We start from the raw sequence: 57,671 nt of genomic DNA, 5'->3' as shown, positions 1-57,671 counted from the left end.
ACCTGGTGCTGGCCGGGCACTACAACGGCGGCCAAGCGCGCCTGCCCTTCCTGGGGCCGATCTACGTCTCGGGCTACGGGCTCTTCCCCGGCGAGGGCGTGGTCGAGGGGCTGGTCACCTCCGGCACGCTGACGCAGCACATCAGCCCCGGCCTCGGGGTGCGCCCCGACACCGCGCCGCCCATGCGGCTCTTCAACCCGCCCACCGTGACGCTCGTGAAGCTGACCGCGGCGAGGTAACGGGCAAACACAGCAGGCTGCCGTGGACATTTCCCCTTTACGGCAGCCTGTTTTTTTCATGCACATTTTTCCGCTTTCACACCCAATCCGTCCGCAAGGGAGCTTTTCATATGCTATAATGATCGTAAAGCGCTGACAAAAAGCATACAATTTGAGCCTCTCGCTCCGTCGGAACCATTGGGCGTATCCACCGCGCCTATTGCTTCCGGCGGTGCTTTCTTTATATATGGCAAAAAACGTATCCTTTTTTCTTCCCCCGGACGATCGATTGTGACAAGGAGCCCTGACGATGAAGCATTTTTCCCTGCGCGCGCGCCTGACCGCAGCCTTCCTGCTGATCTATCTGGTTCCCGTGCTCGCGCTGGGCATTCCCGGCTCGCTGTGGATTGCGCACAGCGCGCGCGACGCCGCCAGCCGGCTGCTCGAGACGCGGCTGGAAAACGCGTCTGAACGCATGGAAGCGATGTTCTCCTCCATGGACAGCTACGCCAACCAGATGCAGGGCGACGCGCTCGTCAGGGGCCTCATGTACATGCAGGACAGGAGCCAACTCTTCACGCGCTACAGCGCCGCCGAATACGCCAACTTCGCCTATCAGCTCAAGCTCGCGCTCGTGACGACGGACATGTTCGACGACGTAGCCCTGTGCTTCCCGGGGAAGAACTTTTGCCTGACCCAGCGGGGCAGCTACGACCTGGACATGCTGATCGAAAACGAGTTCGCGGTCGCCGGCATGGACGAGGCCGGCTGGCAGGCGCTCTGGGGGCCGGACTACAGCCCCGCCAGCCTCCTGCCCGACATCACGATGGAGACGTTCGGCCAGCAGCGCGCCGGCATGCTCTACCTGCGCGTCGCCCCGCCGCCCTACGGCGAGACGCCGCTCTTCGCGATGATCTACTTCATCTCCGACGCGGGCGTCCGGCGCTGCCTGCAGCCGCTCGCCGATTACGGGACGCTCACGCTGACGCTCGCCCTCCCGCAGGGGGATACGCCGCTGGTGCAGGGGGCGGCCGCGGGCGGGGCGCGCGTCAGCCTCGCGGCTCCCGTCGGGGGGATCGGCGGATCGCTCGCCCTTAGCATCGACGCCCGCGAGCTTTACGCGTCGGCCGATTCGCTGCGCGGCATGCTCTTCGCCCTGCTCGCGCTCATGGCCTGCCTGGGCTCCGGCGTGGCGGTGCTGGTCGCGACCGTCAATTACCGCCCGCTCGCCGGCATCTTCTCCGCCCTCTTTCGCCAGGGCACGCTGGACGCGCCGCATCCCACCACCGGCGACCTGAAGAGCGTGGAGCAGTCCTTGCTGGAAATCATGGAAAAGGAGGACGAGCTGCGCCGCAGCGTCGAGGCGCAGCAGGACCTGCTGCGCTACGCGGCGCTCGCGCGCCTGCTGGACGGCACGCTCGACGGCAGCGCGCGCGAAAAGCTCTTCGCCACCCTCGCCATGCCGCTGCCGCACCCCTATTACAGCGTGGGCATCCTCTTTCCCCCCGACCCGCAGGCGCTCGCCTGTCTGATAGGCGCCTGCCATGACCTTCGCGTCACCGCTTACCCGATCGAGCACGAGGGCCGCAGCCTCCTGCTGCTCAACCACGACGCCCCGGCCGGCCTGCGCGCGCTCGCGGGCCCGCCCGGCTTTTGCCTGGCGCTGAGCGACGCCTGCGGCGCGCTGTCCGACGTCCCGAACGCCTACGCGCACGCGCTGCACGCCCTCAACTACCGTTCCATGCAGCCCCAGGAGGACGGCATCCTCTTCTACGCGGACGTCTCAAAGCGCGACGCCTCCTATTATTATCCGCTGGAAGCGGAGGTGAGGCTGGTCAACATGCTGCGCGCGGGCGACGCGGCCGCCGCCGAATCGGAGATGGACGCCCTGCTCGCGAGCAACCTGGAGCAGCACCCCTCCGCGATGGCGATGGAGCGCTTTTTAAGCAATCTGGAGATGACGCTCGCCCGCGAATGCCGGGAATCCGGCGTCGCCTTCGCGCCGCTTCCTCCCGATTCGCCGCTCGACGTCTGGAGCGGCCACCTGCGCCGCACGGCCCGCGCCTGCGCCGCGGCGCAGACCGCCCAGCGCGACGAGCAGGGCGAGGCCGTGCTGGCGGACATCCTATCCTACCTGGACGAGCACTTGAGCGATTCACAGCTCAGCCTCGGGGGCGTCGCCGCCCATTTCGGCATGAACGCCTCCTCGCTCAGCCGGTTCATCAAGAAGAAAACCGGCGTGGGCTATCTGGACATCATCAACCGCAGGCGCATCGAGCTGGCCAAGGAATACCTGCGCCAGGACACCCTTTCCATCCGCCAGCTCGCCGCCAGCGTGGGCTTCGACAGCGACGTGACGCTCCGGCGTCTCTTCAAAAAATATGAGGGCATCACGCCAACGCAATACAAGGGCTCGTGAATCCCAAGCGCGCAAATTTTTCGTTTGTGCATTTTGCACATAACATCTCCACATTTGTCAACAAATGAATGCAAATGCAAAAAATAGCGGCTTCCGTTTCTGGCGAGTTCGTCTTATGATGGGGACAACGAACCGGATGGGGGCCTGTTTTTCTGCCCTGGCGCAAAGCGCGCTTGCCCGGGGCGGATGCCGATCCGGCGCCCTCAAAACGACGCTCAACACGAGGAGGTACATCACGTGGCAAAAAAGTTTCTGAGTCTGCTTCTCACCCTGTGCATGCTGATCCCCTGCGCCGCGCTGGCGGCCGAGGACTACACGCTGCCCCTCGCCCCCGACGGGGCGCACCTGAGCTTTACGCTTCAAGAGAACTACTACGCGGGCTCCAGCTATGCGGACAACCTGCCCGTCTATCAGGAGCTGGAAAAGCTCACCGGCGTCTCGATCGACTGGGACGTCGTGGAACTCAATTCCTTTAATGAGACGATGGAAATCCGGCTCGCGTCCGGCTCAAAGCTGTCGGACATCATCCAGCTGCCCAATTACAACGGCGCGGACATCATGCGCTACGCCAAGGCCGGGCTGATTCAGCCGCTGGACGAGCTGATCGACCAGTACGCCCCCAACATCAAGAAGCTGTTCTTTGAGGACGTGCCGGAGCTCGGGCGCACCATGACCGGCTACGACGGGCACATTTACGCCATCCCGCAGAACTTTTACGGCATGAATTTCGTCGCGCCGTTCTGCCTGACGCTCCGCAAGGACTGGCTGGACAACCTGGGGCTCGACGTGCCTACCACCCTGGACGATTGGTACACCGTGCTCAAGGCCTTTAAGGAGCAGGACCCCAACGGCAACGGCCTCGCGGACGAGGTGCCGATGAGCACCCAGGGCAACGTATCCAGCGTCGAAAACGCCTATGCCTATCTCGCGACGGGCTTCGGGCTGACCGCGCCCGTCACCGTGCAGTACTACCCCGACGAAAACGGCAAGGTCGTGGACCAGTACCGCCTGCCGGAATTCAAGGAATACCTCACGTTCCTGAACAAGCTCTACGAGGAGGGCCTGATCGACACCGCCTTCTCCGTGGACGGCACCAAGCTGACGGCGATGGCCGCGCAGAACCTGCTGGGCTCCACGGGCTACTACGCCGACTCCAGCACTACGCTGCAAAAGTCCGCGCAGGCCTCCGGTGCAGAGGACGCGTACTACATGTGCATCCCCACGCCGCTCGACCAGGACGGCAACCCCGGTCGGCAGGTCGGCCGCACGCTCACGGGCTTCCGCTACGCGATCTCCAAGGACTGCCAGGACCCGGTGCTGGCCATCAAGTGGATCGACTACTGCTACGCGAACCCCGAAGGGCGCGACCTGATGCACTACGGCATCGAGGGTGTGCACTGGAACTGGAACGAGGACCACACCCAGCGCGTATGGACGGACCTCGTCGCCAACAACCCGGACGGCCTGGCGATCTACAACGCCCTGCGCAAGGACGGCGCCTACGCCACGCAGTTCACCAACCGCACGAAGGAATTCTTTGAGATGATGGTGGAGGACTACGTGCTCAGCGACGTGCAGGCCATCCTGCCGACCATCGTGGACGCCTACCCGGCCGTGATCGCCACGCCCGAGGAAAGCGAGAGGCTCACCTCGCTCACCGCCGACCTGAACACCTACCAAAACGAGATGATTCAGAAGTTCATCATGGGCCAGGCGCCGCTGGACAAGTTCGACGAATTTGTGGCCACGCTCGAAGCGATGGGCGCGGACGAGGTGCTCAGAATCAAGCAGGAGCAGTACGACCGCTACATGGGCAAGTAACCCGGCTGCGCGGAGGGGCGTACCGCTCCTCCGCACTGGCCATCGACCCAGTCGATGGCCTCGTGCAAAATGAATGCTCATTTTGCACGAAAGTTACGGGAGATGTTTTCTTCCGAAAAATCCTTCGGATTTTCCTACAGAAAACGCCCCGCCCGACCGGCAAAGCCGGTCGATACGATTCCACATGAAGGGGAAGCCTCCCCTTCATGCATCCCCTCTGGAAAGTCGTTACTTTATCGATCATTGCGCGGAGGGGCGTACCGCTCCTCCGCACTATTCTGATTCCTGGAGGGACGCCTGTGGCTCATCCGATCACCGTACGGCCCAAGCGGGCGGGCGCGGGCTTTTGGGCGAAGCTGCGCCGCGATTACGCGCTCGCGCTGCTGATGCTGCCCGGCCTCGTCTACTACATCGTGTTCCACTACGTTCCCATGTACGGCGTCTGGATGGCGTTCACGGACTTCAACCTGTCCAAGTCCATCCTCGGCAGCGACTTCGTGGGGCTCAAGTGGTTCAGCGAATTCTTCAATTCCTACTTCTTCTGGCGGCTGCTCGGCAACACGCTCGCCATCAGCGTGCTGAACCTGCTGTGGGGCTTTCCGATTCCCATCATCTTCGCGCTCTTCCTGCACGAGATGCGCAGACCCATGTTCAAGCGCGTCGTGCAGACCCTCTCCTACCTGCCTCACTTCATCTCCACGGTCGTCGTCGTCGGCATCCTGACGAGCGTGCTCTCCCCCAACGGCGGCGTCGTGAACACGCTCATCAAGGCATACGGGGGCAAGCCCATCGACTTCATGAGCAGCTCCGCCTGGTTCCGCCCGCTCTACATCGGCTCGGACGTATGGCAGAGCTTCGGCTGGAACTCCATCATCTATCTCGCCGCGCTCACGTCGGTCGATCCCGGCCTGTACGAGGCCGCCCGCATCGACGGCGCCAACCGCTTTCAGCAGGTGGTGCACGTGTCGCTGCCCTGCATCATGCCCACCATCGTCATCCTGCTCATCATGCAGCTCGGCCGCATGATGAACGTGGGCTACGAAAAGATCATCCTGATGTACAGCCCCGCCATCTACGACAAGGCGGACGTGATTTCCACCTACGTCTACCGGCGCGGCATTCAGGGCGGGCAGTACAGCTTCGGCGCGGCGGTCGGCCTGTTCAACAACGTCATCAACCTGATCCTGCTGCTCACGGTCAACGCGATCAGCCGCCGCCTGGGGGAGGTGAGCCTATGGTGAGGAAAAGGCCTGTACGCGGCGTTCCCAGGCGCCCGCTGGGCTCGCGGTTGGGCGACCTGCTCGTCTACGCGGTCGGCGTGGTGGTCGTCGCCATCACGCTGACGCCCTTTCTGCACGTGACGGCGATGTCCCTCGCGGACCCCATGAAGGCGCTGCGCGAGGAGATCTTCCTGATTCCCTGGGGGATCAACCTCGGCGCCTACAAGATGGTCTTTGAGAATTCCTCGTTTCTGACGGCCTACGGCAATACGTTCTGGTACACCGGGGTCGGCACGCTGCTCAACGTCGCGCTGACGCTGACGCTCGCCTACCCGCTGGCGCGGCGCGGCTTTTTCCTGCGCCGGCCTGTGATGCTGCTCATCACGTTCACCATGTTCTTCTCCGGCGGCATGATCCCCACGTTCATCGTCGTCAGCCGTCTCGGCCTCTACAACACGCGCTGGGCCATCGTCCTGCCCGCCGCGATCTCCACCTGGAACCTCATCGTCTGCCGAACGTTCTTCGAGGGCATTCCGGAGAGCCTTTTGGAGTCGGCCAAGCTGGACGGCGCGGGCGAGGCGCGCATCCTGCGCGACATCGTGCTTCCCCTTTCCATGCCCATCATCGCGGTGCTCATCCTCTTTTACGCGGTCGGCCACTGGAACAGCTATTTCAGCGCCGTGCTCTACCTGTCGGACACCAAGCTGCAGCCCCTGCAGATCTACCTGCGGCGCGTGCTGATTCAAGCGACCGACGAAATGGCGGGCGACATGAAGGAGGGGCTGGACCGCGACATGGCGGTGCACCAGCTCAAATACGCCGCGATCATCGTCTCCATCCTGCCCATCGTGGTGCTCTATCCGTTCCTGCAAAAGTACTTCGTTCAGGGCGTCATGATCGGCGCCGTCAAGGGCTAAGGGAGGGCTTATGTTTACAGGCAACGTCACATTTGCGGTATTTTCCGACCTGCACGTGGACATCATGCCGGACGCCGTGCCCCGCATGCAGGTGCTGCTGCGGCGGGCCAGGGAGGAAAAGGCGGACTTTCTGCTGCACCTGGGCGACATCATGTACCCGGAGGCGGACTTCCTCCGGTCGTTCGCACCCCAGAGCGCCGCGCGCCGCGCGGGCTGGTTCCAGTGCGAGCGGGACGACGAAAAGCGGGAGATCCGGCGCATGATCCAGGAAAGCGGGCTGCCGCTTTTCGGCGTGCTGGGCAATCACGACATGGACGCCTGCTCGAAGGAGACGGCCTGCCGCTACCTGGGCCTGCCCGCGCCCCACTATACGTTCGACGCGGGGGGCGTCCGCTTTATCGCGCTGGACACCAATTACATCCTGGAGGACGGCCGGTATGTGGACTTTGACCACTGCAACTACAGCCGCTTCAGAACGCGGGAGACCAGCTGGCTGGGGCCCGCGCAGCGCGCATGGCTGGAAGAGCAGCTGCTCTCCTCCCCCTATCCCTGCGTGCTGCTCTCGCACGCGCCGCTGGGCGACGAGCTGCTCAACGCGCACGACGGCCCCGCCGTATGGGAGATCGTGCGCAGGGCGAACCGCGGCCGCCGCCGCGTCATCCTCGCGCTGAACGGGCACAACCATGTGGACGGCGTCTGCGCGCGCGCGGGCGTCCCCTTCCTGAGCGTCAACAGCATCTCCAACATCTGGATCGGCCACGAATACGACTGCGTGCGCTACAGCGAGACGATCAGCCGCCTGTACCCGCACCTGAAGGGCTGCGCCCCCTATTGGGACGCGCTGTTCGCCATCGTGCGCATCGACGGGGAGGGCATCCACGTGCAGGGGCGGGAAAGCAGCTATGTCGGGCCCTCGCCCTACGAGCTGGGCTTTCCCCGCGCGGCCTCCTATCACGTCAGCACGCCCTGCATCCGCTCGCGCACGCTGCCGATCACGGAGATGCCGGACGAGGGCATTCTCCCCTGCTGAGCGATTCACGCCGCCCCCACCGACGAAAAAAGGACCGCCGCAATGTTCTGCGGCGGTCCCTTTTGTCGTATCGGGCCAGGCGCCCTGCTTACTCCGTCACGCCCAGGTAGCGCTGCCAGAGGATGCTTTCGACCGCGCCGTCCCGGATCGTGTAGGTGAGCTCCACGTACACGTTTTCGCCCGCGGGGTAGAAGTACTGCGCCCTGGCGCTGCCGTCGTCCTGCACGCGGTAGGTGCCGATCTCCTCGCCCTTGCTGTCGATGTTGTAGAGCAGCCGGTCGCCCCGGTCGTTCACCGGCATGCCGCCCTTGTCGCGGAAGGCGTTCAGCACGGTCATCTCCTCGCTGGAAACCTTCGTCTTGCGCGGGCCGGTCATGGAGCTGTCGCGCGTCTCCAGGTAGTAGAGCACCGGGTCCTTGCCCTCCTCCAGCGAGACGAAGCGGGCGGTCTTGTCCGCGTACGCGGCCTCGAAGCTCTGGCCCTGGCCGTAGGCGCCCTCGCCCGTGATCTCGCCGTAGCGCTCCGGCTCGCCGTAGGTCTTCTTGAACGCCGCGTACTTGGTCTTCATCAGCGTCAGGTTCTTGAAGGTGTCGTCCTTGTTGAACACGCGCTTTTGCGTGCCGGTGATCTCGTAGGTGGAGGTCATCTCGTAGCTCTGCTTGCCCGTTTCGGACAGCGCGATCGCCTTGAGCGTGGACTTGCCCACCGGCAGGGTGATGGGCCCGGTGTAGAGCAGCGAATCGGTCGTGGGCGACGTGCCGTCCAGCGTATAGTAGATCGCCACGATGTCCTCGCTCGCGCGCAGCGACACGCTGATGACGCGCTGATAGGGGCCCGGCGCGTAGTTGGCCTTGGGCGCGTCCGGCGTCTTGATGATGACCTGATACGTCTCGTCGAGCACGTCGCTGGGCACGCCCGTCTCCGAAATCGCCACGGCGCGCAGGTGCGTCGTCCCCTCCTCGCAGCGGATCTTCTCGCCCTCCTGATAGAGCGTCTTTTCCTCCGAGGGGTCCGAATCGTCCAGCGTGTAGTAGATCTTCGTGCCCTCGGCCGCGCTCAGGGTGATGTCGTAGGGCACGTTGGCCTTGTTGTTGATGAGCTCGAATTCCTTCGCGTTCTTCTTATCCGCCACGGCCGCCGTCGCCACGGGCGCGCTGGGCATGTACTCCTGGCGCATCGTCTCGAACGTGTCGCTGCCCGTCGCCTCGTAGGCGCGCTTCATCAGGTCCACCGCCTGCTGGGCCTCGCCCGCCTCGCGGAAGATGCGGATCATCCGCGTATAGGCCTCGACGTGCTGGGGGGCGAGGGTGTCCATCAGCTCGGTGTAGATGGCGACGGCGTCCTCCTGGCGCCCGTCGATCTCGTAGACGCTGGCCAGGTCCAGCGCCGCCTCGACGCTGTCCGGCTCGATTTCCCGCGCGCGCTCGTACGCCGCGATCGACCGCGCGATCTCGCCCGTGTCCAGATAGCTGCCGCCCAGGCTCATGTAGGCGCTGGCCGGCACGTCGTAGCCCCAGGCGGCGAGCTGGCGCTGGCCGGAGGCCGTCTGCGTCAAAAGCAGCGTAGTGCTCACGCCTACCGCCGCCGCGAACAGCAAAATGCCGCCCACCATGGGCCCCCACTTCACGCGCTTTTTGCGCACGGGCCCGCGCTTCACGATCTGCTCCAGCCGCTCGTGATCCATCTCGCGCGTCGCCTGCCGCCTCGGGGAGTGGCGCACGCGCACGGGCTGTCCGCCCTTGCCCGCGGCCTCGGTGCGCCCGCCCCCGCCGCGGCGCGGCGGCGCCCCCGGCGGCGTGCTGGCCCCCCGCGAGGCCCGTTGGGCGCGGCCCTGTCCGTCCGGCGCGGGCGGCGCGCTGGCCCCCCTGCGGCGCGGCGCGCTGGGCGAGCGCCCGGCCGGGCGTCCCTCCAGCGGCGGCTCTACCGCGTCGCCGTACACGCGCAGCGGCGCCTCCCGGACAGAGCCTGTCCCCCGAACAGCGCCTGTCCCCCGGGCAGGGTCTGCCTCACGGACGGCGTCCGTCCCACGGGCAGGGTCTGTCTCCCGGACAGGGTCTGCTTCCCCGACGGAATCCGGCGAGGCCGCGCGGCGCGGCGGGCGCAGGTAGGCCTCATCCTCGTAGACGCGCAGCGGCGCCTCCCGGACAGGGCCTGTCTCCCGGACAGAGTCTGCCCCCCGGACGGCGTCCGTCCCACGGACAGCGCCTGTCCCCCGGACGGCGTCCGCGTTCCCGGGCGCGTCCGCGCTATTTTTTTTGGTGCGGCGCGGCGCGCGAAGGCTTTTGCCGCAATGCTGGCAGGATTCCAGCCGCGAATCCGTCCGCTTTCCGCAAAATGGACAAAGCATGCCGCTTCACCCCTTTTCATCGTTTCACCGTGGCCGAAAGAAGTCACAGATTCTTAATTATTTCGATACAAATGCGAAAAATCCTTCCCGATGGGAGGGAAGGATTTTTTTACCTTGCGCGGCGGACGGGCGGGAGGCTCAATCCCGCGCCTGCTTGAGCGCCTCAAAGTAGGGGTCGCCGGAGAAGTCGCGCTCGGGCAGCGGGTCGCCGCCCAGCTCCTCCACGGCGTTGCTGATCTCCACAAAGTCCAGATAATTGGTGCCGGGCTCGGTCGCGGCCTGGGCGAGCACCGGAACGGCGCGCGGGTCCCCGATCTTGCCGAGGAAGGAGGCGAACAGCGCGCGGCGGTCGGGGTTCTCGTTGAACTTGCGCAGCGCGAGCTGATAGATGCGCTCGTCGCCCGGATAGTTGCACAGCAGGTCGAGGAAGACCTCCTGCGCGACGGGGGTGGAGCGGTCGAGCACCTGCAGGATGGGCGCGACCACGATGTCGCCCATCGCCAGCAGCGATTCGGCGCACATGTCCGCCTGCTCGTGCGGCACGGGGCAGCCGGCGATCAGCTCGATGTAGCGCTGCATGGGCGCTGTGGAGCACAGCTCGCGCAGCAGCGTGATGGCGGTGAGCACCGCGTCGTAGGGGGCCGTCTCGTCGGTGAGCAGCGCAAGCAGCCGCTCCTCCGCGGGCTTCCCCAGCTCCACGATGCGCTCGAGCAGCTGATCGGGCACGGGCACCTTGCTCGTGAAGTATTCGATCATCCAGCGGACCAGCAGGTCCGCGTCGTCGAAGTGCGTGAAGTACAGCGCCGGGGTCTCGCCGTCCAGCCAGTCGGCCTTCTGGTTGATGAAGCGCAGGTACACGTCCGGCATCTGCGCCTCCATCTGCTCGATGTTGCCGCCGAACTTCTCCTGGTTATCCCGCATCCACGCCTTGGCGTACCGTTCAAATGCCTCGTCAAAATTTACGCATTTCATCTTTCAGAATCCTCCTCGTCCGCCTTTGGCAGGATGCGCTGGGCATACCGCTTGATCATTCGGGGCGGCACGTGCCGCATCCGGCCCACGCGCGCCGCGGACACCTGGCGCCCGCATTTCTGGTGATAGACGTATTCCAGCGCCGCCATCCAGGCGTCGGGCCGGCGCATCGCGCCCTGCGGCCCCTCGCGCTGCACGAAGGCGGTCCAGATGTCCGCCACCTGCTCGCCCACGTCGCCGTATATCGGCGTCAGCCGCTCCACGACCGCCTGCAGCACCCGCTCGTAGCTCTGCGACAGCGGGCGCTGGCTCACGCCCGTGCGCACGGTCATGCGCACCATCCGCCCGTCGATGTCCGCGTACAGCGGGCCGCGCTCGCCCAGCACGCCCAGGGCGGTCATCGCCTCGCGCTTGACCTCGTCCGCGAGGGAGGCGTCGGTCAGCATGTCGCACAGCAGCCCCTTCACGCGCCCGCTCTGCACCCGGCTGAGCGAGCGCAGCACGGTCTGCCACACGTCCGTGCCCGGAAGCTGCACGTGCAGCAGCCATTCCAGCACGCGGTAAAAGCTGTCGTCCGTCTCGATGCGCGCGCGCAGCTCCTCCGCGCCGGTCACGAGCTGGGTGCCCAGATCGACCAGCCAGCCGAGCGACACGCCCTGCGGCGGCTGGCCGCTGTAGGGCAGGCGCTCCGACTCCTTCGCGGGGGGCTGCTCGTCGCCCCGCTCGAGCCGCTCGCGCGCGATGCGGAAGTACGCGTCGTACACCGGGTTCTGCGGGAAGAGGCGGCACAGGTGCCCCAGCGCCCGCGCGGCCTCGCGCACGTGGCCCAGGTTCAGCGCCGCCACCGAAAGCATGAGCTGCACGCGCGGCGCGTAGGGCTGGAAGGTCGAAAGCGCGCGGAGCTGGCGGTAGGCCATGGCGTCCAGCCCCATGTCGCACGCGCTCTGGCAAAGGAGCATCAGCTCCGGCGGCTCGGGGTGCTCCCGCTCCGCCTGCTGAAGGATCTTCACGGCTTCCTTGCGATCGCCGCTCGCGAACCGCGCGCACGCGAGCGCGCATTGGGTGCGGATGTCGTGCGGGGCGGCCGCGTGCGCCCGAACTGCGGCGCTCAGCGCCCGGCGCGTGTCCTCCTGCATCAGGTGGCAGAAGGAGAGCACGGTCAGCGCCTCCGCGCCCCCGCCGGTCTTCACCGCGCGCTGGAGCAGCCGCTGCGCGCGCTCCGCCTGCCCCTGCTCCAGGGCGCGCAGGCCGCGCCGCAGAAGCTGCTCGCTGTGCTCGCTCTTCGCGTCCGTCTGTTCGAGCATTTCCTCCGCCGCATCGATCACGTCCTGCGCGTCCAGGGAGAACTCGCCCTCCGGTTCCTCCGCAAGGCACATCAGCGCCATGTGGCGCGCGCGCTCCGGGTCCTGCAGGTTCAGGTAGTTGCTCGCGATGGCGTACAGGCACTCGCCCTTCATCTCGCCGCGCTGAAGCAGGCGCAGGAGAATCTGGTTGGACTCCTCGCAGCAGCCCATCTCGTTCATGATCTCCGCGATCTCCATCTCCAGCGAGGCGTCGAAGTCCGTCTTCCCCCGGGCGAGGTATAAAAGCGTCAGCGCGTCCGCGTACCGGCCCTCGCGGCGGTTTTCCGCCGCCTTGCGGCGCAGGTACGTCCCGGTGCGCTCGAATGCGACGACGTTTTCCATTTGTTCGTTCATGATACCTCCATGTTCCGGGCGCTTCTATCCGCGTCGGCGGCCTTCCTCGATGAGCGCTTCCAGCTCGCCCGCGTCAAAGCGGTACTGCGAGCGGCAGAAGTGGCACGAGACCTCCGCGCCCCCCTGCTCCTCGATGAGGGAGCGCAGCTCCCCCTCGCCCATGCTGAGCAGCACCTGCTCGATGCGCGCGCGGCTGCAATCGCAGCGGAGCGTGAGGGGCGTTTCCTCCAGCAGCTTCGGCTCAAGCCCGCGGAAGTAGCCCTCCGCGAGCTCCTGCAGCGGCATGTCGCAAAGCGCGGAGCTGATCGCCCCGTAGAGCTCGGCGCGCACCTCCAGCTTTTGCAGCAGCTCCTCCGAGCAGCCCGGCATCGCCTGCACCAGCACCCCGCCGCTGGCGCAGACCTCCTGCCCCACTAGCGTGCCCAGCGCGCACAGCGAGGGCGTCTGCTCCGAGGCGGTGTAGTACATCGCGAAGTCCTCCGCGACCTCGCCGCTCACCAGGTTCACCTGGCCCACGTAGGGCTCGCCAAAGCCCAGCGAGCGCATCACCGTGAGCCGCCCGTCGCTGCCCAGCGCGCCGCCCACGTCGAGCTTGCCGTTCGCCTTCAGCGGCAGCTCCACCTCGGGGTGGTCGATCGTCACCTTGACCGCGCCGCCCGGGCGCGCCGAGGCCACCAGCGCGCCCGCCGGGCCGCCGCCGTTGATCGTCGCGGTGATGGCGTCGCCCTCGTCCTTGAGCTGCGCGCCCATCATCGCCGCGGCGCTGAGCATGCGGCCCATCGCCGCGGTGCAGACGTTGCTCGCGTGGTGAATGTCGCGCGCCTGCTGGGTCATGTTCGTCGTATCGCACAGCAGCACGCGCGCCTCGCCGCCCATCAGGGTGAGGCGTAGGAGCGTGTCGCGCGCCGTCTTCGTATGAGGCATTGTTCTCTCCTCCGAATTTCAGATTGAGGCGTCCGGCCCCGCGGGCTTTTTCGCCGCGAAGTGGATGCGCTGCGCGCGCTGCGCGGGCGGGTCAAACGTCTTGTCGCCATAGGCGCGCACGTCCTCAAAGCCCGCCTCCAGCAGCAGGCCCTCGATCTCCTCGCGCGCATGCGCCCTTTGGCGGTGCAGCTCGTGAAAGCGACGGTACCGGCCGTCCGCCTCGCGCACGAAGAACGTCAGGTCCATTTCGACCGTCTGCCTCGCTTCCTGCCAGCGGTTTTGCCACAGGTAGCAGACGCTTTCCCGCTCTTCGCCGTAAAACGCGTCGCCCAGCACCTGACTTAGCTTATACCGGGACGAGATGTCGAAGAACAGGCCGCCGCCGGGACAAAGCGACAAAAACGCCGCGCGAAAAAACGCGCGCACGCCCTCAAGGTCCGTCAGGTAGTTCACCCCGTCGCAGGTGGCGAGCACCGCGTCCGCGCGCCGCCCCAGCGTGAGCGCGCGCATATCCTGGCGCACGAACTGCGCCCTGACGCCCGCGCGCCGCGCCTTTTCGCCCGCCGCGCGCAGCATGCCCGCGGAGAGGTCCAGCCCCGTCATCTCGTAGCCCATGCGGGCCAGCGGGACGGTCAAGCTGCCGGTTCCGCAGGCGCATTCCGCCACGCGCCGGGGCCGCTTTCCGTATATTTCCATCAGCTTCGCGTAATAATCCGCCCAGGCGGCGTAGTCCACGTCGTCCATGAGCAGATCGTATACGCCCGCAAAATCGTCGTACATCCTCTGTATCCCTCTTTAAATGCGGGCCCCGCCGCGCCTAGGGCTTCTTCCGCCTGCGTCCGGCGGAGATTCTGCCGCCCACGCGCCCGGATTCGGCGGCGGTGAGCCCGGCCCAGCCGACCTCCAGCAGCCGGTCCATGAGCCCGAGCTCGCGCGCCGCCTCGTATTTCTGGCGCAAAGCCGCGTCGGGCGGACTATAGTCATCAGGTTTCACACCGCTCCCCCCCTTGGCGCTATCATGCGCGCGCGGGGGGAAGTTTATCCCTTATTCCCGGCCGCCGGGCAGGGCGCTTTGCCCGTCCTCATCCTCGTCCTCGTCGTCCTCGTCGTCGTCGCGGCGCAGTCCGCGGTTCACCTCCGCGCCCTCGATGCGCGGGTTGATGAACTTGTCGAAGAAGCTGTTGGCGACCGACGCGTAGACGAGCCGCGCGAACGCGTGGCCGAACAGGATGTAGTAGAGGGCCATGCCCAGCAGCAGGTAGATGTTGAACGTATACACGCCCAGCAGCAGCAAGAAGAGGGGAATCGCCGTCAGAAGGCGCACGCCCAGCATTTGCGGCAGGCGGCCGACGGTCAGCAGCACGCCGTTGCGCAGCAGGTCGCGCATGCGAAGCTGATAGCCGACCATCAGCGGGTAGAGCAGGGGCACCATCAGCGTCCAGGTGAGGCAGATGAGCACGACCAGCACCTGCGCCACGACGAGCACGGGGATCTGCTTGGCCATCTCGCCGTAGAAGGTGACGCCGAGGTAGGCGATAAAGGGCACGAGGCCCGTGATCGTGGAGACGGCCAGACCCTGCTTCCAGTTTTCCTTGAAGGCGTCCTTGAAGTCGCTCCACACGAACGAGTGCTGGTCGCGCGCCCAGTTGCGCGTGATGTACGCCGCCGCCGCGGACGAGGGGCCCGTGATGGCGATGCAGGGGATGAGCCCAATCAGGTACATCTGAAAGATGCCCATGAGCTGCGCCTGAAGCTGCAGGGCGCCGTCCGCCGCCTGGGAGATCGTCTCCACGTCGATGGTCTGTATCGCGACGATGTTCATGTACGTCCACACGATCATCGGGATCCAGAACACGATCTGCATCAGGTTCACGCGAAACAGCGACCAGAACCGGACGCGCAGCACCTCCCAGAAGAGCTGAAAGCGGTTCGACGGCAGGTCGTCCTGCGTGAAGTCCGCCTTGCCGGCCTTGCCGTAATAAAGCCTGTTAAAAAATCCGCCCATGAAATTTCCTCCCGAAAAATTGCTCTAAGATTCAAACGCGATCAGACGGCTGAAGAGCTCCAGCCCGTACAGAATGGCGCGCTCGTCGAAGTCAAACGTGCACGAGTGCAGCGGCGATTGGCGCGCCTCGTCCATGCAGCCGCAGAAGACGAAGACGCCGGGGCGCTCGAGCTGATAATAGGAGAAGTCCTCCGCGATCATGCGCGGCTTCTGGGGCGCGAAGCGCTCGCCCAGGATGCCGGTCACGCGCCGCGTCTCCTCCGGGTCGTTTTCCACGCAGGGGTAGTAGACGTTGGAGCGGAACGTGCACCGGACGCCGAACGCCTCCTCCACCGCGCGCAGGTCCGCCAGGATGTAGCCCCTGAGCTGATCGTACACGGCGTTGGAAAACGTGCGCACGATGCCCTCCAGCACCGCCCGATCCGCCAGGACGTTGCGCCGCTCGCCCGCGCGCACCCGCCCGATGGTGATGAGCGCCTGCTGGCAGGGGTCGATCCGCCGCGCGACCGTGGTTTGCAAGAGCGTAATCAGGTGCCCCGCCGCCGCGACCGCGTCCACGCCCAGGTGCGGCATCGCGCCGTGCGCGCCGCGCCCCTCGACGATCAGGTCCATCTCGCAGGTCTGGGCCATCAGCGGGCCCTCGCAGGTGCCGATCCGCCCCAGCGGGATGTCCGGCATCATGTGCATGCCGTACACCGCCTCCACGTGCGGATTTTCCAGCGCCCCCTCGTCGATCATCCGCTTCGCGCCGCCGTCCGTCTCCTCCGCGGGCTGAAAGAGCAGCACCACGTCGTCCCGCAGCTCGCCGCGCCGCGAGGCGAGCAGCGTCGCCAGGCCCAGCAGGCCCGCCATGTGGCCGTCGTGGCCGCAGGCGTGCATCATGCCCGCATTTCGGCTGCTGAACGCGCGGCCCGTCTCCTCCTTAATGTGCAGGGCGTCCATGTCCGCCCGAAAGGCGACGGCCCGCCCCTTTCCGTTGCCGCGAAACACCGCGCGCACGCCCGTCCCGCCGCAGGGCGAAACCTCGTCCGGCGAAAGCGCGCGCAGCGCTTCTAGCAGGTACGCCTGCGTCATATGCTCCTGATGCCCCTCTTCGGGGATCTGGTGCAGCGCGCGCCGGTGCGCCGTCACGCAGGGAAGAAGCGCGGATACCCGCGCCGAAAGCTCCATCATCGATCCCTCTTTCTCACAGAAGCGTAGGGAAAACCACAACATATCATACCACAGGAAGCGCAAAAATTGAAGCGTTCTTCCTCAATTCCCCTTTTGACCGCATTCTTTTTCTCCAAAGGGTTTGACAACGCCGCGCAGGGAATGCTAAGATAAGCAAAATCCTGTGGGCGGCGGGCGGTGCCCGCACCCATCTCCGAATCAGTGCTTACCGCTTCCGGCTTTCCCGCACGCGGCCGCAGGATGGGGCGGGCGGCGGGGCGGCCCGGCGGGCGGTGCCCGCACCCATCTCCGAACAGGCGCTTGCCGCCTCCGGCTTTCCCGCACGCGGCCCGGCGGGCGGTGCCCGCACCCGGCTCCGAACCGGCGCTTCCTTCTCCTAACTTTCCCGCACGCGGCCGCAAGATGGGGCGGCCGACGGGCGGTGCCCGCGCCCGGCTCCGAACCGGCGCTTGCCGCTTCCGGCTTTCCCGGCGTCCCCTGCGGGACAAACGCAGTACCTTATAAAATTGGAGGTCTTACCTGTGAGCGAAAAAAGACGCGTTGCCATCATCGGCGCGACCGGCATGGTCGGCCAGCGCTTTATCACGTTACTCAAGGACCATCCCTGGTTTGAGATCAAGGTGCTCGCCGCCTCCGGGCGCAGCGCGGGCAAGACGTACGAGGAGGCGGTCGCGGGCCGCTGGGCCTTCCCCTGGCCGATCCCCGAAAACGTCCGCTCCCTGGTCGTAAAGGACGCTGCGGACGTGAAGGCCGTCGCGGACGAGGTGGACTTCTGCTTTTGCGCCGTGGACATGAAGAAGGACGAGATCCGCGCGCTCGAGGACGCCTACGCCCGCGCGGAAACCCCCGTCGTCTCCAACAACTCCGCCCACCGCGCGACGCCCGACGTGCCCATGATGATCCCGGAGCTCAACCCCGAGCACGCGGCGGTCATCGAGCACCAGAGAAAGCGACTGGGCACCCGCGTGGGCTTCGTCACCGTCAAGCCCAACTGCTCCATCCAGTCCTACGTGCCCGCGCTGCACGCGCTGCTGCCGCTGCGCCCCGCGCGCGCGGTGGTGAGCACCTATCAGGCGATCTCCGGCGCGGGCAAGACGTTCGAGCGCTGGCCCGAGATGGTGGACAACGTCATCCCCTACATCGGCGGCGAGGAGGAGAAGAGCGAGCAGGAGCCGCTCAAGATCTGGGGCAAGGTGGAGGGCGGCGTGATCGTGCCCGCCAAAGCCCCCGTCATCAGCGCGCACTGCATCCGCGTGGCCGCCTCGGACGGCCACCTGGCGACGGTGTGGGCCTCCTTCGAGGAAAAGACGAGCGAGCGGGAGATCATCGAGCGCTGGCGCGCCTACCGCGGGCTCCCGCAGGAGCTGGGCCTGCCCTCCGCGCCCAGGCAGTTCATCCAGTACTTCGACGACCCCACCCACCCGCAGACCCGGCTGGACCGGGACTACGAAAACGGCATGGGCATCTCCCTGGGCCGCCTGCGCGGGGACTCGCTGTTCGACTACCGCTTCGTGGGCCTGTCGCACAACACGGTGCGCGGCGCGGCGGGCGGCGCGGTGCTGATCGCGGAGCTGCTGGTCAAGCAGGGGTACATCCCGAAAAAATAAACCGAAGAGACGCAGGGGCGCTGCGCGGGAAAACCCGCGCAGCGCCCCTTTCCGCCAGGTCGGGCGGCTCGCTCGGCCTATTTTCATGTTCTTCTAATCTTCCTCTCATTGAATCCGCAGCTGGAACGTGGTACCATAAATTCATCAAAGGGAAAGACAAGCAAGCATTCCCGGTCAAGGAGAAGAAGAGAATGGAAACCATCAACCAATATATCTCGTCGCTGTTCGCCAAGCTGCCCGCCACGCTGGACATCCTGCACCTCAAGGACACGGTGCAGGAGGAAGCGCAGGCCTCCTACGCCGCCTTCGTCAAGGAGGGCGTGAGCGAGAACGAAGCCCTGGGCCGGGTGATTTCCTCCCTGGGCACGATCGACGACATCCTGAAGCGCTCGGGCGTGGAGCTGCCCGACGAAAGCGGGGACGAAAGCGCCCCGCGCGACGCGCGCGCTTCGGACGAGCCCTACGAGTCGGAGCCCCTCCCCGACGACGCGGAGGATTACCTGGACGCGCAGTACAACATCTCGCGCATGAACGCCCTGGGCGTAGCGCTGTGCATCTGCGCGCCCGTCTGCCCGATCGTCTTCGACTCCATCCCCCTGCTCGGCCACTTCCTGAGCGAGGGCATCGGCGTGGTGGGGTTCTTCGGCTGCGTCGCGGTCGCGGTGATGCTCTTCATCTACGCCGGCTCCCTGCAAAAGAGCTGGCGCAACATCCCCTACACCGTCCACCTCACCGGCGGCATGCGCGAGGAGCTGCGCCGCCGTTCCGCCTTCTACGACGAGCAGCGCGCCACCCACATCGCCCTGGGCGTGGGGCTGTGCATCTTCTCGCCCGCCGCGCCCTTCCTCTTCGGGGAAAGCTTTGGGGCCGGGCTGCTGTTCGTGATGGTCGCCATGGGCGTGTACATGATGATCCTCTCCGGCACGCGCGCCAAGTTCTGCCGCAAGCTGCTGCGCAACAGCTAAGGCGCGCCGGGCAAGGGATGCCCGCCCGGCACGATGCCGGACGCCTCCGTCCACTATGCCGCTTCCTGATGAAGCGGCCTTTTTCTTTGTATGGAAATGTGCTTAGGGCGTTCTGATTCCCGTCTGCGCGGCAGACCGGTCTATTCCGCCCGCACGGCATGGCGCGGGCGTGCGGTGTTCCTGCCGCCGGACGCGTTTTTTCAGGCCTGATACAGCAACGGGCCTATGATAGACAGAAAAGCCTAGCGATTTGCTTTTGCCGCAAAACAATGGTATATTTGTAAAAAACAAAATGGAGCCGAACGATATGATATATAGCGCAACGCCGAAGGAAGTATATAACGCCTTGAATTCAAGCCCTTCGCTATTGGACATATACAGCGAGATCGAAAAGCGGGAAGCAAAAAACGGCGGCTGGGCCTTCCATAATTATGAGCATGTAAAAAATGTTTCTCAAACGGCCGAAAAAATATTGGCGGACTTACAGTTTGACGAAGACACGATATACGCATGTAAAATAGCATGCCTGCTTCATGATGTCGGCGCCTTGCAGGGCAAAGAGGGGCATTCGCAAAGAAGTTTTGAATACGCAAAAAAGCTTTTTGAAGAGAAAAACTGGATCTTTGAAATGGAGGACGTCGTGCTGGATGCCATTCAAAATCATAGTTCAGGCTTTGAAAGCGATAACATCGTCCTTTTATCGATTCTTCTGGCGGATAAACTGGATATTAAAAAAACGCGGATTTCTGAAGAGGGAAAGAAGATAAGGGGCAACAGACAATATCAGCATATTGAAGACATTATTGCGGACATCCAGGACGGTACCCTAACGATTCATTTCATTACCGACGGGAAGATGGAGATGGAAGAAGTGAATGACTATTATTTCACCGCTAAAGTTTTCAAGGCAATCAAGGCGTTTTCAGAAAGGCTCCATCTGAAACATCTTATTTTGATGGACGATAAGCCCTGGAACTTAGCATGATGCGCCCCCCGCGGCGCCGCGCTTTTCCCCGCATCGGAACCTCCCGGCGCGCGAAGAATATGCTGTTAGCATAGACTTGCGATGGGAGGATATTTTGATGAAAAAAAAGCCCGTATTCAGAGGCAGCGCGGTCGCGCTCGTGACGCCCTTTGACAGCCTGGGCGTGGATTACGACGCGCTCTTGCGCCTGGTGGACCGGCAGATCGACGCGGGCACGGACGCCCTCGTCGTCCTGGGCACGACCGGCGAGCCCTCGACCCTCGCGGATTCCGAGCGGCGGGCGGTGCTCTCCGCCGTGATCGAGCGCGCCGGCGGCCGGATTCCCGTCGTCGCGGGCACGGGGTCGAACGACACCCGCCGCGCCGTACATCTCGCGCGGGAGGCCGCCGCCCTCGGCGCGGACGCGCAGCTTTGCGTGACCCCCTACTACAACAAGGCGACCCAACGCGGCCTCGTGCAGCATTTCACCGCCGTCGCGGACGCCGCGCCCCTGCCCCTGATCCTCTACAACGTGCCCTCGCGCACCGGCGTCAACCTGCTGCCAGAGACCGTGCAGGAGCTGTGCGCGCACGAAAACGTCGCGGGCGTAAAGGAGGCCGTCGGGGACGTGGTGCAGGTCGCGGAGCTGTTCCGCCTGTGCCACGACGAGATCGCCATCTACTCCGGCAACGACGACCAGACCCTGCCCCTGCTCGCCTACGGCGGGGACGGCGTCATCTCCGTGGCGGCCAACGTCTGCCCCGGCGCGATGGTCCGCATGACGCACGCCTACTTCGCGGGCGACGTAAAGGCCGCGCGCGACGCCCAGCTCACGCTGCTGCCCCTGATGCGCGCGCTGTTCATGCAGGTCAACCCCATTCCCGTGAAGGCCGCGCTCTCGCTGCTGGGGCTGTGCGAAAACCGCCTGCGCCTGCCGCTCACGGCCCTGGAGGGCGAGGACCTGGATCGCCTGCGCCGCGCGCTGGGCGTGCTGGACGGCGAACTGAAGGATTAAACGCACGCGCGAAGCCGGCAGGCCGCCCCGGCTTCGCGCCTTTTTGCGCCGCCGCGGAGGTTGTCCTTGACATGGAGCGCGCTGAGGGGCGTATGCTGTAGCCACCGGCGCGCCGGTTTTCAAAGAGGAAACCCGCACTTTGCGGCGAATTCTTCTATAGGCAAAGGACATTCCGAAGGGAGGACGAGACATGACCATCGCAGAGGCGAGCCGCAAATACGGTATCAGCGCGGACACGCTGCGCTATTATGAGCGGATCGGCCTGATCCCGGACGTGCCCCGCAGCAAGAGCGGCATCCGCGACTACGACGAGGCCGCCTGCAACTGGATCGAGCTGATGAAGTGCATGCGCTCCGCGGGCGTGCAGATCGAGGCGCTGATCGAGTACGTGCGGCTCTATCAGCAGGGCGGCGACACGGCGAAGGCCCGCAAGGCAATCCTGATCGAGCAGCGCGAGCTGCTCCGCAGCCGCATTCACAGCATGCAGCAGGCGCTGAGCCGCCTGGACAAGAAGATCGAGAACTACGACCGGATCATCATGCCCCCCGAACAATCGCTCGCGAAGGAGGGCGAGGGCGAGGGCGAAGCCCCCTCCGTGGCGTCCTGACGGAGCGCGGGCGGCGGCGTACGGCTATAGACCCAAAAGGCAAGCTGGAGGCGAAAAGCAGCCTCCAGCTTGCCTTTTTTAGGTCTCGATTCTGGATTAGGCAAGATAGCCGTAGTGCTTAAGAACGGCCGTCAGACGATCCATATCCTCCTTGGGCAATTCGGAGATGACGGGCTTCCGGCAGTATCCCGCGTCAATACCGCGCAGCTTCAGGCCCTCCTTGATGATCTGGAGCCACAGAACGTCGCCGTTAGAGTCCCCCTCGGTGAACAGGGGCAGATACGGCCAGATCAGCTCCTGCTGGGCCTTCATCGCCTCCTCGGTCCTGCGCGCCGCGGCCAGCTGATAGACGGTGCTGTTCTCCTTGGGGAACAGATTCCCCGTGCCAACCACCCAGCCGTCGCTCCAGGTGGACTGGGTTTCGACCGCGCACACGTCATAGCCATAGAAGATGTTGAAGTCCTTGTCCGTCAGACGGCGCAGGTTCTGCTGACGGAACACATCGGCCTGGCGCTCCTTAACGGCGTCGATGCACCCCTCATTGTACAGGCGGGCAATGAAGCGGTCGTCCAACAGCACGGTCGAATAGTAGGGATTGTGATACATCATCACAGGAATGTTGATAGCATCATGGATCGTCTTATAGTGCTGATAGAGCTCCTCGTTGTTGGGCCCCATGTACCAGGGCGTAACCGCCATGATGCCGTCGGCGCCGTCCGCCTCCGCCGCCTGGGACATTTTCACTACATCGCAGGTGCGATAGGCGCCGGTGGAGGCACAGACCTTGACGCCATATTTATGGCCGGCCTGAATGTATGCCTTGTTGACCGCGATCATTTCATCCCGCTCCATCGCGATCATCTCGCCGGTAGAGCCGGAAGGAATGACGCCTGTCACACCGTTCTCCGCCAGAAACCTGGTGATTTCCTCGATAGCGCTGAAGTTGATGGATTCATCCCTGTTGAAGGGGGTGATGACCGGAATGTAGATACCGTGAAGTCTCGTACGTGCCATACTGTTTCTCTCCTTTTCTGATGGTAACCCGTATTATTTTGATGGAATGGCCCTTCCAGTTTCCCGATGCTTTTCTGAAACCCTATGTCAGCCCTTGGTTGCGCCAATCATAACGCCTTTGACAAAATGCTTCTGCACGAAAGGATACAGGATCATGACCGGCACACTGGAAACGATGATCAGCGAATACTTCATCAGCTCCGCGCGTTCCTCCAGCCGTGCGATGCGCTCAATTTCCTGCTGGGTCATGTTCGCGTTTGTCAGCGAATGCTGCACGTTAATCATGAGGATCTCTCGCAGGAAGTTGGGCAGCGGAAGCTTGGAACGGGTGGTGATGTAGACCATTGCGTTGAAGTATTCATTCCACATGTACACAGCGTAATAAAGACCGATCACGGCCAGGATCGCGCCAGAGAGCGGCAGCACGATGCTGACCAGATAGCGAATATCCGAACAGCCGTCCAGCATGGACGCCTCGCGCAGCTCATCCGGAATCTGCGTGCTGAAATAGGTGCGCATGACGATCATGTTGTATACCGAAACGGCGCTCGGAATGATCAGGGCCCACATGCTGTCCAGCAGCTTCATCTGGCGCATCCAAACATAGGTGGGGATCAGCCCTCCGCTAAAGTACATCGTGAACATGCACAGAAGCATCATGTATTTTCCGCCGCCAAAATCCCTGCGGGAGAGCGGATAGGCCAGGCAGACGGTCATGGCCAGCGAAACCACGGTGAACACCGCCGTATAAAGCAGCGAGTTGCGATAGCCGGTCCAGATATCGGCGTATTCAAAAACAGCGGTGTAACCCTCCAGCGAAAACTTGGTGGGGATCAGGGACAGGCGCATGTACGTGGGACCTGCGCTGAAGGAAGACATGATAATATACAGCAGCGGATAAAGCAGCACAATCGCGCATAGGATCAGCAGAATCCAGTTGATGGTCAGGAATACGACATCCGACCGCGTATGCCGGATCCTGCCCTTTACTTCCGTCGTGGGTTTGCTCAAGACGCATTCTCCTTTCCGCTCACCAAAGACCGTTTCCGCTCAGACGCTTTGTGATACCGTTGACGGTAAGCAACAGGATCAGATTCACGACCGATGTGAAAAGGCCTATGGCGGCGCCAAGGGAATACTGTGGCATGGAGCCGGAAGAGTTGAGGCCTATATTGTAGGTATAGGTGCTGATGATCTCCGAAGCGCTGAGATTCAGGCTGTTTTGAAGCAGGAGCACCTTCTGGAATCCGACGTTCATGATGTTGCCGCACTTCATTATCAGCAGTATGCAGAAGGTAGGCAGCACACAGGGGATGTCCACATACCACATCCGCTTCACAATGCTCGCCCCATCGATAATGGCAGCTTCGTGCAGCTCCACCGGCACGCCCGAAAGGGCAGCAATATAGATGATCGAGCTATAGCCTATGCCCTGCCAGACGCCGCTCCACACATAGATATGGCGGAATGCCCCCGGATAAGTGATCCAGTTCGTGGCGGGAACGCCCACAATGCCAAGCAGCACATTGATCAGGCCGCCGCGTGCCTGCAGAAACTGCAGGATGATACCGCACATGACCACGGTAGAAATGAAATAGGGGGCGTAGGAGATCATCTGCACAAATTTGCAGAACCTCTTGGAGGTTACCTGGTTGAGCATGAGGGCGAAAACCAGCGAAAGCGGGAAGGTTGCCAGTTCATACAGGCTGATGGCGATGGTGTTATAAATATAGCGTCCTGCCATGGGGTTTTCAAAGAAGCTTTTGAAATACTTGAGCCCCACCCAATCGCCGCTGGTAATGCCCTTGGTAATCTTAAATTTCCGAAAGGCGATCTGGATGCCGTACATGGGAACATACTTGAACAGGATGATGATTGCCATAGGCGCCAGCGTCAAAAGATAGAGCTGCCAGTGCTTTGCGATATCATCCCCCATGCGCCGCCACACGGATTTACGCTCGAGCTTCACAATCCTGACTGCTTTTTGCATTTTATCACCTCTTCCTGCGCAAAGCGGGTAGAGGGCCGCCGCTTGCTGCCAGGCCAACGGCCCTCCCCAATGGGGCTCTATTCGCCGTAGGCGTAGATTTCGCTCACTTCGAGGTAGCGCGCAAGCCCCAGCTCATTCAGGTTCGCGATATATGCCGCCCAAACGGCATCGTCACCCACATCCTTGCGTCCGAGCACGAACTCGGCATAGGCGGTGGAAATGGCGCTTTCAATCGTCGTCTGCAGCGCGGCCTTCTCATCGATGACGTCGGTATCGGTGCACCAAGAGACCAGCGGACGCGCGTCATAACGCGCAACCTCCCTGTATCTGTTGTTGGCGTCGGTGAGGTTCGTCCTGTTCTTGTAGGCGCCCGTGCCCTCCACATAGACATCTGCGATGTACTTGGCGGGAATGGCGGGGAATACCCAGCTCCCGAAGCAAACGTCGTTCTGACTGCCGCCGCGCTTCAGATCGTCCGAAAGGGTCTCGATCACGATGGGCAGCGCGCCGTCAGCGGACTGGCGCACCCAGTCAATGCCTTCAATGCCGCGATTGGTCGGCACCGCGATCTCCGGGTCGATACAGGCGTCGATCCAGTCAATCGCCAACTGGGGATCCTTACAGGCGGTGGTCACAGCGCCGTAAAGGGTGGGCGCGCTCCTGCGGGCCCAAAGCTGAGCCTCGGTGTCCGCGTCCTTCTTCAATCCGGTCACGATAGTCCATTCGTCGTAGGCGCGCTCGCCGAAGATGCTGGTGTTGCAGATGCGGGCATAAGCGGGACCGCCGGCGGAGCCGACCACCATCCGCTCCGCAGTCGGGACGTTCACGACATCGCGGAACTCGTTCAGGGTCAGCGCGTAGATGTCTTCGGGGATGAGGCCCTCGGCATACATGCTGTTGAGGTAGATAAGGCCCTCTCGATAGGCGTCGGTGACAGCCACGCACTCCACAGTCTTATCCTCGTTATACCACAGATAGTCGCTCGTTATCAGCTGGAAAGCGCTCATGATCGGATAGGTCGGGTCAGAACCGTCGTGGTCAAAGGCATAGGAGCCCAGCATGGGCAGCTCGTCGGTGGGATCGCCATTGCCGTTCATGTCGTGGTCGCGGAAATAGCGCAGCACTTCGCGATACTCGTCGATGGTGGCGGGCACCGCAAGACCGGCGGCATCCAGCCAGGGCTGATAGATGAAGAGCTTGAAGGGATAGTTGTAATCGCTCTCTTCCTCAGCAGCGGGCAATCCCTTCCACAGGCAATAGATATTGCCGTCGGGCGCAGTGACGGCCTCCCTCAGTTCAGGCATATCCTCCAGATACTGCTTGATCCACGTGGTATTTTCAATGTACTCGTTCAGAGGAATGAACACATCGTTCGCATAAGTAATGATGTCGCCCGTACCGTAGGAGTTCATGTACAGATCGGGGTAGTTGCCGGACGCGATGTGCAGGTTGAACATGACGTTCATGTCCGCCTGGGTGCCGGGTGCGGTGATCCAATCGATCTTCACGCCCGTCAGGGCCTCCAGCTCGGCGTTTTCGGGATTGACGGCGTACGCCGTGATGTTGCCATCCTGGCCGCACCAAACCTGCAGCTTCACACCGTCGGCAACCGGGAACAGTTCGGGCCTGCTCTGCTTGGGCAGCAGGGTTTCGGCGCAGGCAGTGCTGCAAAGCAATACCAGCGCCAGCGCGAGGGTCAAGAATCTCCTCATAGTAGTTCCTCCTTTAATTATATTCGGGCATACGCCCAACGAAACAAAGGAAAGCGGAGGGGAGAAAAACGGCTGAACACCTTCTGCTGACCTTTGGGGATGCGCTCGTTGTATCGACCGCCAGAGGAATAGACCGCGTTTCAATCGAGATATTTCGACAGGTCAAACCGCGCAAGACGGACATGCTTTCTGGAAACGGTGTAGGACATCGCAAGCTCCTCTTCGGTAAAATAGTTGATGAAGGGATAGAAGCAGCTGCCCTGCATGTCGGCCTGAAGCACCACCTCGCTGCCGGCGATGTTGTCGGTATCCACCTTGAGGATGCCGATATGCTCTCGGTCGATGGGGGCGAAGACCATATATAAATTGCCCTGATATTCAAAAAAATCGCTTCGCGACTGGCAGTCCTCCACCAGCACGGGCTTCTCCCAGACGTCCTCATTCAGGTGATAGACCGTCAGGAATCCATATCTTGATCCCATCTGCTGGCGAACAAAATAGTAGCACTTGTCGCCGATGACATAGGTCGCGTTTTCCCACATGGAAAGGTTGCCAAAGGAGGGCTGAGACACGTACTCCCAGGTGATGAAATCGCTGCTCTTGATGATCATGTTCAGGTCGCCGCTGTAGGCGCCGGTATAATAGTACAGCACGCCGTCCTCCATCCGGGCGGTAAACTTCTGCATGATGCCGATGTCGGAATACATCCTCTTGCAGCCGATTCCATTTTCGCTCAGTCCATTCCGAATGCCCGTGGCGCTGAAATCGTTGACCGTCTGGCCGATCTTCAGGCGGTTGACGCCGACTTCTCCCAGCTTCTTGGCGGAAAGGGAGAAGGGACGGTAGAGGCGATAATAATTGTCCCCCACCTTGGCCGTCCACAGAATATACAAGGTGTCCGCATCCACCCGTGCGAAGATGGTGTCATAGACCATCACTACCGGCAGCCCGCCGCACTCGTCGTCGACCTGCTGGATGATCAGGATCGTCTTATTTGCAGGATCCTCCACAGGGCAGTATGCCAACCTGGCCTGCTGATACTTGGGGTCCTCCGCCTCCGACTGCACGTTGGCATAATAGGTCATGTAGATCATGCCATCAATCACCGCAAATGTGGTCACATGAACCATCTGATCCGTCTGCGCATCTTCAAAATCAGCCACAAAGCGCTCAGCGATCTCCCTGGCAAAGGCATCGCCTTTCTCAATCATGCGCCGTGACGCATCCGCCGCGTCGATCTTCACTGCAAAATCGGCAATTTCCATCCCTTGAAGATCCATCAGCGGCTTTACGGTCGGGCAATCGGGCGTAAAGATTCTCTTAGGTTCCTTCATAGTGCAGATCCCCCACTCAATCTTTGCAGTTATCGACGGTTTTTCCATATCCCCCAATATTTGATCGACTTTTCAATTTATTTGTAATATAATTATATTTGCAGAATTCCCCTATTACAACCTATAATAATGACAATTATCAACACGATATTGACAACTTTATAGAAAGGACGTCATGCCATGTATCCAGATCGCTACGAACAGTTCCCGAGTTTCCCGGATGGAATACCTTTTTCGCTAGATCCTCAGATTGTTCGGGATATCTGGACGACCAATCCCGAATCCAACTGGCACGAAAATCTGGAGATCGAGCTATGTATATCCGGAGAGGGGGAGGTCCTGATTGAAGGGACGAAGCACGCCTTCTTGCCGGGAGACATCGCTGTGGCCAATCCCAACGCCCTTCATCACACCGGCACCGAGGGCCATCTCGTCTATGCCTGCCTGATCTTCGACGTCGACTTTTGCAAGCAGTCCCGCATCGATCTGGATTCCCTGAAATTTGAGAGCTACTTTACCAGCACCCGTGTTTTATCCCTGATCACAGAAATAATTACCGCCCATGCCTTCCTCAAAGACCCATTCCGCATCCCGCGACTGCGCTGCCTAGCGCTTTCGCTGCTGCTTGAGCTATGCGAGAATCACCTCGCCGCGATAAACATCGACCAAACCAAACCCGATGAACACCAATGCGTCAAAAACGCAATCACCTATATTCGAAAAAACTATGCCTCGCACTTTTCACTGGACGACCTGGAGCGGAGTATTTTCGTCAACAAATACACCCTATCCCGGCAATTCAAGCAGGTCACCCATCAAACCATCATGGATTACACAAATTCCTACCGCTGCGTCCGAGCCGCGCGCCTGTTGTCCGAGGGCGTATCCGTCAGCACAGCGGCGGCGAAATGCGGTTTTTTGAACCTTTCCTATTTCGCGCAGATTTTTCGACGAAATATGGGAGAACTGCCGTCCGCCTACCGGATGCGTCACCGCGCCGCCAGCCCGGACATCGCTCCGAATTTCCCGTGAAGCCCACGGATCCGAATCCGCCCGCCGTTGCTTTTTCCCCAAAGCTATGTTATATTGATGAACGTATACTTGCCTCCCATGAAGGATAAGAGGGTAGCCGAAAATGGAAACGAAAGACAGCCTAAAGGCGCTTGAAAAGGGCCTGGTCGTTTTGGAGACGATCAAGGAAGCAGAGCAGCCTATCGGCGTAAACGAAATATCCCGCCAATGTGATATGAATCCTCCAACTGTGTTTCGCATACTACAGATGCTGAAACGGCGGAATTGGGTCTATCAGGATCGAAATGACAAATATATCGTCGGCCCCAGGATCTCTTTTGTTACCAGTAAGAATAACTTCTACAGCGCCCTTAAAGAAATCGCCTATTTTTCCATGGCGCGTCTTTCAGCCATTGAATCGCGTGCAATGAATCTGGCCGTGCGTGAAAACGAAAAATGCATTATCCTCCAGCAGTCCCGCACCAATAAAATCATGGATTACGTTCCCCCCATTGGTTCTTACCTTCCGATCCACACGAGCGCCTGTGGTAAGGTATTGATGAGCGAGTTGCCGGAGCCTCTCCTCGAGCAAATCTTAAGCTGCGGCGAACTGCGCGCCATGACCCTTCACAGCATCACGGATCGCACGCAGTACCTGGCGGAACTGCTGCGCGTGCGCGCGCTGGGATATGCGCTGGATATGCAGGAATCCCAGGAGAACGGCATCTGTCTAGCGGTACCCATTCGCAGCCCGCGGGGCGAGATTTTTGCAGCGCTTTCCTTCTCCGGTTTTATCGGTCAGAGCCTTCCGCAGAACGTCGATCACTATCTCGCGCTTCTACATCAGGCGGCATCGGAGATTTCAAGGGCATTGTTTGACGCTCACCCTGACCTGTAAAAATGAAAAAGAATCTGGGCTCCGCCGGCACGTATCTACGGAGGACAGCCGCGGGCCGTATAGGGACGTGTACGAAACCCGCCGTAACGGCAAAGTTTTCAACGGCAGGCCCCCTGAAAGCAACGCAGAAGTTTCGTAAACATCAAAAAACAAGGTGCTGTCGCAGAACGCAAAAGTCTGCGACAGCACCTCTTCGTATCGTCATCCGTTTTACGCCGTCATGGGCGGTTCGCCGCCGTCGCCGTTTCCGATGGCGTCCAGCGCGTCACGCAGCTTTTCCGGCCACGGCACGCCCAGCAGCGTCGTGTTCTCCAGAATCGAAATGCCCTCGTTCGCCACGTAGAAGCACACCACCGCGTTATGCAGCACCGCCGTCCCCATCGCCTGATCGAGCTGCCAGGCGATGAACACCACGAGCACCATCACGCCCTTCTTGAGCAGGCCCTCAAAGCCCGCCTTGCTCGACAGCGCGCCGTTCTCGCTCTTGCCGGACACACCCTTCAGGGCGCAGATCAGGCCGGTCAGGTAATCCACCGCCATGAAGACCGCCATCGTCTGCAAAAGCACCGGCAGTCCTCCCCAAAAGCCGGCGACCGCGCCCACCGCCGCCGCGGCGCCCTTCACGATTTTCTCCCACATTTGCCTTCCTCCTCAGTCGTTTAAGTATCCGCAGAGCGCTTCGATCAGCGCGCGCGGCACCCGTACCCTATTGTCGTCATCCGCGCTATCCGTGTTCTCGGGCGCCTGCGGCGCTTCCGCCGCTCCGTCCGCGTCCACCAGATACGCCGTACTCACCCACCCCGTAAAGCCCCCGTAGCTCACCTGCGTCCAGTCGCCCTGCGTCTGCAGCGCGGCCAGGCGCGTCCCGTCCGGGATCATCTGCATGTACGTCCCACCCGGCGTCTTGCGCTGGCGAAGACCGCCCTGTGCGCGGACGATGTATTCCGCCGCCATGCTGTCGCCTCCCTCTCTGTCGGCGCTGTCGTAATCGATCAGCCGGTGCCGCGCCGCGTGCGTCCAGCCGTTTTTGAGCGTCGAGGCGCACACGCACCCCTTCGTCGCGCTGGCATGCACGACCTCGCAGCCCGGCGCGCCGCAGTAGACGCCCATGTGCTCGCTGACCTCGCCGCTGCGGATGAACAGCAGGTCGCCGGGCCGCAGATCGGCCTGCGCGAGCGGGCGCTTGTCCACGCAATCGTCGCGCCACATGCTCGTCGCGCCCGCCGTGCGGTAGTCAGGGCGGCCCAGCTGCCGCAGGAGGTACACCACGAGCCCTCGGCAGTCCATGCCCTGGGGCGTCGTCCCGCCCATCGCGTAGGGGATGGGCGGCGTGCGCTGCGCGAGGGCGACGGCCTGAAATGCGAAATCCGATGCTCTTATCATTCCGACACCTTCTCGTTTCAAAAAGGGGCGGGCGAAGAGCCCGCCCCCTCGTCTCGTCAGCCCACCATCTCGACCGCCAGATCGTCCAGGCCGCTTTCGTCGAGCAGCGTCTTTACCTGTGGACGAAGCGCCGACGGAACGTCCGCGAAAAGCGTTTTACCGAGGATGACCCTCTGCGCGAAAAACATCGCCATCATCATAATTCCTCCTTCTGTGTAGTTTAATATGGAAAACAAGATGCGTTCGCGAACCGCCCTTGCTATCCGTCTCATGAGTAAACCGCTGTCGCCATCTCCGCAAGGCAATCCTCAACAAATTCGCCGCGATCGCTTACCGCCTGAATCTGCGCGCGTACCAACTCCGTCTGTGCCGTATATCTGTCCATCTGCTCCTTCTGAGCGGAAATTTCAGCAGCCCTCGCGCTGTCATTGCTTGCGAGCTGTGCGAGCTTCTCAGCCTGTGCGTCGAGGCGTTCCCGCAGTATATCGGCCGCCGATTGCTCTATCGGTTCGATCTGCAGACTGATGTATACGCGCCGCACATCGTTACCATCGAGCTGCGCACCGACCTCAATTACACGCCGGTGGCTGTAAATAGCGGTCGTGAGGCCTGCGTCGTCAACAACACGCACCTCTGTTGCTGCGCCAGGATCAAAAAGCGCCGCCAGCTCGTCGAGCTTCAAATCCGTATCGGTCAGCGTGAGTGTGATCCGGTCCCCCGGTTTTTGAGAGTGTCGCGTCGAGCTGTGTGTCGTTGATTTTGATTTTCGCCATGTAAATCCCTCATTTTCATATTTATAGTTCCGCCGAGAATGTTAATGTTACGCCGTCAGCTATTGGTGTGTACCCATATGTTCCGCCGACAGGACTCTGTATAAGAGAATAATTGAGAACCATAATAATCGCGGTACCGATGCATTTAGCGCCAGAGAATACCCGATCATAGCTTCCCAGGTGTATAACGCCACTCTGCGCAAACCCTAGATGTTTAACTCGCATTTGCACAGGGGCAGACATTTGCAGAATCGCATATTTCGGCCCCTCGTAGCCCATACTGATTGTCTCATATTGGTCAAAATGCACCCGCCAATAATACCGCTGACATTCGGCCAATTCAATGCTGTACGGACGTGGGGTATAGGACGGCAGCGTATCGACGGTATAAGCCCCTTCGTATAACGCTGCCCAATAAACCACAACGCTGTTATCACTGCGTATCAGGCAATTAACGACGCCACCATATCCAGCATCATCGATACGGACATGTCCAAACGGCGTATCCGTTGTACCCATGATGTACCATGTTCCGGTTATTGCTAACGTGCATGATACGGTATACAGCCCCATACTCGTGCCAACAGCAAATGTATAAATACCACCGTTCCGCAAACCAGCCACAGCTTGATAGAAACTACTTTGCGGGGTTGTAATCAGCCCTTCAGGGGATAGTGTGTAACCATTCACACTTTTCTCGTTTCGCCACCGATCTAGTATCATTTCATAATCGCCCAGTGAAGTTCCGCTTGCATAGTTGTACTGGTTGATTATACTGGCAGCGCGAAAATTGCTGTTGTCCAGAAGATTTACCGGCAGGTCATTGAGACGTGTGGGGGCATAGATTTTTCCTTTCATTTTGAACACCTTCTACACATCAACAAACCTACACGATGTTTGTCGGTTCGCAAACGCGAGATTTCAAACACCATTTAATTTCATTAAAATGCGAAAGGTGTGCATACAATGATCATCTATAAAGGTGTACCTTTTAAGCCCATGGGCATTCATGTTCTCCCGCTTTATAGTTCAGAGCTGACAAATCCGCTAATTCCCGTTATAATTGCCGGGGTCCCGACCGTCACGCTTTCAGCTGAATAAAATACGTACCCCGCTCTGTGCTCATCGTTGACGTCTGAGTAGGATGTCGATACTGTCCGTATGCCGTCGTGCGTGTAGGCGTCTCCAACCGAATTTATGGTTACAGTCGGCACGCAGCCCGCCCGCATAGGCGGATCAAGCACCATTTGGGCTGTGATTGCATGGGCTGCTACCGTGATTGCAGGTGCAGTTTTTATAAAAGGTCGATAATACCGTTGGCATTCAGCGAGTTCTACACTGTAAGGGCGTGGAATATACGGCGGCAGCGTATCAGCAGTATAGGTACCCTCGTACAGCGCGGCCCAGACCAGGCTGGATGCCTGAGACGGATCAATGGTTGAGACCTGCGCCTTGACGTATTGCCCATCGGGGTAGGATACGGTCAGTATTAATTGCAGGTTGCCCAGGCTGGTAACCGCCGGCCTCTCCGATGGCGTACCGCTGACGCAAAGGATGTCTCCGTCGCTGGTGCAAGCAGCGAGGGTATAGCGCCTCGCTGTGTCAATGGCAAGGTGTTGATACAGGTATCCCCGCCAATAGATCATGCCGCCGCCCACCGTCAACGCTACATTACCCGTGCTTTCCCACAGCAGCCACCGGTTAATCGTATAGCCGTTTGCCGTGTAATGCACTGCACCCCGTCCGTTGACGGGATCGCGAAAATTGCTGTTGTCCAGCAGATTCACCGGCGGGTCAATTAGATGTGGACAGTAAATCATCCCTTTCATTCCGCATCCCTCCAAATCAACAAACCTCTACGATGTTTGACTTGCAATTTAGAGAGATTATTAAACACCATATATGCGTATTTCATCACGAAAGGGGTTATATAGATGATCGTCCTGAAAGGTAGACCTTATAGGTCTCATTAGGTCTCATGGTTCGCACGAAGCGCAGTAGTGCCCGGCGTAATATAACCCTTTCACTGCTTTTTCTGCGCCGACCATAAACGATTTTGAGTTGTTATAAACTGCCGAAACACTAACACGCGTTCCGCTAATCCACTCCTTCCAAGTGCCGGTCTCCCCGCTCGAATTGTAAAACGTGATAGTTGGCGTGATGCGCATTTGCACCGGTAACGCGATGTGTACCCCCAAACGTGCATCCGTAATTGCCTCGCACGCAACAATACCTGCTGTCGTGGCAGGGGTCGGCCCATCCCAGGTTTGGTAATAATACCGCTGGCACTCCGTGAGCACGACACCATATGGGCGAGGTATATAAGGCGGCAGCATGTCAGCGGTATAAACTCCTTCGTATAGCGCAGCCCATTGTAGTGTGACCGGTTCATACGCCCTGAATATAACATTCCGCGCATTGATCGAATACAGTTTGACCGGCCCAAGTGTTACAGGGTCTGCTGTCTCGCCCATATAACAACATCCCGAAGATATTTCGCCGTTCGCACACACTACGGCGGTGCAGACATGTCCCTTTAACCGGCTGTATTGTTCGATGTTTTGACTGAGGTCCACATAATCTTGTATCGGGCTAACCCGGACGCCATCGCCGGTTATATCGAGTTCCCCCGCTCCGCTCGATACCCCGTTTATCATCCATCTGTCTATCGTGTATGAAATGGACGTTGGTGTGTAGATCGTTTTTCCTCGTTGGTTAACAGGATTGCGAAAATTGCTGTTGACCAGCAAATCATCTGGCGCGACAGTTCGTGGTGGCGTGTAAAGTGTTCCTGTCATTGTGCACCTCTCATCAATAAACCTTCAACGTTTTAAGTCCTCCATTTTGTGCACCTCTTTCATCGATATATCGATACAGATCATGTTTGTAAAGGCTCTAAAATAAGCAGTCAAACATCGTGAACCTTTTGTGATTTTCAGTGTTCAACGGTACTTACGCAGTACGCACCCAACGACACACCGCAAGCGAGGGCTGCATGTTGTTGTGGGGTTCACCACCCCCAGTATTCTTGGTCGTGCTCCACTTCGAGCCACTTAGCTGTGTGATACTTATCGGGCCCCAATATGGCGATCCGCCTGCTTCGGCCATTGCTATATCGTGATAGTGAGATGGCAACTCTGGGTTTATCAGCGTGTGCGCCGCCTCACCACCCGTCCATCCGACCGGATGGGCCGCGTCCGAAGCGATCAGCGCCCGACCATCTGCAATGCGCTGCCATACCGTCCCGCAGCCGATGGAGGTATTAGGGTCTGATTCGACGGCAAAATCCAATATGATACCAATCGGGTACACCCGGTCTATGATCGCGCGCACACCGCCGGTAATCTGACCATTCATATGCGCACCTCCTGAATCAGCGGTGCAAAAATACCATTGATATTACCTTTCACCAGATATCATCTCCTTATCGTTTCACAAATCACAGATCGGCAACCACATCGATCCACGCAGCGGTCGCGCTGTCTGAGCGCTGCAAAATAGCATTATTTGCATACACGCCTCCATTCATTTTCACAATTATAGTGGCGTCAGTATTCATCACACTATACGCCGACAAACTTTCTATCGAGTTCGCAGAGGCCATGTTTTCTTGAAGCCCCTTTGTCAGTACTCGATAATTTGAGGCGGCACTGAGCAGAATCGTAGGCGTTTTCCTCTTTGGCGCATAATGAATCATGAACATCGCATATCGCTGCCCATCCACAAGCATAGTCGTCGATAGCAGCTCGCTATGGGCATCGCCTATGCGCTCAAAATACCGTTGACATTCTGCGAGTTCGACGCTGTAAGGGCGCGGGGTATAAGGAGGCAGCGTATCGAGCGTGTAACCTCCCGTCAACAGCAGCACACGTTTTATTTTTAGGACGTCGCTGTTTGTGACATTGTATACCCTAACGCATATCTCGTTGCCGCTGGCAAAAACGTTCGCAGCCCAGCTATTTTCCAGATTGACGCCCTGCGTGTCAAACGTTCCGGATGCTGGTATGTCATATTGTGCACAGGCAATATATCCGCTGGCGAGATATACCACCAGTGTGACGGTTTGTCCTCTGCACGCCTGACGAGCATCGTCGCGAAGCGCCTGATTCATGATAGACCACGTGCTTGTACCCGCTATTGTCAACACTCCGTCGCTGCGCGAAACTGTAACGCTATACCCATCGATTTTCCACCGGTCAGCCGCGTATTGTACGGTGCCATGCATTCCGCCATATCCGGCCTGCGCGATCTCAAAACCGTGGTTGTCCAACAAATCCACCGGCCTGCCATAACGTGGTGGGGGACTATAGATCCTGCCTCTCACAGTCCCGCACCCCCTGCCCGCAATGGCATACGTTGCGAGACAGGAGTATACGAGCATCAAATGAACTGTTTACATTACTTTCAGGCCAGTTTCTCCGTTTGATTCAAACCGGCATAAAACGTATGCATATATAGATTTTTCCTCCATCACATTACGCCTGCGCCACGCGCCGAATCCAAAATGTCCCGGCCAGCGTGATGCTCGGTTTGATCTCCGTCGTTAGCGTAATTTTACCGTCAGTCGTTTCGTAATCAATCGCGGCGTGGGGCAGATGGTTTAACGTGTCCGCGCTTAAATCGGTCGAATCGATTTTCGTGTCTTCCGCAAACCGCGCGTCGCTGATCACCGCGCTATACGGCCCGCTGCCCGTCCACGCGGAGACCGGCAGCGAAAACACGACCGGGTGATCCAGATAACTGTCCGCATCGCCAAATCCGTCCAGCTTCTTTTTGTCCGCGCTGCTCATCAGGCCGTCCGCGCTTCCCGTCGCCAGTCCGTACGTCGTGTCGTTGTCCGCGCCCCACGCCGCCGTGCCATCCGCGCTCCAGCGCAGGATCTGCCCGCTCGCGCCGCCCGCCGGGATGTGCTTGTTCCCCGCGTTCGTCGGGTGCGCGTAGTTGTTGGCGTTCGTCGCCACGCCGTCCAGCTTCGCCTTGTCGCCCTTCGCCATCAGGCCATCCGCGCTCGCCGTCGCGACGCCGTACGTCGTGTTCGGCGGCGTCTGCCACGTGCCGTCCCCTCGCAGATATTTGCCCTGTGTGCCTGCCGCCGGGGCCGGTACGAGGCCGTTCGCGCCTGCGGCCTCCGCCGTCGCGCCTTTCATGTCGCTGTAGGTCGTGTTGTTGTCCGCGCCCCACGCCGCCGTGCCGTCCGCGCTCCAACGCAGAATCTGACCGTTCGCGCCGCCCGCCGGGATGTGCTTACTGCCAGCCGATGTCGGGTGCGCGTAGTTGTTCGCGTTTGCCGCCACGCCGTCCAGCTTCGCCTTGTCGCCCTTCGCCATCAGGCCGTCCGCGCTCGCCGTCGCCGGGCTGTACGTCGTGTTCGGCGGTGTCTGCCACGTGCCGTCCCCCCGCAGGTATCGGCCCTGTGTGCCGGCAGCCGGGGCCGGTACGAGGCCGCTTTTGCCCGCATCCTCCGCCGTCGCGCCTTTCATGTCGCTGTAGGTCGTGTTGTTGTCCGCGCCCCATGTTGCCGTGCCGTCCGCGCCCCAGCGCAGAATCTGACCGCTCGCGCCGCCCGCCGGGATGTGCTTACTGCCAGCCGATGTCGGGTGCGCGTAGTTGTTCGCGTTTGCCGCCACACCGTCCAGCTTCGCCTTGTCGCCCTTCGCCATCAGGCCGTCCGCGCTCGCCGTCGCCGTGCTGTACGTCGTGTTCGGCGGCGTCTGCCACGTGCCGTCCCCCCGCAGGTACCGGCCCTGTGCGCCTGCCGCAGGCGCGGGCACGAGCCCCGCCTCGCCCGCCGTATCCGCCGTCGCGCCGCGCATGCCGGGCAGGTTGTCCACGCTTCCCTTGGACGCGAGCAGCGTCCAATAGGCCGCGGCGGGCGGCGCGCTCTCCGCGCCCGACGTGTGGGACTGACGGCACACGTAGCTGCTGTCCTCGTACAGCACGAAATGCTGCACGTCGTCGCTGCACAGGTACTGCACGCCGGCCGTCCAGGCGCCCATCGCCGTAAGCCCGCGTCCTCGCGGCCCGCGCTCGCCTCTGGGCAGGCCCAGCGTCAGCAGCTTGTGCCCGTCTTCGGCGGTCGTCACGCTCGCGCTCGCCGCCGCGCCGACGTCCAGCGTCCGGGCCGACGCCTCCGCGCGCGCCCAGCCGTCCGCGGCGTCCACGGCGGCCTGCGCGTCCAGCAGCGCCTTTGCGCTGTCCGCGACGCGCTTCGCTTCCGCCTGCTCCCGTCCCGTCTCCGCGCTCTTTCGCGCGTCCTCCGCCGTCTTGCGCGCCGTTTCCGCATTCGCCCTGCCCGTCTCCGCGCTCTTCCGCGCGTCCTCTGCGGCTACACGCGACGCTTCCGCATTCGCCCTGCCAGTCTCCGCGCTCTTCCGCGTGTCCTCCGCCGTCACCCGGACAGCTTCCGCCTCCGCACGCTTCGTCTCCGCGCTCTTCCGCGCGTCCTCCGCGGCTGCTCGCTTCGACTCCGCCTGCTCCCGCTCCGTCTCCGCGCCCTTTCGCGCGTCCTCCGCGGCTGCCCGCGACGCTTCCGCCTGCTCTCGCTCTGTCTCCGCGCTCTTTCGCGCGTCCTCCGCCGTCTTGCGCGCATTTTCTGAAGACGCGCGAGCGGTCTCCGCGCTCTCCCGCCCCGCTTCCGCAGTCTTTCGCGCGTCCTCCGAAGACGCACGGGCGGCTTCTGCGCTCTCTCGCCCCGTTTCAGCGCGCTCTCGCGTGCCCTCCGAAGACGCGCGGGCGCTTTCCGCGCGCTCTCGCCCCGTCTCAGCGGCCCTTCGCGCGTCCTCCGAAGACGCGCGGGCGGTTTCCGCGCTCTCCCGCCCCGCTTCCGCGCTCTTTCGCGCGTCCTCCGAAGACGCGCGGGCGGTTTCCGCGCTATCTCGCTCCATCTCCGCGCCCGCGCGCGCCTGCTCCGCCGCCTTGCGCAGCGCCTCCGCGCCGTTCCGGCCCGCTTCCGCCGCCGCACGAACCTCCTCCGCGCCGTCGCGCTCCGCTTCCGCCGACGCCCGCTGCGCCTCCGCTCCCTCGCGGCCCCTCTCTGCAACGGCGCGCGCGGATTCCGCGGCCGCGCGTCTCTGTTCCGCCTCGACGCGCACCACTTCCGCTTCCCGCGTCAGCGCCTCGGCATCTCCGGCAGCCCGCGCGGCCTGCTCCGCCGCCAGCGCCGCTTTTCTCGCGGCCTCCGTCTCCTCCGCCTCCAGCCGCACGATCATCTCGCCGCTGTTCAGCTCCACGCACATCTCAGACATCGCCCACCACCTCCATCACCTCAAAGCCCGACGGCGCAAAGGGCGTGACGACCCGCTCCCCGTCCGTCACGCGTCCGTCCGTCATCGTCGCGCCCAGCACGTAGCGAAGATCCCACAGATACCCGCCCGGCTCCAATTCCTCCGTGTCCGCATTCACGAAATGGAAGCGCGCCGTTCCCTCCGCGTCCGGCGTCTCCACCTTCTCGATGACCGCCGCGCCGTCCTCTCCGCGCACCGTGAGCAGCACCCGATCCGCCTCGCCCAGCGTCACGCCGCGCGCGCTGGCCACCAGCGTCCCCGTATCTCCGCGCGACACTCGTATCCGTCTCCCCCTGATCTCAAACATTCGTCCGCTTCACCTGCCCTCATGCCTTTCTTCCCGCGCTCCGTCTATATCCGCTTTTCTTAAAACGGAAGCATCTCCCCTCGCCGCCTTACGACAAGTATCTGCCTACGCGCACCGCGACGATGCCCGATCCGCCGTCTCCGCCATTTCCATTGCCGCCCGACCCGTATCTCGTTCCTGCAAGCGATGCGTTTCCGACTGCTGCGTTTCCGCCCGCTTGCGCCGCTCCGCCCGCGCCCGAAACTCCCAGCCGCCTCCCGGTCGATGCGTCGTTAAATACGTAATAGGCTGCGTCGTTTGCAGGGACTGACCAGCTCGTTCCGTTGCTTCCGTTCCCGCCGACCTGTGTGCTGTTCGGCCCGGACCGGCTCCAACCGCCGCCGCCGCCGCCGAGGCCGCCGTTTCCTCCGTCGCCGCCGTTCGGCGGACTAGACGTCGAGCCGCCGTTACCCTGCTTGCCTCCCTCGCCTCCGCGCGCGCTAAGGAACGTACCAAAACTGCTGGCTGCTCCGCCGCCGCCGTGGTAGCCTACTCCGTGACCGCCGCCGCTGCCGGCTGTCACCTGCACCGCGCTCCCCGGCGTAAATTGACCCGCATTAAACGTCGCGTCTCTCTTTTCTCCGGTTCCGCCACCGCCGCCGCCGCCACCGCCGTATTTCGTCCCGTAATCGTAGCCCCTCGCGCCTCCGCCGCCGCCTCCACCGATGCAGGTGACGATCAGCTGCTCTGCCCAGGCCGGAATCGTCCAGGTCGTGTTCGACGTGAAGTACGTGTCGGTGTATTCCGCTCCGTGCGCCGTCAGCGTGACGCCCGCGGACGCGCCGGAGTTCCAGCCGCTCACGCTGCCGATCGCGTAGACCGTGTACGTGTACTTGCCGCCCGCCGTGCCCGGCGCCGTGACAGCGCAGCTCGTACCCGTCGTCTCCGTCAGGTACGCGCCGCCCCGATAAACGTGGTACTTCGCGACCGGGTTGTTCGCGCCGCCCGCGGCACCCGACCACGAGAGCGTCACGCTCTTGCCGATGCGCACGTCCGTCGCGGACAGTTTGATCGTCGTCGGCGCCGTCGGATTCGTCACCACACTCGTCAGCGTCGCGCTCGCCGTGCTCACCGGCGCGTCAAAGCCTGCGATGCTGCCCAGCGCCTTGACGGTGTACTTGTAGCTGCCGTTGCTCGTGGGCGACGTGACCGTGCAGCTCGTGCCGTCAAAGACCGTCGTGAGCAGTACCCCGTCCCGGTACACCTCGTAGCCGCGGATCGGGTTGCCCGCGCCGCCCACAGCGCCCGACCACGAGAGCGTCACGCCCGCGCCAAAGCCCACGTTGTTCGCGGAAAGCGACAGCGCTGTCACCGCCCTACACGCCGTCACCAGCGCCCCGCCCTCCCCGTAGCAAAATGTCATACGATGACCTCCTCCACCGTGACCATGAGCTCAAACGCCGCGGGCGGCGCGGCCAGGCACACGAGCGTCAGCGTATCGTCCCCGTCCACGCGCGCGCCCGCCAGCAGCACCCTGCCGATCTGCTCCCCCCGCACCGCGTAGTGCACGCGCTGCGTCCCGCTGTCCTTTTTCGTCCCGGGAACGCTCACCTGCAGCTCCTGCATGCCCTGCGCGTTCCCGGTCCACCCGGCGGCCGGGACGGACACGGCCCTTCGTGAAACTTCCGTGATCATGCTGCCGGGCGTTCGCCGCTCGACCTCCGACACGCGCGCCTCCCAGTCCGCCTTGTCCGCGTTCAGCGCGGCAATTTCCTGCGTCACGCCCGCCGCCGCGGCGTTGGCGCGTCCCGCTGCCGCGTCCGCGCCCGCGACGGCGCCGTTCACCTCGACCACGAGCTGCGCCCACGCGTCCGCCTGTGCCTGCGTCACCTCCGTGGAGGGCGCGGGCCGCTCGATGGGCGAGAACGTCACCCGGTACAGCGTGCGCTTCTTGAACTCCGTCTCGATCACGTACACGTAGGCGTTCACCGCCCGCGCCCGCTGCAGGTAGACGTCCGGCACGTCCGCGCGCCACACGCCCCCACGCTTGTCGAACTGGGCGATGCGCGCCTCCGCCTTGGCGTCGCCCTCGTAGCCGTAGTGTACCTCGACCGTCACGCCTCCCAGCTCGCCCGGCAGTCCGCTGAGCTCCAGCGCCTCGCCCGTGTCGTACTGGAACACGTCCGAGGCGACCGCCTCGCGCGACTGCCCGTCAAACGCCGCGTAAATCATTCGGCCTCTTCCTCCTTCCGCCGTCGCTTTTTCGTCGTTTCCTTCCACATCCCAGCCGTCGAGGCCCCGCAAAAGCCGCGCCTCGCCGCCTCAATATTTCATCCTCATCCGCTTCCCCCGCCGGAGGGCACGGCGTCTACTTCTTTTTGCCGGTCCAGTACTCCGTGGTCTGCGTGCTCGTGTCCGTGCCGTTGACCTTCTGGTTCTGCCAGCCGCTGGTGTTCTCCGTCGAATTCGTCTGGCCGCTCGTCTTCGTGCCCATCGCGAGATCCACCGCCGTCAGGTAGTTCTGGTTCTTCGCCGCGTTCGCCGCCTGCGCGCGCTGGAATTCCTGGTCGTACAGGTCCTGCAGGTAACCCGCGATATTCGTCTCCTTGTCCGTAGAAAGCCTGCCCAGCGTCTCCGCGAGCTGCTGGGAGAGCTGCGTGCGCTGCGCGCCGAGCTGGCCGGTCTGCCGGTTCGCGTCCTCGTCGATCTGAGAGAGCGCCTTCGCGCGGGCAATGTCGTTGTTTGAAAGCGTGCTCGTCGTGTAGCTGGAGCGCCCCATGCCGCGCGAGAGCGCGCCCGTCTCGATGTTCGCGCGCGCCTTGTCGTAGGCCGCGTTCTGCGTGTCCTTCTGACGCGAGATGCCCGCGAGCAGCTCGTTCAGCTGCTGCGAGAGCGCGAGGTCGGTCTGCTGCTGTTTCTGCCTCGCCGCCTCGACCTCGGCGTTGTACAGGGGGTTGTAGCGGTTTTCCGCCGTCTGCCGCAGCTCTTCCTCGCTGCGGGGCGTGTAGCCCATGTCCGCGAGGCCCGCAAGCAGCTGGGCGAGGAGCTGCTGGTCGATGACCTTTTGCGTCGTCTGCTGGCTGTTTTGCTGCCCCTGTGACTGGCTGCCGCTCGTGCCCTGCGTCGTGCTGGACGATTGGGTCGTCGTCGTCACCGTGCTGTTCTTCGCCATCTCCATTCACCTTTCTTCGTCCCGCCGAATCCTGCGTCCGTACGGGGCTGCTTCGCTTTTCCCGCCCCATCGGCTCCCGCCGCTGGGGTACGCCCCGGCGAATTTTCCATTCGCACGGGGCTGCTTCGCTTTTCCCGCCGCCATCGGCTTCCGCCGCTGGGGTACGCCCCGGCGAATTTTCAATTCCCACGGGGCTGCTTCGCTTTTCCCGCCCCATCGGCTCCCGCCGCTGGGGTACGCCCCGGCGAATTTTCAATTCCCACGGGGCTGCTTCGCTTTTCCCGCCCCATCGGCTTCCGCCGCTGGGGTACGCCCCGGCGAATTTTCCATTCGCGCGGGGCTACTTCGCTTTCCATGCGTAAAACGTCCCGGCCGTGCCCGCGGCCTCGTAATTCGCGCCGGGGGACTTGTCCTCCGCCGTCAGCAGGATGGAGCCCGCCTGCGGCTCGTGCCTGCTGAGCACGCGGTAGATGTCGTCCAGGGCCGCGCGCAGGGCCCGCACGAGCGTCACCACGTAACGGGACGCGCCGCCTGCCGTCTGTATCTCCGCTTCCGTCGCCGCCGGCAGGGCCGGGGGCTGCAACTTCTTCATCGGGGTTTCTTCCTTTCTATAGCTGATGGACGTGCAGGGCACGCTTCCGCGCGAGGAACGCACGAAGCGCCGTACCCTGTGCCCGAAGGGGACAAGGCGCGTCAGGCCAAGCCCGCCGACGCGGTTTCACATGAAGGGGAAGTCTCCGCTTCATGCCCCCCCGCTTACAGGACGATACTCTGCCGGTCCTCTGCGCCGGGGTGCTCCCTCCAGCTCCTCCTCTTTTTACGGCCCGCACCCTTCGCGCGCGGGCTACGGCACGGCGATTTTTCAAATCGCGCGTGCCTACTCGTCGCTGGCGTGTTCCTCACTCCAGCTCCTCCTCTTTTTACGGCCCGCGCCCTTCGCGCGCGGGCTACGGCGCGGCGATTTTTCAAATCGCGCGTGCCTACTCGTCGCTGGCGTGTTCCTCACTCCAGCTCTTCCTCTTCCGCGCTGACCTCGATGCCGCCCGGAATGCGCCACGCCTGCGCGCCTTCGCTGTCGAGCGTCAGCCGCCAGCGCACCCCGCGCAGCGGCATGCGCACGCGGTAGCTCCGCCCCTCCGGGCACAGGCTCACGGCGCGCTCCATGCGCCGCCGCTCCGTCTCCAGCGTCAGACGCAGCACCGTGCCGTCGCCACCCTGCGCAAAAAAGCGCAGGATGAACGCGCTCTTGCGCGTGCGCTTGGTCGCGCCCTCCATCCAGCCCGTCTGCCAGCGGCAGGGGATCGGCTGGCCGCCGTAGGTCGTGCCCGCGCCGTAGCGGTACACGCGGTAGGGGTCCTGGCTCGACGTGAAGTAGACCTGACCCCCGCTCGTGAGGAACGCGCGCACATGGATGCCCCGGCGCACCATGAACGTCCGGCGGATCGTGTCGTACTCGATCACGGTGTTGTTGAGGACGCTGCCCACCGGCAGCGCCAGGTAGTAGACGTGCCCGCAGACGACCGCGCTGGCCCCCTGCGTGTTCCCGGCGGCGCGCAGCACCTCGTGCAGCGCATCCTGCGCCAGAAGCTGCGCCGAAACGCCGTCGTATGCGCCGATCTCAGGGCTTGCGCCCTCCCCGCCCGTCAGGTAGTACATTCGCGTGCCGTCCACGGCGATGGTGCTCTCCGTCTGGGGCGCGTCCGCGCCGTACTCCTGCGTGACGACGAAGCTGGAAGGGTCCGTGCCGCGCACCTGGTAGATGCTGCGGGTCTTGAGCGCGATCAGGTACGCGCCCAGCTCGCGCAGCGCGATGAAGCGGTCGCCGTCCCAGGTCGGCTGCAGGATCTGCCCGCCGCCCAGCTCCGGGTTCTGCTCGTCCGCGGTCCAGTTGAACGGGTCGTAGGGCCGCGAGTAATACAGGCTGTCCGGCTCGTCCTCCACGCCCGCGCCCCAGATGCGCTCCGCGTGCCTGCCCAGCACGCCGAACCTGGCGGGCGTCTCCTTGCGCTCCACGCGCAGGTCGCTGCCGTACAGCGCGATCATGCCGTCCTTCGCGTTGGTGAGGATCAGCACGTCGCACGTCGCGGCGTGCTCTCCCTCTCCGTCCACCGTCTCGTAGGCCACCCAGTCCCACGCGTCGGCGTAAAGCGGCCCGGCGAGCCGCAGCGTCCAGCCCGCGTCCCCGGCGGTGTAGGTGTAGACGCCGTCCAGCGTGCAGGCGACGAAGACCTCGCGCTGATCCTCCGCCGCGTTCCTGCGGTAGAGCCGTGCCAGCGTGCCGATCTGCTCATAGCTCTGCGCCCCTTCCACGCCTATGGGCGGCAGGAACGCCTCATAGCCCGCCGCCGACGCGAGCGCCCCGCGTTCCGTGCTCACGTTGTAAGCGTCGTAGGCGTACTTGCCCGAAAGCCCGCTGTCGCCCGCCGCCTGCCATACGCCCTTAAAGTCCTCCAGCCGCGCTATCACGCCGGCACCTCCTCTTTTAACGGCCCGCGCCCTTCCGCCGGCTCAGGGCTCAAAGCGCCCCGCAGTCCTTGAACATCTGCAATACCACGTCCGGCATTTCGACCTCGCCGCCGCGCCTGTAACGCACCGGAATGCCGTTCCAGCAGCCGTATAGCTCCGTGTCGTGCTCGTCCGCGCCCTTCGGCACGTAGACCTTCACGCGTGTGGCCTTCGCAAACGCGGTCTTCGCGCTGATCTCCTGCGCGCGCGCCGCCTTTTCCAGTTCCTCGTTCGTCCTCGCCGCCATATTCCTCATCCTTTCTTTTGCCCCCATGGGGTTGGGGGACGGGTCGCCCGTCCCCCTGCTGTCCTTTACGCGCTGAATCCGCTCTCGATGCGCTGGATGAACGCGGGCTGCAGCACCTTGCACACGTAGGCCATGACCTTCCAGCCGACGGTGCTCGTCTGGTCCAGCGGGTCCTGGCTGCCCGCGCTGCCCGCGGGCTTGATCTTGGACTGCACGTTGCTGCTGCCGTCGATGTCCACCACGCCGTAGGCGTTCTGGCCGAATACCAGCGTGGATGCGACGTCCGCGCTGTCCGCGCCCGCGCCGGTGAAAATCTTCGCCTCGCTGGTGCAGACGACCTTGCAGCCGTACAGCATGCCGATCTCGCCGTAGTAGATGTTCTCCTTGTCCTGATACTTGCTGACGTCCACCCAGGTCGGGTCGTCCATCAGGTCGAACTCCGTGTCCGGGCCGATGATGGCGATGTAGTAGCCCTTCTTGGAGCCCTGGCGGAACATGGGCGCGTTGACCTTCTTGAGCGCGCGCACGGCCTTGCGAATCTCAAGGCTGGTGAGCTTGTCCGCGGGGGCGAGCTGGGCGCGGCCGGTCTTGGCGCCCGCGTAGATGACGCTGGGCGCCTTGTGCAGCTCCTCGCGGGCGAGGGTGTCCAGCGTGAGCGCGCCCTGCTGGGCCATCATGTCCACGGCGTCGGACTTGACGCTGTCGATGCTCGTCAGGTCGAGCAGGTCGCTGATCGTGACAAAGCCGCCGTACTGGGCGACGGTCGCGGTCATGTTGGTCATGTTGAGCGTCTGCCCCTCGGGGGGCACGCCCTCCGTCAGCGGCGTGGTGAGCGCCGCGAAGGGCGTCCACTTGCGGAACTCGATGGTCTTGCCGCCGTGCGCGGGCACCGGGCGCTTCTGCGCGAACTGGTTGTGAATCAGCAGGGGCTTCATGTTCTCCAGAAGCCGCTTGTCGTAGAACTGTTTGGTCGCCGTCGCGGCGATCGAACTGGTAGCCGTGGTGTTCGTATTGAAGGTTACCGCCATTTCAATCTCCCCTTTTCTTTTCCGTTGTGATCCTGTTCCCCCGCGCTTCGCGGCGGCCCGCCGCCTACAGCGTCACCCGTCCGCCGCCGTTCACGGCGCGGTCCACGCGCTCGCAAAAGGCGGCGAACTCGGCGGACGTCATGTCCGCAAAGCTCCTGCGCGTCACCGCGCCCCCGGTGCTTCGGGCTGAAATCACGGGCGCCGTCTCGCGCGCTCCGCGGGTTCCCCGCCAGCGGGCGTAGGCCGTGTTCACGTCCCACGAGCCGTCGTCGATGTGACGGGCGATCTCGGCGTCCTGAAACATCCCCCGAAGATCCGCGCCCGCGTCGCACAGCGTCCGCACCTGCGCGCCCATCCGCGCCACCCAGTCCGCGCCCCGTGCGCCGTCTCCGGCGGACTGCCCGGCCGCTTCGGCGCTTTCGTCCCCAGTGGGGATACCTTCCCCAGTAGGGACGCCTTCCTCCGCAGGGACGCCGTCCCCGGTGGGGACACCGTCCCCGGTGGGGATTCCTTCCCCGGCTGGGACACCGTCCCCGGCAGGGACACCGTCCCCGGCGAAGATTCCATCTTCCGCGAGGTCCGCGCCTGCCGCCGGCGCTTCGTACGTCTCATCAGCCATCTGTGTTCCCCCCATCTGTTCGTCTTCAGGCCCGCGCGTCCGCGCCTTCGCCGCCGCTTTCCCGTCACGCCGCTTCCTCCTGATCCGCCAATGGGCTTCGCAAAACCCCGGATCGGGCGGCCTGTACCGGTTTTTCGCACCCCGCACGGGATGCTTCCCGCCGCCCCTTCCCGCCGCTGTCGGATCCGCCAATGGGTTTCTCGAAACCCCGGATCGGGCGGCCCTCTGGGAGGGGCGGTTCGCGCTGCTCGCAGGCGGCCTCTTGGGCGCGGCACGCCGGCGGGCCATCTGTTCTGATCTGTCGCGTTCATGTTTACGTTCCATCACGTGTACATGCAATTATGCGAAAATGCTGCGGACGCCCGACGTCGCCGGAAGACGGCCTCCGTGCTGCCCAGTATGCCGGACGATATTCCCCCTTTCATCTTCGCCGATATGCGAATATCAGTTCGTATATCTTTGCGTTTATTATACCACGTTTTTCCCGCGCTGTCTCACGCAATTTTGCGAAACAGGCATTTTCTGGGCGTGAATGGTTCGGTCATCGCGCGAAAATCAGGCGCCCGTCCAACACAAAATGCGAAGGCCGCAGCCTTTTTGTGCGCGCGGCCTCGCTGCCCCGTATGGAGACGGCGGGGTGAATATTGGATGACGAGGCCGGCGTGCAAGGTTTTTATATCTTCTAACCCCTGTCGTCTTGCTTTACTTTTTGTCGTTCCCAGGCATGCGTTTATCGGACATACGTTCGGTTAACCCTGGTTCCTTTTTTCGCCATCATCGGAATTTCTTAATAAAGTAAAAAAGCCCGGCATCTCGGCAAAAGCTTGCCATGACGTCGGGTGTTTTCATCGCTATGTAGGCAGGAAGGTCTTACAGGGTAAGTCGCCCCGCCTGCTACGCACGCGGGGTACGGCCCGGCAATTTTTCAAATTGCGCGGGCCTAGTCGGGCTTTGCCCTCCCTGCGGTTCCCCTCCGCAACGTGCTGTACGAAAGCGGAGGTGGTATAGATGACAAACATCGAGTTACTCGCGTTTCTCATCTCTATCGCCGGTTTAATGCTCAGCGCTTACGCGCTCGGCAAATCGAACAGACGATAAATGAAAAACCGCCTTGCAGTCGCAACCTGCTGGCGGTTTTATGGCCCTAAAGGCATAGGCCGTTTCGGTGGAGCATCCACCTTGAAGGTTCTACACCCTTCCTGCCTACATTGTACAGCACGCCCGCGCCCCTCGTCAAGAGGGGCGCGGTTCTTTTGAGGAAGCAAGTGAAGCGCGTCACCGCCGTCCTTTTCAGGGTGGCGGCGACTTAGCCTATTTGATCTATCCGGTCATTCCTCGTCCATATTATTCTCCGGCTTCCAATTTAAGCAAAACTACATGTATTCCTCTACCAATGCATCGGAAGGAACCCACCCACGATATTTCGGAGGCCAATCGTCCACATTGAGCTCCGCCTTTTTCTTTTTGATAAAAGCCCTTGTTTCTGCATTCAACTCTGCATTTTCAATAAGTTCTCCCGTTTTAATTCGCCTCGGTGGTTGTAAAAGGTGCGTATATAATTCTTTGTTTAATTTTTTTATCTCTTCATCTAGTTCCTTCAACTCGTCATCAAACGGCTGTTCTTGGTATTTCTTCATAAATATGTTCCCTCCCAATATCTTTTATATGCGTTATTCTTACCGCCCATACTCCTTATTCATCTTCTGTAAATAGGATTGATATGCCTCCTTTGTTGCCGGGATAATTTGATCCGAATCCAAAACAATACCATGACGTCGGACCCTGTTTCTTCGTTCTATGCTGTCGGGATTCTCCCTTGACACGCGCCGGGGATAGCTGTTAAAATCGTTATGTAGGCAGGAAGGTCTTACAGGGTGGTTTCCCTCCGCAACGTGCTGTACAGAAGCGGAGGTGGTGCAGATGACAAACATCGAGTTACTCGCGTTTCTCATCTCTATCGCCGGTTTAATGCTTAGCGCTTACGCGCTCGGCAGATCGAACAGACGATAAATTAAAAACCGCCTTGCAGTCTCTACCTGCTGGCGGTTTTCTGGGAAATAACCATAAAGCCGTTTCGGTGGTGTTACCACCCTGAAGGTTGTGCCCTTCCTGCCTACATTGTACAGCACGCCCGCGCCCCTCGTCAAGAGGGGCGCGGTTCTTTTTTAGTTCATGAAAGGCGTGCGCCCGCCGCCCGGACTGAACGGCAGGGCCGCAATTTAACCGTTCGAGTATTTCTGCTATTTAGTTCTCTTCCCCGTACTTTTTAGCTCTCCGCTCTCGGCAAAACTGCATAAACTCCTCCACCAATTCATCGTTCGGAGTCCAGCCGCGATATTTCGGGGGCCAATCGTCAACGTTTAGCTCGGCTTTCTTCTTTTCAATAAAAGCTGTTGTTTCATCATCAAATTTCGGAGTAGGGAGAAGTTCTCCTGTTCCTATTCGTCTTGGTGGCTGTAAAAGGATTCTGTAGAGTTCCTTGTCCCATTCTTTTAATTCTTCAAGAAACTTTGCGGCATCCTCAGACTCAGGTTTCCAGTCTTCATCATATGGCGACCATCCTTCAGTTCCTTTCAAATTCTTCACCTCCACGCTTCGTCATACCAAATGCTCCATTATGTTTATTAATCATTCCATTAGCGTTGTTTATTAATCTTCTGCAGATAGGATTGATATGCCTCCTTTGTCGCCGGGATAATTTGATCCGAATCCAGGACAATGTATTGATCGTTTAGCCCTCTGTTTTCGATATCCCAATCCACATTCCGAACGATCATTCCATCAATATCTCCATACACTTCATAGGCATTAGAGATAATTTCTTGGACATTAGGAGGAAAGTCACGAAAAGTTTTAATCAAGATTTTTTGAAAATCTGGATTGCCAGCGTATTTATTCATCTTTTTGATTCGTCTTAATATGCCGTTCTGCATTTCAAAATTATTATAGATATCTCCTTGCGTAAACTCAACCGGTTTCGTCATGCGCAGGACAACCGGAATGACCGATACGTCTCCTCCTTTATTGTTGCTATTTTGCCCATAATCGTTCGCGACAAGCGGGCTGCTCGTGAAGTAGAAGCCGACCGCCGAATCGAAATTCTTGCCTGCTCCCTTTTGTTCGACGAACGCGCTGAACTTCGCCTTCGTTCCGTGATAGAGAATGATCGGATTTCCCGTTTCATCTACCGCTTTTGTATCCTTTACAAGATTTTGGAACGGTTCGCTGTCAAAGACGTCCTCCCCTATTAACTTGGAGACGTCCCCCTTATACAGAAGGTTGTCCCTGTCGTTTCCTTCAAGGCCAATGGTATATTCCACCTCATTATTCCGTAATCCTTTAAACCACTTGTCCACGAAGGAATATTGCGGATCGCCCTCACCGACGCCCAGTTTCAGCGCCCTATATGTGCCCTCTGTCTGCTTCAACGCCTTCTCATAGAGTTTCTGCGCGCGGCGAATCTCCGCATACTCCGGATTATTTCGCCGTTCACCAAGCCCATTCAGGAATTCGCGAATGTTATCCGCCGTGCGCTGGATGAAGTTTCTGTCCGTGCGCACCAGCCTGTCGATGCTCGCTTCGTCCGCATAGACAATACCCTTGCCCGTCCACGTTTTCAACCGGCTGCATATCTCCGCCGTTTGTCTGGACAAACAAGGGAGCGGCCGCCGTCTCCTTCGCGCCGCTTCCCGGCAGCGGCAGGGCATCCACCCACTCGGCAAAGGCCTGCGGGCCCTGCAACCGCGCCTGAATGAAGCTGTCCACAAACTGCCCGTCCATCTCCGGGTCATGGCGCAAGCCCTCCGGCGGCTGCGGGCCGTATTGCTCCGTCGTTTGCGTTTCTTTTTCCCCGTTGGCGGCGATGCCCGTTGCCTTAGCCTGTGCGTCCGCAGCAGCACGGCGATTCCATCCCGTACCCCGCGGATCGCCTCCGTCACTTGCTCCTTTTTGCTTTCCTACGTAGAATATAAAAAAAGGAACGGCGTCAAGGCAATTTCTGCCTTGACGCCGTTCCTTGACGTCTCATTTTGCTACAAACACTAAATCAACAAGGATTTATCTAGTGCTGAATTCTCAAAGATATCGGTTTTATCGCTTTATCTGAGCTATTGAAGAATATAATGCCAGCTTATACCTTTAAATATACTGACTTAAAACTTTTTCTTCCTCTGGCCGTAATTGCATCTCCGAATACCATTTAGAAGATTTATATTTTTCCATCCACGCAGTGTCTCCTTTCAACATATCATTCCATTTACTTTTTAATCCATGAGCAATAACGGTCAGACAGTTTATAATAAAATCGCCTGCTTTAGATACAAGAATTAAATCTTGTCTATCGTTACTATCATACTTTTCAGTAAAAAAACTTCCGCATGAAAGTATCTTCAGCTGACCGGCGTTGTCTCTATATACATAATATACATCAACCTCAAATCTATCTATTGATATTATCAACGCAAAGCGTTTATTTATCAATGCGGTACTTAATGAGCTTACTTTAACAGCCTTCATGTCGTATGTTTCCAATAAGTCTTTAAAATAAAGCGCCATGTTTTCATTAATTTCTGTCCAAACATTCTTCATTTATTCTTCCCCCTTTATCATGCGTTTGGAAGTCTTATCATAGTAATATCCATTTTCTATCAAATATGTATATTCTCTTCCAAACCCTTTCATTTTCTCTTCTCCTGTTGTCGTATCCAGCCAATAAAGTACATCATATTCCGGCTCAGTCGCCAGATAAATAGGATCGCCTCTTTCTATCACTTGGTCTAGCCATGGTTTATTATACTCATTCCAAAACTGTTCAGGGGTCTTATATAACTCGTCCGGCGTATTTAGCAAGTTAAATCCGCCTTCTCTGGGCCCAAAATCTAGAGTTTTGACGTTTCCCAGTTCCTTGAGTATGGACTCTGTATCCACCTTGAATGCGCCCAAAATGGTGGTTGTTTTACCTGGTTCTGCTTTTAGCTTTAATCCGGTAGAGGTTATATAATCGAGTTCCGTCTTGAATACAGCGCTTTCCCTGGTATGTTCTTCTGCTTCACCAATTTTATTTCCAGCAATACCGGTGCCATTTTCCAACAAATCTCCCGGCGCATCAATTGTTTCTTCTCCCATCTCTGCCGGGTCGGCGAACGTATTTTCGCCTTTATCCTCCTCCATTATATCACCGTCTGCGTCTGTTGTCTCCTGCAAATCACCCGCTTGTTCTGAAATATTTCCTTCCGCCATCCCCGTCTCTGCCTGCGTCTGCTTCCTGCGCGGGCAATGTCTCCGGCACGTTCATCTCCTGCGGGGGGTGCGCCTCCATCCCATCTGCCTGCTCGTCCGTCCGCCCGCTGTTCGCTTCCCGCTGCTCTTGCCCATACGTCTCTTCCGCTATCCTCGCACCCGACGCGCGTAGGCGGTTCTGCGCCGTCAGCTTTGCAGCGGGCGCAAGCAAAAAGGCCCGGCATCTCGGCAAAAGCTTGCCATGACGTCGGGCCCTGTTTCTTTGGTCTATGCTGTTGGGATTCTGTAGGTTTGTCAAACATCTTGGACAGTGAAAGCAAGGAGGAACTCCCTAGGCGAAACCCAATTGAGAGGGCGCATCGGTCTGTTGTTGGTGCGAGCTTGGTGGGCAGCTAGCTGCCCACCAAAGTCATCGAGCGAGAAGAAAGAGTGGGTATTGTAGAATAGCTTTTGGTCTTCTCTGTGACTGCGTTCAACCTTACCGTTGTGGCGAGGTGTGTATGGTTTTATGAGCTTATGCCGAATTCCCAGATCAGCAGCCGTTTTCTCAAACAGAGTTACCTGATTGCGTTTGCTGTTGGAAAAGCGGTTGGTGAATTCAAAGCCGTTGTCGGTCTGGACACACTCTACCCGGATACCCCGGCGGGCATACCACTTGAACAGCCTTTTGAGAAAGTCAGCGGAAGAATAGGTGGACTGCTCAGGGTAAGCGGCCAGGAAGCGCAGTCGGGTAAACTCATCCATGGCAGTGTACTGAAACAGGCGCAGCTCCGGGTCCGCGATACAGCGGCGGGGCACCACCTTCACATCCACCTGAACGCGCTGTCCAGGATAGGTCATCTGCTCATAAGGCTTGGGCCTATAAGCCGGCTTCTTCTCTACTTGTGGGAATAACCCTAGTTTCCGCATCACGCGGAAGAGGCTCTCCGGGCGGCGGGTATATCCCCGCCGACGTAAGCGGTGCCACAGTTCCACCATGCCTAGTTTGGGATCTCTGCGGCGCATATCCCGGATCAGCTTCAGCTCCGCTTCGGTATGCTGGTTGGGATGACTGTGGGGACGCCGGGACTGGCAGGTCAGGGAGGCCATGCTCCCATCCCAGCGAGCTTTCCATAAGTAGATATACGACCGGCTCTTGTTGTATTTCCGGCTGGCCCGGCTCACGCCGTATTTCTCCGCATACTTCATCAGGGATTGCCGATATGCCATGTCCTGTGTTATACTCTTGCTCATGAAGGATGTGGCCCCCTCTCGTATAGTTGTTGTCCGCAACTCCAACTATAACCGATGAGGCCATATCCTTCATCCTTTTTTTCTTCTACTGTCCAATATGTATTGTACTCCTACATTCTTTGGTCTATGCTGTTGGGATTCTCCCTTGACACGCGCGGGGGATAGCTGTTAAAATCGTTATGTAGGCAGGAAGGTCTTACAGGGTAAGTCGCCCCGCCTGCTACGCACGCGGGGTACGGCCCGGCAATTTTTCAAATTGCGCGGGCCTAGTCGGGCTTTGCCCTCCCTGCGGTTTCCCTCCGCAACGTGCTGTACAGAAGCGGAGGTGGTGCAGATGACAAACATCGAGTTACTCGCGTTTCTCATCTCTATCGCCGGTTTAATGCTCAGCGCTTACGCGCTCGGCAAATCGAACAGACGATAAATTAAAAACCGCCTTGCAGTCGCAACCTGCTGGCGGTTTTATGGCCCTATAAAGGCATAGGCCGTTTCGGTGGTGTTACCACCCTGAAGGTTGTGCCCTTCCTGCCTACATTGTACAGCACGCCCGCGCCCCTCGTCAAGAGGGGCGCGGTTCTTTTTTAGTTCATGAAAGGCGTGCGCCCGCCGCCCGGAATGAACGGCGGGGCCGCAATTTAACCGTTCGAGTATTTGTGCTATTTAGTTCTCTTCCCCGTACTTTTGCGCTCTCCATTCCTCGCTAAACTGCATAAACTCTTCCACTAGAGCATCGGAGGGAACCCATCCACGATATTTCGGGGGCCAATCGTCAACGTTTAGCTCAGCTTTCTTCTTTTCTATAAAAGCCACTGTTTCTTCACTTAAATTAGGGTTAGGGATAAGTTCTCCTGATAGGATTCGCCTCGGTGGTTGTAAAAGGATTCTGTAGAGTCGTCTATCTGATTCTTTTATTTCATCATCTTCATCAACCAAGTCTTCCAGATTATCGTCAATCGACTGTTTCTTATTTTTTTCCATATCTTTTTCACGCATTTTATCTACCTCCGTGTTTCAAATCAAAAATACATCAAACATTAACTTATATTGCGCTGCTTCTACATTTACTCCTTATTAATTTTCTGCAGATAAGATTGATATGCCTCCCTTGTTGCCGGAATAATTTGATCTGAATCCAAAACAATATATTGGTCGTTCAATCCTCTGTTTTCAATGTCCCAATCTACGTTCCGAACAATCATTCCATCGATATCTCCGTATGTAACGAAAGCATTATAGACAATGTCCTGAACTTTCTGAGGGTAACGACGGAATTGTTTGTTGAAATTATCCTGAAAGTTTGGCATACCTACATACTTTTTCATTTTTTTGATTTTACTTATAATTTCATTTTGCAATTCAAAATTATGATAAAGTTCATCTTGCGTAAACTCAACCGGTTTCGTCATGCGCAGAACAACCGGAATGACCGATACGTCTCCTCCTTTATTGTTGCTATTTTGCCCATAATCGTTCGCGACAAGCGGGCTGCTCGTGAAGTAGAAGCCGACCGCCGAATCGAAATTCTTGCCTGCCCCCTTTTGTTCGACGAACGCGCTGAACTTCGCCTTCGTTCCGTGATAGAGAATGATCGGATTTCCCGTTTCATCTACCGCTTTTGTATCCTTTACAAGATTTTGGAACGGTTCGCTGTCAAAGACGTCCTGCCCTATTAACTTGGAGACGTCCCCCTTGTACAGAAGGTTGTCCCTGTCGTTTCCTTCAAGGCCAATGGTATATTCCACCTCATTATTCCGTAATCCTTTAAACCACTTGTCCACGAAGGAATATTGCGGATCGCCCTCACCGACGCCCAGTTTCAGCGCCCTATATGTGCCCTCTGTCTGCTTCAACGCCTTCTCATAGAGTTTTTGCGCGCGGCGAATCTCCGCGTACTCCGGATTATTTCGCCGTTCACCAAGCCCATTCAGGAATTCGCGAATGTTATCCGCCGTGCGCTGGATGAAGTTTCTGTCCGTGCGCACCAGCCTGTCGATGCTCGCTTCGTCCGCATAGACAATATTCCGGGTCGCCTGCGCAACCAGCTCCGCCTTTGCGCCCGCGTCGTCCAATGTTACGCCGTGCTCCGCATACTCGGCCTTTTTGGCCTCCATTGCGCTCTGCAGCGCTGCTTCATCTCCCTTGTATTGCAGCTTCAGAACCATGTCGGCGTACTTGCCGTATTGCTTACTCCCCTCCATGTAGTGCGTCAGTTCGTGCATGGCGACCGACTTCACGATTTCGCTCTGTGAAAGCCCCTTAGATACGGTAATCACGTTGCGAACCGGGTCATAGTACCCCTCGCCTTCAAATTCGCCAAACTCTATCGGCACGCCCGTGCGCTGCGTGAAGTCCTTCAGGAACCTGGTGATTTCCGGGGAATTCGCAGCCTGTGCTTCTGCCTCCTTGCTCTTTTGGGCCGCTTCCTCTTGCTCTACGCCCGTTTCCTGCGTCACGGCCGCCTCCTGCACGGCCTCCAAGGTAGCCGCCGTGCCCTCGTCTATGCCGAGCGCTTCCACGTTCTTCTGCCACAGCTCGCGCAGGCCCGCCTGCTGCTCCTGCGGCAGCGCGGCAATTCCATCCTGTACCCCGCGGATCGATTCCTCCAGCTTTACCTTATCCTGCTGCGACGTCTTGTAATCCGCATCCGCCTGCTCCTTCCAGCCGTTTACCGCTCGCTGCTGCGCGATCACTTCCTGCTGCGCGCGTTCCAACTGCTGCTGCGCCGCCCTGTGATCCGCCTGCGCCTTTTGGTATGCCTTCAGGTTTTCCGGCGTCGGGTTTTCCTTCAGCGCCTTCTTCATCCTGAGCAGCCACTGCTCCTGCTTCTGTACGTTCGCCTCCGCAATGCTTCTTTTCCCTATCTTTTCCTTCAGCCCGTCTTGCGCCTTCCCCAGTTCCTCGCGTGATTTGGCGGCCTTTCCGCCCGCCGCCTTCGCCGCTATGTCCTCTGCCCGCGCGTCCTCCAACGCCTTCATCATGTATTCCGGCACTTCTTGTCCGTCCGCGATCGTATCCAGTATCTTTTCTGCGTTTTTCCGCGTCTTCTCGCTGGCGTCTTCGCTTTCCAGCACGGATATCGCCTCTGCCACGGCGCGCTGCTTGCTTCCCGCCGGCATCCAGGACTCCGCCGTGTCCCCCGCAGTCTTCGGCTTCGCCTCCTCAAAGGTGCGCGCGCTGTGTTCGTTTCCAGTGCCGCACACGCTCATGAGCGCCAGAATCATGCCGGAGATACCGCCCACCTTGCCGCCTTCCCACATGTCCTCTACGTCTATGACGCCGCCCTCTCCCGTCCACGGCATATCAGGATCGACGAGGCCCTTGTCCACCAGGCGGTGCAGCGGCGACCCTATCACCTCCTCACTCCCTTCGCCTATGAACGCCTTGAACACCGTTTCTATCTTTTCCCAGCCTCCCATGGCTTCCACCGCTTCGTCTATCCCCTTTGTGCCCCCATAGGGTGCGATCAGCGCGCCCAGGTCGTCCAGATGTTCCGTGAACGCCTCCACCCCCGCGTGTAAGATGCCCCCCATATATTGCTGGTCGTCGTCTCCTCCCGCCGCCGCGATCGACATTGCGCCCGATTTGTATCCACTCACCCAGAATTCGATGGTTTCAACGAATTTTCGCCCCAGTGTGAACACCTTCTGCGCCTGTGGTACGGTGTGCGCGAAGTTTGCCAACAGCCCGCCGACGAATCCGGCAATCTTGGAAAATCTGTAGTTTTGCGCTACGCTGTAGCTGATGTTTTCCACGTCCTGCACCCAGCCGGAGCGCTGGGAAACGTCCACATCCAGCATGTCAGACGCCTTGTCCGCTATTTCTTCCGTGGTGCACAACAAATTGTAAAACCAGTCATCCACGCGCATCTGCTCCTTGGAGCACGTGCCGCCCATCTGGTCCTTGTTGAACTGATAATACGTATCCGCGATAAATCGAACCGTGCTGCCCACCACATCTACCCGCGGCCGCACCATTCCTGAACCGACCGCCGATGGCAGCGCCGCAATGTCTGCCCCGGCCTCCATCTCTGCGTAGCTGCCTTCG

General features: G+C 60.5%; 53 protein-coding genes (2 of these 53 running past the window's edge). 13 read left to right on the top strand and 40 right to left on the bottom strand.

Features of this window, described 5'->3' with window-relative positions; translation table 11 throughout:
• From C1725_RS04270 to C1725_RS04245, 6 genes are all read left to right on the top strand, one after another.
• On the top strand, positions 1 to 239 hold the final stretch of the coding sequence (locus C1725_RS04270; protein WP_102410434.1) for a metallophosphoesterase. 868 nt of this gene lie to the left of the window's left edge; the window shows 239 of its 1,107 coding nt (coding positions 869-1,107); its start codon lies off the left edge, out of view; its stop codon occupies positions 237 to 239.
• Positions 240 to 528: 289 nt separating this feature from the next.
• Positions 529 to 2,637 carry a helix-turn-helix domain-containing protein gene (locus C1725_RS19175; RefSeq protein ID WP_102410433.1) on the top strand — a complete coding sequence of 703 codons (2,109 nt, stop codon included), beginning with the start codon at positions 529 to 531 and terminating at the stop codon, positions 2,635 to 2,637.
• A 237-nt stretch (positions 2,638 to 2,874) separates the two neighbouring features.
• Positions 2,875 to 4,458 (top strand): extracellular solute-binding protein, encoded by a 1,584-nt coding sequence (locus C1725_RS04260; protein WP_346026332.1) that lies wholly within the window; start codon positions 2,875 to 2,877, stop codon positions 4,456 to 4,458.
• A 299-nt stretch (positions 4,459 to 4,757) separates the two neighbouring features.
• Positions 4,758 to 5,699 (top strand): ABC transporter permease, encoded by a 942-nt coding sequence (locus tag C1725_RS04255; protein WP_346026331.1) that lies wholly within the window; start codon positions 4,758 to 4,760, stop codon positions 5,697 to 5,699.
• Positions 5,693 to 6,595 carry an ABC transporter permease subunit gene (locus C1725_RS04250; RefSeq protein ID WP_102410430.1) on the top strand — a complete coding sequence of 301 codons (903 nt, stop codon included), beginning with the start codon at positions 5,693 to 5,695 and terminating at the stop codon, positions 6,593 to 6,595. Before C1725_RS04255 ends, C1725_RS04250 begins: the two co-directional genes overlap by 7 nt.
• A 10-nt stretch (positions 6,596 to 6,605) precedes the next feature.
• Positions 6,606 to 7,625, top strand: coding sequence for a metallophosphoesterase (locus C1725_RS04245; RefSeq protein WP_102410429.1), 1,020 nt, complete (start codon positions 6,606 to 6,608; stop codon positions 7,623 to 7,625).
• Positions 7,626 to 7,713: 88 nt separating this feature from the next.
• On the opposite strand, the gene C1725_RS04240 is transcribed toward C1725_RS04245, so the two are convergent.
• The 8 genes from C1725_RS04240 to C1725_RS04205 form a co-directional block, all read right to left on the bottom strand.
• A complete protein-coding gene (locus C1725_RS04240) occupies positions 7,714 to 9,972 on the bottom strand; it encodes a chitobiase/beta-hexosaminidase C-terminal domain-containing protein (protein ID WP_146009139.1) in 2,259 nt (752 codons plus the stop codon).
• A 138-nt stretch (positions 9,973 to 10,110) separates the two neighbouring features.
• Positions 10,111 to 10,944: a HEAT repeat domain-containing protein gene (locus tag C1725_RS04235; RefSeq protein WP_102410427.1), complete on the bottom strand. Its 834-nt coding sequence runs from the start codon at positions 10,942 to 10,944 to the stop codon at positions 10,111 to 10,113.
• Entirely contained in the window at positions 10,941 to 12,641 is a 1,701-nt protein-coding gene (locus C1725_RS04230; protein ID WP_102410426.1) for a tetratricopeptide repeat protein, read from the bottom strand. The genes C1725_RS04235 and C1725_RS04230 overlap by 4 nt, the downstream gene beginning before the upstream one ends.
• A gap of 24 nt (positions 12,642 to 12,665) precedes the next feature.
• On the bottom strand, positions 12,666 to 13,565 hold the full coding sequence (hslO, locus tag C1725_RS04225; protein WP_102410425.1) for an Hsp33 family molecular chaperone HslO: 900 nt from the start codon (positions 13,563 to 13,565) through the stop codon (positions 12,666 to 12,668).
• Between the two features lie 18 nt (positions 13,566 to 13,583).
• Complete coding sequence (locus C1725_RS04220) at positions 13,584 to 14,345, bottom strand: methyltransferase domain-containing protein (RefSeq protein ID WP_102410424.1); 762 nt, start codon at positions 14,343 to 14,345, stop codon at positions 13,584 to 13,586.
• Positions 14,346 to 14,382: 37 nt separating this feature from the next.
• A complete protein-coding gene (locus C1725_RS04215; RefSeq protein ID WP_102410423.1) occupies positions 14,383 to 14,559 on the bottom strand; it encodes an alpha/beta-type small acid-soluble spore protein in 177 nt (58 codons plus the stop codon).
• Positions 14,560 to 14,610: 51 nt separating this feature from the next.
• Positions 14,611 to 15,570 carry a DUF624 domain-containing protein gene (locus C1725_RS04210; RefSeq protein ID WP_102410422.1) on the bottom strand — a complete coding sequence of 320 codons (960 nt, stop codon included), beginning with the start codon at positions 15,568 to 15,570 and terminating at the stop codon, positions 14,611 to 14,613.
• Positions 15,571 to 15,594: 24 nt separating this feature from the next.
• A complete protein-coding gene (locus C1725_RS04205) occupies positions 15,595 to 16,743 on the bottom strand; it encodes a M20 metallopeptidase family protein (protein WP_346026330.1) in 1,149 nt (382 codons plus the stop codon).
• Positions 16,744 to 17,306: 563 nt separating this feature from the next.
• On the opposite strand from C1725_RS04205, the gene C1725_RS04200 reads away from it, so the two are divergent.
• From C1725_RS04200 to C1725_RS04180, 5 genes are all read left to right on the top strand, one after another.
• On the top strand, positions 17,307 to 18,350 hold the full coding sequence (locus C1725_RS04200; protein WP_428829596.1) for an aspartate-semialdehyde dehydrogenase family protein: 1,044 nt from the start codon (positions 17,307 to 17,309) through the stop codon (positions 18,348 to 18,350).
• 191 nt (positions 18,351 to 18,541) lie between these two features.
• Positions 18,542 to 19,315, top strand: coding sequence for a hypothetical protein (locus C1725_RS04195; protein WP_102410419.1), 774 nt, complete (start codon positions 18,542 to 18,544; stop codon positions 19,313 to 19,315).
• A gap of 307 nt (positions 19,316 to 19,622) precedes the next feature.
• On the top strand, positions 19,623 to 20,300 hold the full coding sequence (locus C1725_RS04190; RefSeq protein ID WP_346026329.1) for an HD domain-containing protein: 678 nt from the start codon (positions 19,623 to 19,625) through the stop codon (positions 20,298 to 20,300).
• A 97-nt stretch (positions 20,301 to 20,397) separates the two neighbouring features.
• On the top strand, positions 20,398 to 21,294 hold the full coding sequence (gene dapA / locus C1725_RS04185; RefSeq protein ID WP_102410417.1) for a 4-hydroxy-tetrahydrodipicolinate synthase: 897 nt from the start codon (positions 20,398 to 20,400) through the stop codon (positions 21,292 to 21,294).
• Positions 21,295 to 21,484: 190 nt separating this feature from the next.
• Positions 21,485 to 21,901 carry a MerR family transcriptional regulator gene (locus C1725_RS04180; protein ID WP_102410416.1) on the top strand — a complete coding sequence of 139 codons (417 nt, stop codon included), beginning with the start codon at positions 21,485 to 21,487 and terminating at the stop codon, positions 21,899 to 21,901.
• Positions 21,902 to 21,997: 96 nt separating this feature from the next.
• Here C1725_RS04180 and C1725_RS04175 read toward each other — a convergent pair whose 3' ends face one another.
• From C1725_RS04175 to C1725_RS04155, 5 genes are all read right to left on the bottom strand, one after another.
• Positions 21,998 to 22,915: a dihydrodipicolinate synthase family protein gene (locus C1725_RS04175; protein WP_102410415.1), complete on the bottom strand. Its 918-nt coding sequence runs from the start codon at positions 22,913 to 22,915 to the stop codon at positions 21,998 to 22,000.
• Between the two features lie 87 nt (positions 22,916 to 23,002).
• Positions 23,003 to 23,926 (bottom strand): carbohydrate ABC transporter permease, encoded by a 924-nt coding sequence (locus tag C1725_RS04170; protein WP_346026328.1) that lies wholly within the window; start codon positions 23,924 to 23,926, stop codon positions 23,003 to 23,005.
• A gap of 19 nt (positions 23,927 to 23,945) precedes the next feature.
• On the bottom strand, positions 23,946 to 24,905 hold the full coding sequence (locus C1725_RS04165) for an ABC transporter permease (RefSeq protein WP_346026327.1): 960 nt from the start codon (positions 24,903 to 24,905) through the stop codon (positions 23,946 to 23,948).
• A gap of 77 nt (positions 24,906 to 24,982) precedes the next feature.
• Positions 24,983 to 26,617: a type 2 periplasmic-binding domain-containing protein gene (locus C1725_RS04160; protein WP_102410414.1), complete on the bottom strand. Its 1,635-nt coding sequence runs from the start codon at positions 26,615 to 26,617 to the stop codon at positions 24,983 to 24,985.
• Between the two features lie 140 nt (positions 26,618 to 26,757).
• Positions 26,758 to 27,951: a hypothetical protein gene (locus C1725_RS04155; RefSeq protein ID WP_102410413.1), complete on the bottom strand. Its 1,194-nt coding sequence runs from the start codon at positions 27,949 to 27,951 to the stop codon at positions 26,758 to 26,760.
• Positions 27,952 to 28,131: 180 nt separating this feature from the next.
• On the opposite strand from C1725_RS04155, the gene C1725_RS04150 reads away from it, so the two are divergent.
• Positions 28,132 to 28,983, top strand: a complete 852-nt coding sequence (locus C1725_RS04150; protein WP_102410412.1) for a helix-turn-helix domain-containing protein — start codon at positions 28,132 to 28,134, stop codon at positions 28,981 to 28,983.
• A gap of 103 nt (positions 28,984 to 29,086) precedes the next feature.
• Positions 29,087 to 29,860, top strand: a complete 774-nt coding sequence (locus C1725_RS04145) for an IclR family transcriptional regulator domain-containing protein (RefSeq protein WP_102410411.1) — start codon at positions 29,087 to 29,089, stop codon at positions 29,858 to 29,860.
• A gap of 210 nt (positions 29,861 to 30,070) precedes the next feature.
• On the opposite strand, the gene C1725_RS04140 is transcribed toward C1725_RS04145, so the two are convergent.
• The 27 genes from C1725_RS04140 to C1725_RS04020 form a co-directional block, all read right to left on the bottom strand.
• Positions 30,071 to 30,499, bottom strand: a complete 429-nt coding sequence (locus C1725_RS04140; protein ID WP_102410410.1) for a phage holin family protein — start codon at positions 30,497 to 30,499, stop codon at positions 30,071 to 30,073.
• 12 nt (positions 30,500 to 30,511) lie between these two features.
• Positions 30,512 to 31,243: an NlpC/P60 family protein gene (locus C1725_RS04135; RefSeq protein WP_102410409.1), complete on the bottom strand. Its 732-nt coding sequence runs from the start codon at positions 31,241 to 31,243 to the stop codon at positions 30,512 to 30,514.
• Between the two features lie 56 nt (positions 31,244 to 31,299).
• Complete coding sequence (locus tag C1725_RS19170; protein ID WP_346026326.1) at positions 31,300 to 31,440, bottom strand: hypothetical protein; 141 nt, start codon at positions 31,438 to 31,440, stop codon at positions 31,300 to 31,302.
• Positions 31,441 to 31,511: 71 nt separating this feature from the next.
• On the bottom strand, positions 31,512 to 31,925 hold the full coding sequence (locus C1725_RS04130; RefSeq protein ID WP_102410408.1) for a hypothetical protein: 414 nt from the start codon (positions 31,923 to 31,925) through the stop codon (positions 31,512 to 31,514).
• A 112-nt stretch (positions 31,926 to 32,037) separates the two neighbouring features.
• Entirely contained in the window at positions 32,038 to 32,874 is an 837-nt protein-coding gene (locus tag C1725_RS18900; protein WP_146009137.1) for a hypothetical protein, read from the bottom strand.
• Between the two features lie 164 nt (positions 32,875 to 33,038).
• Entirely contained in the window at positions 33,039 to 33,845 is an 807-nt protein-coding gene (locus C1725_RS04125; protein ID WP_102410407.1) for a hypothetical protein, read from the bottom strand.
• A 147-nt stretch (positions 33,846 to 33,992) separates the two neighbouring features.
• Positions 33,993 to 34,814: a hypothetical protein gene (locus C1725_RS18895; protein WP_146009136.1), complete on the bottom strand. Its 822-nt coding sequence runs from the start codon at positions 34,812 to 34,814 to the stop codon at positions 33,993 to 33,995.
• Positions 34,815 to 34,968: 154 nt separating this feature from the next.
• Positions 34,969 to 35,373, bottom strand: a complete 405-nt coding sequence (locus tag C1725_RS04120; RefSeq protein WP_102410406.1) for a phage baseplate protein — start codon at positions 35,371 to 35,373, stop codon at positions 34,969 to 34,971.
• Positions 35,374 to 35,455: 82 nt separating this feature from the next.
• Positions 35,456 to 36,127 carry a hypothetical protein gene (locus tag C1725_RS04115; protein WP_146009135.1) on the bottom strand — a complete coding sequence of 224 codons (672 nt, stop codon included), beginning with the start codon at positions 36,125 to 36,127 and terminating at the stop codon, positions 35,456 to 35,458.
• Between the two features lie 364 nt (positions 36,128 to 36,491).
• On the bottom strand, positions 36,492 to 39,260 hold the full coding sequence (locus C1725_RS04110; RefSeq protein ID WP_102410404.1) for a hypothetical protein: 2,769 nt from the start codon (positions 39,258 to 39,260) through the stop codon (positions 36,492 to 36,494).
• Positions 39,253 to 39,576: a hypothetical protein gene (locus C1725_RS04105; RefSeq protein WP_102410403.1), complete on the bottom strand. Its 324-nt coding sequence runs from the start codon at positions 39,574 to 39,576 to the stop codon at positions 39,253 to 39,255. Before C1725_RS04105 ends, C1725_RS04110 begins: the two co-directional genes overlap by 8 nt.
• A gap of 118 nt (positions 39,577 to 39,694) precedes the next feature.
• Positions 39,695 to 41,008: a glycine-rich domain-containing protein gene (locus C1725_RS19165; RefSeq protein WP_102410402.1), complete on the bottom strand. Its 1,314-nt coding sequence runs from the start codon at positions 41,006 to 41,008 to the stop codon at positions 39,695 to 39,697.
• Complete coding sequence (locus C1725_RS19160) at positions 41,005 to 41,817, bottom strand: hypothetical protein (protein WP_346026325.1); 813 nt, start codon at positions 41,815 to 41,817, stop codon at positions 41,005 to 41,007. The genes C1725_RS19165 and C1725_RS19160 overlap by 4 nt, the downstream gene beginning before the upstream one ends.
• Positions 41,818 to 41,953: 136 nt before the next feature.
• Positions 41,954 to 42,763 (bottom strand): hypothetical protein, encoded by an 810-nt coding sequence (locus C1725_RS04090; RefSeq protein WP_346026324.1) that lies wholly within the window; start codon positions 42,761 to 42,763, stop codon positions 41,954 to 41,956.
• Positions 42,764 to 43,097: 334 nt separating this feature from the next.
• Positions 43,098 to 43,349 (bottom strand): hypothetical protein, encoded by a 252-nt coding sequence (locus C1725_RS04085; protein WP_102410400.1) that lies wholly within the window; start codon positions 43,347 to 43,349, stop codon positions 43,098 to 43,100.
• Positions 43,350 to 43,759: 410 nt separating this feature from the next.
• Complete coding sequence (locus C1725_RS04080; RefSeq protein ID WP_102410399.1) at positions 43,760 to 45,223, bottom strand: hypothetical protein; 1,464 nt, start codon at positions 45,221 to 45,223, stop codon at positions 43,760 to 43,762.
• Positions 45,224 to 45,272: 49 nt separating this feature from the next.
• Complete coding sequence (locus C1725_RS04075) at positions 45,273 to 45,509, bottom strand: hypothetical protein (RefSeq protein ID WP_102410398.1); 237 nt, start codon at positions 45,507 to 45,509, stop codon at positions 45,273 to 45,275.
• Between the two features lie 65 nt (positions 45,510 to 45,574).
• Complete coding sequence (locus C1725_RS04070) at positions 45,575 to 46,537, bottom strand: N4-gp56 family major capsid protein (protein WP_102410397.1); 963 nt, start codon at positions 46,535 to 46,537, stop codon at positions 45,575 to 45,577.
• Positions 46,538 to 46,601: 64 nt separating this feature from the next.
• Positions 46,602 to 47,156, bottom strand: coding sequence for a hypothetical protein (locus C1725_RS04065; RefSeq protein ID WP_146009134.1), 555 nt, complete (start codon positions 47,154 to 47,156; stop codon positions 46,602 to 46,604).
• Between the two features lie 1,373 nt (positions 47,157 to 48,529).
• Positions 48,530 to 48,793 (bottom strand): hypothetical protein, encoded by a 264-nt coding sequence (locus tag C1725_RS04060; RefSeq protein ID WP_102410395.1) that lies wholly within the window; start codon positions 48,791 to 48,793, stop codon positions 48,530 to 48,532.
• Positions 48,794 to 49,400: 607 nt separating this feature from the next.
• A complete protein-coding gene (locus C1725_RS04055; protein WP_102410394.1) occupies positions 49,401 to 49,733 on the bottom strand; it encodes a hypothetical protein in 333 nt (110 codons plus the stop codon).
• Positions 49,734 to 49,792: 59 nt separating this feature from the next.
• The gene (locus tag C1725_RS04050) at positions 49,793 to 50,776 is read right to left on the bottom strand and encodes an ADP-ribosyltransferase-containing protein (RefSeq protein WP_102410393.1); all 984 of its coding nucleotides are present in this window, start codon (positions 50,774 to 50,776) and stop codon (positions 49,793 to 49,795) included.
• 517 nt (positions 50,777 to 51,293) lie between these two features.
• Entirely contained in the window at positions 51,294 to 51,743 is a 450-nt protein-coding gene (locus C1725_RS04045) for a hypothetical protein (protein WP_102410392.1), read from the bottom strand.
• Positions 51,744 to 52,394, bottom strand: a complete 651-nt coding sequence (locus C1725_RS04040) for a hypothetical protein (RefSeq protein ID WP_346026323.1) — start codon at positions 52,392 to 52,394, stop codon at positions 51,744 to 51,746.
• A gap of 294 nt (positions 52,395 to 52,688) precedes the next feature.
• Positions 52,689 to 53,627 carry a DDE-type integrase/transposase/recombinase gene (locus C1725_RS04030; RefSeq protein WP_102410390.1) on the bottom strand — a complete coding sequence of 313 codons (939 nt, stop codon included), beginning with the start codon at positions 53,625 to 53,627 and terminating at the stop codon, positions 52,689 to 52,691.
• Between the two features lie 660 nt (positions 53,628 to 54,287).
• Positions 54,288 to 54,620, bottom strand: a complete 333-nt coding sequence (locus C1725_RS04025) for a hypothetical protein (protein ID WP_102410389.1) — start codon at positions 54,618 to 54,620, stop codon at positions 54,288 to 54,290.
• Between the two features lie 68 nt (positions 54,621 to 54,688).
• A protein-coding gene (locus C1725_RS04020) for an ADP-ribosyltransferase-containing protein (RefSeq protein ID WP_102410388.1) crosses the window boundary here: on the bottom strand, positions 54,689 to 57,671 show its 3' portion. Its footprint extends 1,880 nt past the window's final position; only the last 2,983 of its 4,863 coding nucleotides appear in the window; the start codon falls outside the window, past its right edge — the gene reads right to left on this strand; the stop codon is at positions 54,689 to 54,691.

Source organism: Beduinella massiliensis (genome assembly GCF_900199405.1).
Classification (GTDB): domain Bacteria; phylum Bacillota; class Clostridia; order Christensenellales; family Aristaeellaceae; genus Beduinella; species Beduinella massiliensis.
The sequence above is the reverse complement of the archived record's forward strand: the minus strand, read 5'-3'. Positions and strand labels throughout refer to the sequence as shown.

Excerpts from the sequence above, each read along its gene's own strand:
- C1725_RS19175 (WP_102410433.1), top strand. The coding sequence starts at position 529 with ATGAAGCATTTTTCCCTGCGCGCGCGCCTGACCGCAGCCTTCCTGCTG.
- C1725_RS04250 (WP_102410430.1), top strand. The coding sequence starts at position 5,693 with ATGGTGAGGAAAAGGCCTGTACGCGGCGTTCCCAGGCGCCCGCTGGGC.
- C1725_RS04245 (WP_102410429.1), top strand. The coding sequence starts at position 6,606 with ATGTTTACAGGCAACGTCACATTTGCGGTATTTTCCGACCTGCACGTG.
- C1725_RS04240 (WP_146009139.1), bottom strand. The coding sequence starts at position 9,972 with ATGCTTTGTCCATTTTGCGGAAAGCGGACGGATTCGCGGCTGGAATCC.
- C1725_RS04235 (WP_102410427.1), bottom strand. The coding sequence starts at position 10,944 with ATGAAATGCGTAAATTTTGACGAGGCATTTGAACGGTACGCCAAGGCG.
- C1725_RS04230 (WP_102410426.1), bottom strand. The coding sequence starts at position 12,641 with ATGAACGAACAAATGGAAAACGTCGTCGCATTCGAGCGCACCGGGACG.
- hslO (WP_102410425.1), bottom strand. The coding sequence starts at position 13,565 with ATGCCTCATACGAAGACGGCGCGCGACACGCTCCTACGCCTCACCCTG.
- C1725_RS04220 (WP_102410424.1), bottom strand. The coding sequence starts at position 14,345 with ATGTACGACGATTTTGCGGGCGTATACGATCTGCTCATGGACGACGTG.
- C1725_RS04210 (WP_102410422.1), bottom strand. The coding sequence starts at position 15,570 with ATGGGCGGATTTTTTAACAGGCTTTATTACGGCAAGGCCGGCAAGGCG.
- C1725_RS04205 (WP_346026330.1), bottom strand. The coding sequence starts at position 16,743 with ATGATGGAGCTTTCGGCGCGGGTATCCGCGCTTCTTCCCTGCGTGACG.
- C1725_RS04200 (WP_428829596.1), top strand. The coding sequence starts at position 17,307 with ATGGTCGGCCAGCGCTTTATCACGTTACTCAAGGACCATCCCTGGTTT.
- C1725_RS04195 (WP_102410419.1), top strand. The coding sequence starts at position 18,542 with ATGGAAACCATCAACCAATATATCTCGTCGCTGTTCGCCAAGCTGCCC.
- C1725_RS04190 (WP_346026329.1), top strand. The coding sequence starts at position 19,623 with ATGATATATAGCGCAACGCCGAAGGAAGTATATAACGCCTTGAATTCA.
- dapA (WP_102410417.1), top strand. The coding sequence starts at position 20,398 with ATGAAAAAAAAGCCCGTATTCAGAGGCAGCGCGGTCGCGCTCGTGACG.
- C1725_RS04180 (WP_102410416.1), top strand. The coding sequence starts at position 21,485 with ATGACCATCGCAGAGGCGAGCCGCAAATACGGTATCAGCGCGGACACG.
- C1725_RS04175 (WP_102410415.1), bottom strand. The coding sequence starts at position 22,915 with ATGGCACGTACGAGACTTCACGGTATCTACATTCCGGTCATCACCCCC.
- C1725_RS04165 (WP_346026327.1), bottom strand. The coding sequence starts at position 24,905 with ATGCAAAAAGCAGTCAGGATTGTGAAGCTCGAGCGTAAATCCGTGTGG.
- C1725_RS04160 (WP_102410414.1), bottom strand. The coding sequence starts at position 26,617 with ATGAGGAGATTCTTGACCCTCGCGCTGGCGCTGGTATTGCTTTGCAGC.
- C1725_RS04155 (WP_102410413.1), bottom strand. The coding sequence starts at position 27,951 with ATGAAGGAACCTAAGAGAATCTTTACGCCCGATTGCCCGACCGTAAAG.
- C1725_RS04150 (WP_102410412.1), top strand. The coding sequence starts at position 28,132 with ATGTATCCAGATCGCTACGAACAGTTCCCGAGTTTCCCGGATGGAATA.
- C1725_RS04145 (WP_102410411.1), top strand. The coding sequence starts at position 29,087 with ATGGAAACGAAAGACAGCCTAAAGGCGCTTGAAAAGGGCCTGGTCGTT.
- C1725_RS04140 (WP_102410410.1), bottom strand. The coding sequence starts at position 30,499 with ATGTGGGAGAAAATCGTGAAGGGCGCCGCGGCGGCGGTGGGCGCGGTC.
- C1725_RS04135 (WP_102410409.1), bottom strand. The coding sequence starts at position 31,243 with ATGATAAGAGCATCGGATTTCGCATTTCAGGCCGTCGCCCTCGCGCAG.
- C1725_RS19170 (WP_346026326.1), bottom strand. The coding sequence starts at position 31,440 with ATGATGGCGATGTTTTTCGCGCAGAGGGTCATCCTCGGTAAAACGCTT.
- C1725_RS18900 (WP_146009137.1), bottom strand. The coding sequence starts at position 32,874 with ATGAAAGGAAAAATCTATGCCCCCACACGTCTCAATGACCTGCCGGTA.
- C1725_RS04125 (WP_102410407.1), bottom strand. The coding sequence starts at position 33,845 with ATGAAAGGGATGATTTACTGTCCACATCTAATTGACCCGCCGGTGAAT.
- C1725_RS18895 (WP_146009136.1), bottom strand. The coding sequence starts at position 34,814 with ATGACAGGAACACTTTACACGCCACCACGAACTGTCGCGCCAGATGAT.
- C1725_RS04120 (WP_102410406.1), bottom strand. The coding sequence starts at position 35,373 with ATGAATGGTCAGATTACCGGCGGTGTGCGCGCGATCATAGACCGGGTG.
- C1725_RS04115 (WP_146009135.1), bottom strand. The coding sequence starts at position 36,127 with ATGAATCAGGCGCTTCGCGACGATGCTCGTCAGGCGTGCAGAGGACAA.
- C1725_RS04110 (WP_102410404.1), bottom strand. The coding sequence starts at position 39,260 with ATGTCTGAGATGTGCGTGGAGCTGAACAGCGGCGAGATGATCGTGCGG.
- C1725_RS19165 (WP_102410402.1), bottom strand. The coding sequence starts at position 41,008 with ATGACATTTTGCTACGGGGAGGGCGGGGCGCTGGTGACGGCGTGTAGG.
- C1725_RS19160 (WP_346026325.1), bottom strand. The coding sequence starts at position 41,817 with ATGATTTACGCGGCGTTTGACGGGCAGTCGCGCGAGGCGGTCGCCTCG.
- C1725_RS04090 (WP_346026324.1), bottom strand. The coding sequence starts at position 42,763 with ATGGAGATGGCGAAGAACAGCACGGTGACGACGACGACCCAATCGTCC.
- C1725_RS04085 (WP_102410400.1), bottom strand. The coding sequence starts at position 43,349 with ATGAAGAAGTTGCAGCCCCCGGCCCTGCCGGCGGCGACGGAAGCGGAG.
- C1725_RS04075 (WP_102410398.1), bottom strand. The coding sequence starts at position 45,509 with ATGGCGGCGAGGACGAACGAGGAACTGGAAAAGGCGGCGCGCGCGCAG.
- C1725_RS04070 (WP_102410397.1), bottom strand. The coding sequence starts at position 46,537 with ATGGCGGTAACCTTCAATACGAACACCACGGCTACCAGTTCGATCGCC.
- C1725_RS04065 (WP_146009134.1), bottom strand. The coding sequence starts at position 47,156 with ATGGCTGATGAGACGTACGAAGCGCCGGCGGCAGGCGCGGACCTCGCG.
- C1725_RS04060 (WP_102410395.1), bottom strand. The coding sequence starts at position 48,793 with ATGAAGAAATACCAAGAACAGCCGTTTGATGACGAGTTGAAGGAACTA.
- C1725_RS04045 (WP_102410392.1), bottom strand. The coding sequence starts at position 51,743 with ATGAAGAATGTTTGGACAGAAATTAATGAAAACATGGCGCTTTATTTT.
- C1725_RS04040 (WP_346026323.1), bottom strand. The coding sequence starts at position 52,394 with ATGGCGGAAGGAAATATTTCAGAACAAGCGGGTGATTTGCAGGAGACA.
- C1725_RS04030 (WP_102410390.1), bottom strand. The coding sequence starts at position 53,627 with ATGAGCAAGAGTATAACACAGGACATGGCATATCGGCAATCCCTGATG.
- C1725_RS04025 (WP_102410389.1), bottom strand. The coding sequence starts at position 54,620 with ATGCGTGAAAAAGATATGGAAAAAAATAAGAAACAGTCGATTGACGAT.